The sequence below is a fragment of the Streptomyces sp. NPDC038213 genome, assembly GCF_055600495.1.
On record NZ_JBVJYM010000009.1, the window covers coordinates 166,668 to 224,338 of the forward strand.

Annotated in this window: 38 protein-coding genes (2 of these 38 cut by a window edge); 15 read left to right on the forward strand and 23 right to left on the reverse strand. The window is 74.4% G+C overall.

Annotation, left to right across the window (positions count from 1 at the left end; genetic code table 11):
• The 3 genes in view from ACZ7JZ_RS16440 to ACZ7JZ_RS16450 are tightly spaced (at most 33 nt apart) and all read left to right on the forward strand, a layout consistent with a single transcriptional unit that may run on beyond the window.
• Positions 1-53: the 3' portion of an XRE family transcriptional regulator gene (locus tag ACZ7JZ_RS16440; RefSeq protein ID WP_470939054.1), read on the forward strand. 1,030 nt of this gene lie to the left of the window's left edge; the window shows 53 of its 1,083 coding nt (coding positions 1,031-1,083); its start codon lies beyond the left edge, outside the window; it ends in the stop codon at positions 51-53.
• Between the two features lie 33 nt (positions 54-86).
• A complete protein-coding gene (locus ACZ7JZ_RS16445) occupies positions 87-989 on the forward strand; it encodes a phosphotransferase family protein (RefSeq protein WP_470939057.1) in 903 nt (300 codons plus the stop codon).
• Entirely contained in the window at positions 974-1,129 is a 156-nt protein-coding gene (locus tag ACZ7JZ_RS16450) for a hypothetical protein (protein ID WP_470939060.1), read from the forward strand. Before ACZ7JZ_RS16445 ends, ACZ7JZ_RS16450 begins: the two co-directional genes overlap by 16 nt.
• A 136-nt stretch (positions 1,130-1,265) precedes the next feature.
• Here ACZ7JZ_RS16450 and ACZ7JZ_RS16455 read toward each other — a convergent pair whose 3' ends face one another.
• The gene (locus tag ACZ7JZ_RS16455; RefSeq protein WP_470939063.1) at positions 1,266-4,991 is read right to left on the reverse strand and encodes a hypothetical protein; all 3,726 of its coding nucleotides are present in this window, start codon (positions 4,989-4,991) and stop codon (positions 1,266-1,268) included.
• A gap of 1,013 nt (positions 4,992-6,004) precedes the next feature.
• On the opposite strand from ACZ7JZ_RS16455, the gene ACZ7JZ_RS16460 reads away from it, so the two are divergent.
• The gene (locus ACZ7JZ_RS16460; RefSeq protein ID WP_121827701.1) at positions 6,005-6,214 is read left to right on the forward strand and encodes a helix-turn-helix domain-containing protein; all 210 of its coding nucleotides are present in this window, start codon (positions 6,005-6,007) and stop codon (positions 6,212-6,214) included.
• Positions 6,215-6,598: 384 nt separating this feature from the next.
• A complete protein-coding gene (locus ACZ7JZ_RS16465; RefSeq protein ID WP_470939066.1) occupies positions 6,599-7,378 on the forward strand; it encodes a tyrosine-type recombinase/integrase in 780 nt (259 codons plus the stop codon).
• Between the two features lie 440 nt (positions 7,379-7,818).
• Here ACZ7JZ_RS16465 and ACZ7JZ_RS16470 read toward each other — a convergent pair whose 3' ends face one another.
• From ACZ7JZ_RS16470 to ACZ7JZ_RS16485, 4 genes are all read right to left on the reverse strand, one after another.
• Positions 7,819-9,708 carry a DNA/RNA helicase domain-containing protein gene (locus ACZ7JZ_RS16470; protein ID WP_470939069.1) on the reverse strand — a complete coding sequence of 630 codons (1,890 nt, stop codon included), beginning with the start codon at positions 9,706-9,708 and terminating at the stop codon, positions 7,819-7,821.
• A gap of 161 nt (positions 9,709-9,869) precedes the next feature.
• A complete protein-coding gene (locus ACZ7JZ_RS16475) occupies positions 9,870-10,715 on the reverse strand; it encodes an alpha/beta fold hydrolase (protein ID WP_470939072.1) in 846 nt (281 codons plus the stop codon).
• A 130-nt stretch (positions 10,716-10,845) separates the two neighbouring features.
• Positions 10,846-11,097 (reverse strand): hypothetical protein, encoded by a 252-nt coding sequence (locus ACZ7JZ_RS16480; protein ID WP_470939075.1) that lies wholly within the window; start codon positions 11,095-11,097, stop codon positions 10,846-10,848.
• 78 nt (positions 11,098-11,175) lie between these two features.
• Complete coding sequence (locus tag ACZ7JZ_RS16485; protein ID WP_470939078.1) at positions 11,176-11,979, reverse strand: hypothetical protein; 804 nt, start codon at positions 11,977-11,979, stop codon at positions 11,176-11,178.
• Between the two features lie 256 nt (positions 11,980-12,235).
• Between ACZ7JZ_RS16485 and ACZ7JZ_RS16490 the strand changes: the two genes are divergently transcribed.
• On the forward strand, positions 12,236-13,078 hold the full coding sequence (locus tag ACZ7JZ_RS16490) for an alpha/beta fold hydrolase (protein ID WP_470939081.1): 843 nt from the start codon (positions 12,236-12,238) through the stop codon (positions 13,076-13,078).
• Between the two features lie 61 nt (positions 13,079-13,139).
• On the opposite strand, the gene ACZ7JZ_RS16495 is transcribed toward ACZ7JZ_RS16490, so the two are convergent.
• Both ACZ7JZ_RS16495 and ACZ7JZ_RS16500 read right to left on the reverse strand, forming a co-directional pair.
• Positions 13,140-13,649: a MarR family winged helix-turn-helix transcriptional regulator gene (locus ACZ7JZ_RS16495; protein WP_470939084.1), complete on the reverse strand. Its 510-nt coding sequence runs from the start codon at positions 13,647-13,649 to the stop codon at positions 13,140-13,142.
• Between the two features lie 79 nt (positions 13,650-13,728).
• The gene (locus ACZ7JZ_RS16500; RefSeq protein ID WP_470939087.1) at positions 13,729-14,676 is read right to left on the reverse strand and encodes a methionyl-tRNA formyltransferase; all 948 of its coding nucleotides are present in this window, start codon (positions 14,674-14,676) and stop codon (positions 13,729-13,731) included.
• Between the two features lie 303 nt (positions 14,677-14,979).
• Between ACZ7JZ_RS16500 and ACZ7JZ_RS16505 the strand changes: the two genes are divergently transcribed.
• The 4 genes from ACZ7JZ_RS16505 (at position 14,980) to ACZ7JZ_RS16520 (ending at position 32,738) form a co-directional block, all read left to right on the forward strand.
• Entirely contained in the window at positions 14,980-16,395 is a 1,416-nt protein-coding gene (locus ACZ7JZ_RS16505; RefSeq protein WP_470939090.1) for a lysine N(6)-hydroxylase/L-ornithine N(5)-oxygenase family protein, read from the forward strand.
• Between the two features lie 187 nt (positions 16,396-16,582).
• Positions 16,583-17,635: an iron-siderophore ABC transporter substrate-binding protein gene (locus ACZ7JZ_RS16510; protein WP_470939093.1), complete on the forward strand. Its 1,053-nt coding sequence runs from the start codon at positions 16,583-16,585 to the stop codon at positions 17,633-17,635.
• 185 nt (positions 17,636-17,820) lie between these two features.
• Positions 17,821-32,430, forward strand: coding sequence for an amino acid adenylation domain-containing protein (locus tag ACZ7JZ_RS16515; protein WP_470939096.1), 14,610 nt, complete (start codon positions 17,821-17,823; stop codon positions 32,428-32,430).
• 98 nt (positions 32,431-32,528) lie between these two features.
• Positions 32,529-32,738, forward strand: coding sequence for an MbtH family protein (locus tag ACZ7JZ_RS16520; protein ID WP_470939099.1), 210 nt, complete (start codon positions 32,529-32,531; stop codon positions 32,736-32,738).
• Positions 32,739-32,918: 180 nt separating this feature from the next.
• Here ACZ7JZ_RS16520 and ACZ7JZ_RS16525 read toward each other — a convergent pair whose 3' ends face one another.
• Entirely contained in the window at positions 32,919-34,919 is a 2,001-nt protein-coding gene (locus ACZ7JZ_RS16525; RefSeq protein ID WP_470939185.1) for an ABC transporter ATP-binding protein, read from the reverse strand.
• A 56-nt stretch (positions 34,920-34,975) separates the two neighbouring features.
• The gene (locus tag ACZ7JZ_RS16530) at positions 34,976-36,748 is read right to left on the reverse strand and encodes an ABC transporter transmembrane domain-containing protein (RefSeq protein ID WP_470939102.1); all 1,773 of its coding nucleotides are present in this window, start codon (positions 36,746-36,748) and stop codon (positions 34,976-34,978) included.
• A 230-nt stretch (positions 36,749-36,978) separates the two neighbouring features.
• On the opposite strand from ACZ7JZ_RS16530, the gene ACZ7JZ_RS16535 reads away from it, so the two are divergent.
• The 5 genes from ACZ7JZ_RS16535 to ACZ7JZ_RS16555 all read left to right on the forward strand — a co-directional run bounded on the left by ACZ7JZ_RS16535 (position 36,979) and on the right by ACZ7JZ_RS16555 (position 42,494).
• A complete protein-coding gene (locus ACZ7JZ_RS16535; RefSeq protein ID WP_470939105.1) occupies positions 36,979-38,070 on the forward strand; it encodes a FecCD family ABC transporter permease in 1,092 nt (363 codons plus the stop codon).
• Positions 38,067-39,164 carry a FecCD family ABC transporter permease gene (locus tag ACZ7JZ_RS16540; RefSeq protein WP_470939108.1) on the forward strand — a complete coding sequence of 366 codons (1,098 nt, stop codon included), beginning with the start codon at positions 38,067-38,069 and terminating at the stop codon, positions 39,162-39,164. The genes ACZ7JZ_RS16535 and ACZ7JZ_RS16540 overlap by 4 nt, the downstream gene beginning before the upstream one ends.
• Positions 39,161-40,102 (forward strand): ABC transporter ATP-binding protein, encoded by a 942-nt coding sequence (locus ACZ7JZ_RS16545; RefSeq protein WP_470939111.1) that lies wholly within the window; start codon positions 39,161-39,163, stop codon positions 40,100-40,102. The genes ACZ7JZ_RS16540 and ACZ7JZ_RS16545 overlap by 4 nt, the downstream gene beginning before the upstream one ends.
• The gene (locus tag ACZ7JZ_RS16550) at positions 40,102-41,682 is read left to right on the forward strand and encodes an amidohydrolase (protein WP_470939114.1); all 1,581 of its coding nucleotides are present in this window, start codon (positions 40,102-40,104) and stop codon (positions 41,680-41,682) included. The genes ACZ7JZ_RS16545 and ACZ7JZ_RS16550 overlap by 1 nt, the downstream gene beginning before the upstream one ends.
• A 410-nt stretch (positions 41,683-42,092) precedes the next feature.
• A complete protein-coding gene (locus ACZ7JZ_RS16555; protein ID WP_470939188.1) occupies positions 42,093-42,494 on the forward strand; it encodes a GNAT family N-acetyltransferase in 402 nt (133 codons plus the stop codon).
• Positions 42,495-42,728: 234 nt separating this feature from the next.
• Here ACZ7JZ_RS16555 and ACZ7JZ_RS16560 read toward each other — a convergent pair whose 3' ends face one another.
• The 14 genes from ACZ7JZ_RS16560 to ACZ7JZ_RS16625 all read right to left on the reverse strand — a co-directional run.
• The gene (locus tag ACZ7JZ_RS16560) at positions 42,729-43,925 is read right to left on the reverse strand and encodes an acetylornithine transaminase (RefSeq protein ID WP_470939117.1); all 1,197 of its coding nucleotides are present in this window, start codon (positions 43,923-43,925) and stop codon (positions 42,729-42,731) included.
• Positions 43,922-44,767 (reverse strand): acetylglutamate kinase, encoded by an 846-nt coding sequence (gene argB / locus ACZ7JZ_RS16565; RefSeq protein ID WP_470939191.1) that lies wholly within the window; start codon positions 44,765-44,767, stop codon positions 43,922-43,924. The genes ACZ7JZ_RS16560 and argB overlap by 4 nt, the downstream gene beginning before the upstream one ends.
• A gap of 134 nt (positions 44,768-44,901) precedes the next feature.
• Positions 44,902-46,053 (reverse strand): bifunctional glutamate N-acetyltransferase/amino-acid acetyltransferase ArgJ, encoded by a 1,152-nt coding sequence (argJ, locus tag ACZ7JZ_RS16570; RefSeq protein WP_470939120.1) that lies wholly within the window; start codon positions 46,051-46,053, stop codon positions 44,902-44,904.
• Positions 46,050-47,099 carry an N-acetyl-gamma-glutamyl-phosphate reductase gene (gene argC, locus ACZ7JZ_RS16575; RefSeq protein WP_470939194.1) on the reverse strand — a complete coding sequence of 350 codons (1,050 nt, stop codon included), beginning with the start codon at positions 47,097-47,099 and terminating at the stop codon, positions 46,050-46,052. The genes argJ and argC overlap by 4 nt, the downstream gene beginning before the upstream one ends.
• Positions 47,100-47,300: 201 nt before the next feature.
• Positions 47,301-48,014, reverse strand: a complete 714-nt coding sequence (locus ACZ7JZ_RS16580; RefSeq protein WP_470939123.1) for a DUF2470 domain-containing protein — start codon at positions 48,012-48,014, stop codon at positions 47,301-47,303.
• Positions 48,015-48,242: 228 nt separating this feature from the next.
• Positions 48,243-48,503 carry a hypothetical protein gene (locus ACZ7JZ_RS16585; RefSeq protein ID WP_470939126.1) on the reverse strand — a complete coding sequence of 87 codons (261 nt, stop codon included), beginning with the start codon at positions 48,501-48,503 and terminating at the stop codon, positions 48,243-48,245.
• Between the two features lie 831 nt (positions 48,504-49,334).
• A complete protein-coding gene (locus ACZ7JZ_RS16590; RefSeq protein WP_470939129.1) occupies positions 49,335-49,790 on the reverse strand; it encodes a GNAT family N-acetyltransferase in 456 nt (151 codons plus the stop codon).
• Between the two features lie 472 nt (positions 49,791-50,262).
• Positions 50,263-51,135, reverse strand: a complete 873-nt coding sequence (locus tag ACZ7JZ_RS16595; RefSeq protein WP_470939132.1) for a 4'-phosphopantetheinyl transferase family protein — start codon at positions 51,133-51,135, stop codon at positions 50,263-50,265.
• A 7-nt stretch (positions 51,136-51,142) separates the two neighbouring features.
• On the reverse strand, positions 51,143-52,774 hold the full coding sequence (locus ACZ7JZ_RS16600; RefSeq protein ID WP_470939135.1) for an MFS transporter: 1,632 nt from the start codon (positions 52,772-52,774) through the stop codon (positions 51,143-51,145).
• Between the two features lie 91 nt (positions 52,775-52,865).
• Entirely contained in the window at positions 52,866-53,147 is a 282-nt protein-coding gene (locus ACZ7JZ_RS16605; RefSeq protein ID WP_470939138.1) for a hypothetical protein, read from the reverse strand.
• A gap of 209 nt (positions 53,148-53,356) precedes the next feature.
• Positions 53,357-54,811 (reverse strand): glutamate synthase-related protein, encoded by a 1,455-nt coding sequence (locus tag ACZ7JZ_RS16610; protein WP_470939141.1) that lies wholly within the window; start codon positions 54,809-54,811, stop codon positions 53,357-53,359.
• Positions 54,808-55,803, reverse strand: a complete 996-nt coding sequence (locus ACZ7JZ_RS16615) for an asparagine synthetase A (RefSeq protein WP_470939144.1) — start codon at positions 55,801-55,803, stop codon at positions 54,808-54,810. Before ACZ7JZ_RS16615 ends, ACZ7JZ_RS16610 begins: the two co-directional genes overlap by 4 nt.
• An 87-nt stretch (positions 55,804-55,890) precedes the next feature.
• Complete coding sequence (locus ACZ7JZ_RS16620) at positions 55,891-57,252, reverse strand: methylaspartate mutase (protein ID WP_470939147.1); 1,362 nt, start codon at positions 57,250-57,252, stop codon at positions 55,891-55,893.
• Positions 57,249-57,671, reverse strand: partial view of a cobalamin B12-binding domain-containing protein gene (locus tag ACZ7JZ_RS16625; protein ID WP_470939150.1) — the 3' portion only. The gene runs 3 nt beyond the window's last position; 423 of the gene's 426 nt are visible here — the last part of the coding sequence; the start codon falls outside the window, past its right edge — the gene reads right to left on this strand; its stop codon occupies positions 57,249-57,251. Before ACZ7JZ_RS16625 ends, ACZ7JZ_RS16620 begins: the two co-directional genes overlap by 4 nt.

Below are 57,671 nucleotides of genomic sequence, written 5' to 3' on the forward strand. Positions count from 1 at the left end.
GGGCGGCACGCGAGCTTCTTGAGATCATCGAGCTTCCGCCCGGCCAGATGTGACAGGACGGGCCTTCGTCGGTCAGCCTGTGTGGCATGACAATCACGCCGGCCCCCGGTGGGTTCGACGATTTCGAGATGCACCAGGTGTTGGAGCGGGCCTGCGAGAAGGCCGGCCTCGACAGCAGAGACGCGCGTCTCCTCCGCGGCCACACCAATGCGGTCCTCCTTCTGGAGAAGGAGCAGGTGGTAGCCAAGATTGCGCGGAAGGGGACGGACGTCGACAGCGTCAAGCGCACGGTTTCCTTCGTACGCTGGCTCATCGAAGCAGACTTCCCCACAGTCCCTCTTCACCCTTGCGATCAGCCGCTGATCATTGACGGACACGCTGTCACCTTCTGGACCTACCTGCCGCAGCCGGAGAGCCCGGTGCCGGCATGGCAACTGGCAGGGCCCCTGAAGGCGCTCCACACCCTGCCTCGACCCCCGATCGCCCTTGCCGAGCACAACAACATCCGCGCGATCCGCCGCTCGCTGAGCGCGATCACCTGCCTCCCTGTCGCTCGAGTCCGCTATCTGGAACATGAGGCGGACCGGCTCGAAGAGGCGCTGGAGGGAGTCCCATTTGCCCTGGATCCAGGACTAATTCAGGGTGACCCGCAACACCGAAACGCGCTGCACACTGCCGATGGAACTGCGGTGCTGTGCGACTGGGACACGATCGCCCAAGGCCAGCCGGAATGGGACCTCGTAACCGTCGAAGTCCACTGCCGGCGGTTCGGGTACGGCGAAGCGCACTACCAAGCGTTCGTGGATGCCTACGGGTTGGACATCAGGGAAAGCGCTGGCTACTCGGTTCTACGCGACATCCGTGAACTGCGCATGGTTACGACGAATGCCCGGAAGGTTCGGCATGCCCCGGAATCTCTAAGTGAGATCCAGCGCCGGGTTGACGGGCTGAGGAGGCGTGACGAGCAACTTCGATGGAGCATCCTCTAGCTGCCGGGTTCCTCGCCGAGGCCAACCTCACCACCGGCGCGCACCAGTTCGACAGCCCCATCCTGAGAAGCCCCCGCGTCACCGTGCTGGCCGAGGACTGCGACTGCGCCCGCCATCACCATGTTGCTGAGGCTCACTGAGGTGTACGGGGGTGTTTCATGCCGCCAGGCGGGACGGGCGAGCGGACCCAGGTGCGGCATCGCCCCCAGCGTATGGCTGCGATGCCTGGTGCCCTGCGGCGGGCTGCTGGTCGCTGCCCGCCGCAGGTGGTGGTCGCTACCAGGCCGTGGCACGTTCCACGTCGTTGGCGTAACGGCCAAGGGCCTGTCCGAGGTCGGCCCGGCCCTCGGTCCCGGGTTCGGAGGTGTCGACGGCGTCCTGCGCGGCTCGGATCACGGCGTGGGCCCGGTAGTCGATCTGGCCTTGGCTCCCGCCGGTGCCGGCCACCAACGTGGTCAGGATCCGTAGGGCATCCGGGTTCTGGGCGCTGCGGGCGGCTCGCTGCGCGACCCGGTCGGGGTACTTGATGTCTGGGGTGGCGGCGACGGTGCGCAGGGTCCGGGGCAGCCACTGGTGCTGGTCGGTTCCTTCGGCGAAGGCGAAGTGGCCGATACCTACGAGGGCAGGTGCGAGGGCGGGGTCTTCGTCGACGAGGTCCAGGGCCTGGTCCCAGAGCTGCAAGGCGCGCTGGTGCAGAGGGTGGGGACCGGCGACATCTTCGATGGGTAGTACCCGGGCGATGTCGCCGAGGAGCGTCGAGACGGCCGCCGGGCCGCCGTCACCGCTGATCAACGTGGCGAGGAAGTCGGAGTCGAAGGTGCCGGGGGAGTGGAGCAGGGTGGCGGCGAACCGGTCGAACACCTCCTCGGGTGCACCGGCGCGCAGGTAGTCCATGACCTTGCCGGGGTCGAGGTCGCCGAGCACCGCGAACTCGTCGGCGCCGAGGCGGCGCAGCGAGCGCAGCCAGGTGTGAATCGGGGCGGACGGTGCGGCGAGGTCGAGCAGGGGGGCCTCGTGGGCGGTGTACCAGGGCAGGGCGTAGCGGCGCAGCGGGGTGAGGGCCGCGCCGATGACGGCCAGGGCGGGGTCGTCGCGGCCGTCGGTGACGAGCTGGGTCAGTTGGGTGGCGGCTTCGGCGGGTAGCTCGCCTTGGTCGGCTGCGCGGCGGACAGACCACTGGAGGAAGGCGACCAGGGCGAGGCCGCCGGAGGTTGCGCTCGCGGTGACGTAGGGGTTGTCCGGGACCGAGGCGGGCGCGGTCCAGGCGCGGACAGCGGCCATCAGCCAGGTGACGGCCGCGGCCTCGTCCACGCCGGGGCCGACTCCGAGTGCCCAGGCATGGCGCAGCAGCTGGGCCACGAGGTAGCGGGCGCGTTCGTCGATGTCCGGGTCGGCGCTGCCTTCACCTGCTTCGAGCTGGTTCTTCAGGTCCCAGGCGGCGGTGCATGCGTTGGTAAGCAGTCGTCCGCCGTCGTCGGTGAGGCCGGCCTGCTGCTGGTCGGTGTGCAGGGTCTGCAGGTAGACCGTGCGGAGGTCGAACGAGCTGAGGGTGGCTGCGACGGCCGAGATGTCGGCCGCCCAGGCGGCAGGGTCCGCGTGGATGGCGGCTTCCAGCATCCGCAGGTCCGTGCGCCTGTAGTAGTCCCCCTGCGAGGGAGTGCGTGCCGAGAGCTCGGAGGCGCCCTCAAGGACACCGTGCTCCTTACAGCGGGTGACGAAGTCCGCCACCGTGCTTTCGCCGTGGTCGGGGTACGGCCCGATTTTGATCAACGGTTCGGTGAGGGCCGGGGGCGGTCCGGTGAACTCGGCCAGGAGGTCCAGCGTCGGGCCCCAAGGTGCGAGCACCGACGCGGGCGCCACCTCAGAGAGGCAGTAGACGGTCCGCCAGACGGGCTGGAGAGCGGACTCCCACTCCTGGTCCGGCATGTCGGTCGCATCCTCGCCGAGGAGCTCGGCCAGCGCTTCCGTGCCGCCGAGCACGGAGACGAGCGTGCGGGCGAGACGGGCGCCGTCGTCGGCAAGCTCGGCGCGGGCGGCCCGCAGTGCGTCCGGGCCGGGCACCGGACCGAAACCCTCGGTCAGGGCCGCCTCGAGGTCGACCTGGTCCGCCGGTTCGCAGGTGCCGATGGCCACCTGGACGAACCGGCCGACGTCCGGGGTGAGGTAGGACATGGCGCCCAGGCGGGCGAGCACCGCAAAGGCAGCCTTCCACCACGAGACGTCCGTCGGCGCGATCTCGGCGGCGTCCACCAGGTGGACTGCGATCAGCCGCTCCCGCTCCCAGCCGCCCAAGGTCTTGGCCGTCCAGGCACCGGTCCGTGCGGCCAGGCTGGTGCCGGCCTCGCTTAGCTCGACGCGAGCGAACTCGATGCAAGCCGCCGCCGCGAGCCGGGCACCTGTCAGCGCCCGCCCCCCGGCCATGCTCGGCGCACGCAGGTCGTCGCTAATCTGCAGCTGGTCCCGGACGCCTTCGACCGCGAGGTGGGAGGCAAGTACGGCCGCGAGTCCGGTGCGGACCCGCTGTGCCAGTTGCGGGCCACCCGTTCGGCCTGTCTCCAGCAACTGGGCCAGCACGGTACGGATGTTCCAGGAGTCGGCCGCGGAGCCGTCCGACCCGACGGACAGTGCCTTGACCGCCGCCTCCACCCACGCGGCGTCCCGGTGTGCCGGCAAGGTCTCCTGCGCCCAGTAGACCGCCATGGTCCGTACGCCGTCGACGGAGTGCTGCTTCAGCGCACGGGTGACCAGGGCCGCGCCGTGGCTGCCGAGATGCCGGCACAGCACGACGAGCTCGGCGGTGGCTCCGGGGCCGGAGCGCCAGATCGTCTCCAGGGGCTTGTCCTTGGTCAGCCACTCCACCAGACGCGCGGGATTCTCGGCAGCGAGACGCTCGAAGTAGGGCCTGGCCGGCCACCGGCCCTCCTCCGGTAGAAGCCGGACAGAGTCCAGATTCTCCAGCCACTCCCAGCCGGTGAACCGCGTGAACAGGTAGGGGGCGGCAACGGGGTTGTGCAGCTTGTTGACCTTCTGGACCTGCTCCGGAGTCGGGGAAGTGACCGCGCTGAGAGCTACCCACTCGGGGGCCTGGTCGACGACCGTGGCGACGAGCTCCTGGATCAGGGCCAGGCAGTCGTGCAACATCGCGACCGCCGTCACCGCACTCGCCTCGCCACCAGGGTGTACGGCCCCGGACCCGATGCTGTACTGCTCCGTCCAGAGCTTGAATGCCGCCATCTCTGCCTTGCCCGGCCGCTGGCCGGTCGCGTCGTGGACCACGGTGGTCAGCTGCATGATCCGGTACGAGCCCTGCTGCTCCTCCATCTCGCGCAGCCGCGCGTAGGCAGCACCGACCGCTTCGAGGCGCCGGTCGAGCACCGCCCGACGGTGGAACTCCTCGTCCGACCGTATCTTGTGGAGTTTGCGCAACGCGACTGTCAGAGGGTGTCCGACGGTCAGGGTCTGGGGCACCGTGGTCCCGAGCCCGTCGAGGGCGTCCAGCACCTCCTGGGTCGCGCCGAGCGCCGAAATCAGGGGGTGCCCGGCTTCCGTAGCCGCGGTCCGGGAGCGGAGCAGCTTGACGATGGCCTTCCCGAGAGCACTGCCCGCGTCCACCCTTTGGGGGAACGCCGGCAGGGAGTCCAGGGCCTCGATCAGGCCGTCCACCGGAGTCGCGGCCTTGCGCGAGCCGTCCGTGTTGAAGACAGTACCGAGGGACTTGGAGACCTCAGCCTGGGCCGCCTTCAGCCCCTTGTAGCTGTTCCCGCCGATCTCCATCAGGCGCTCGATCGCCACCCGGCACATCGCCTGCGCGGTGACGTACGGCTCTTCGCGGCCGTCCGGCTCGCACAGCATGGCGCAGATGTCGCGCAGCAGGCCCAACGCGACCGCGCCCTCCTGCTTGGGCCCGAAATCCTGCAGCCGCAGGGCGAACGGGGAAGCGTCCGCAAGCAGTGCTATGTCGTCCGCCGATGGCCTGATCCGGTCAGCCTCGAAGATGGTCACGGCGGCACGGTACCGGCGCGTCGGCCGGCGCTGCGATCGGTTTCGGGGGATGTAGCCCCCGCAGGCCGTCGAGGCCGTTTGGCCAAGCCGCCTCTTCGGCCGCTCCGGACTCCTGGTGGGCCTGCTGCACGCGGCGCAGGGTCTCGACGACTGCCCGCTGATTATCCCCACGTGCGTGATCACCGTCTTAGCGGCCCGTGCAGGTTAAGAAGCGTGCAACTTCGCGGTCGTCGTTTTGAACGCCGGATTCCTTCGACTGGGTGCTCGGTATTGCCGGTGAAGCGAGGGTCGCACTTTGGTATCGCTCACGGCAGACGAGACTTCCCATTTTGGAGTGGAAGCCAGCGTGGAAGCATGTCAATCTACACCTCCGTACCACTGGAACGGCGCAGTGGTGGATCTTTGGGAGGGCTTCTGCTGAAGGTTTCGTTGTCTGTCCGAGTTTCATCACCCTTGCTAATCGCCCTCGGCGCGTCGCAGGCTGCGTTGTCTCAGGAGCGCGGTGATTTCGGCGGAGTATCGACTGGGTTGTGTCTGTGCGTGTGTGCTGCTGGGCTGTTTGGAGAGGATCTCCTGCAACGTGACTACCGTCGAGACCGACTGGTCCTTGCCTACGTGGCCAGGTACCCCGGAGTCGAGGCTCGACAGGTTGCTCGTGCCATCGAGGGTCCCGAGCGTGGTGCTTCGCTAAGCCTCACTCGACTCACGGAGGACGGCCTCCTCGCTTGTGTTGTGGACCACCAAACGCCAGGCAGAAGGGCATACCGACTTGCACGCTGAAGAGGCTCGGCCGCGTCGCGGAGTCATCGGCGGCCCGAAGCGGAGCGCAACATAGCCCATGAACGCCGGTTAGCCTAACCGGCGATTCTGGAGACCATGGATATCGGTCGCGCCGACTACTTGGCGGTGGGTGGTGCTGGCCTTCCTGTCCATTCCTGTGAGCCGCTCTGCTTCGGCAGTCAAATTCCGATCGCGCTCATGGGGCTTGCTGTGTGAGGCGAAAGGTCCCAACTGTGTGCGATTCCCTGCTCTCGGTTCCGCGAGTCGCAGCGATGCTCGACATTAGTCGCAGGTCTGTATATCGCTACATCGAGCTGGGAGAACTGTCGGTCGTCGACCTCCGTACCGGAAATGGACGCTCGCGGGTTCGCATACCCAGCCGCGATGTGCGTGAGTTCGTGGGGCGACGTACATCAACAACTTCGTGCAGGCGTCCATCCTAGCTGCGCTCCCTATTCTCGATCGCGCAGATCACATCGCAGAGAGAGTGAATGGCCTACCTTCGTAAACTCCCGTCCGGAAAGTGGCAGGTAACTGTCAGAAGCCGGGCCGGTGATCGGTATAGCGAAACGTTTCCCCTGAGGTCCCAGGCTCACGCATGGGGCCGGGACGAAGAGGCGAAGCTCAGTAGGTCCGCCTACCGCGATCCTCTTGCCGGAAAGATCAAGTTTGGCGCCTGGCACGATCGATGGTGGGAGGCGCGTGTCGTTGAACCACACACCCGCCGTGGTGACGAATCGTCCATCCGCAACCACGTGACTCCCCACTGGGTCGACTGGGAGCTACGTGACATCGCGCGACTCGACGTACAATCTTGGGTCCGCAAGATGACGGTGGCAGGTACCGGTGCCTCGGCGATCCGCAGGGCCTACAACCTGACATCGTCCATCATGAAGGCAGCGGTCGAGGAAGACCTTATATCGGTCACGCCCTGCCGCGGCATCGATCTTCCTAAGGAAGCGGTCAAGCCACCTCAGTGGTTCACGGTGGCGCAGGCGCAGGCGATCATCGCGAAGCTGGACCAGCCCTGGCAAACCATGGCCTTGCTGGCCTTCTACACCGGACTGCGGTGGGGCGAACTCGCGGGGCTGCATGGTCATCGCATCGACTGGCGCCGTGGTCGCCTGTTCGTGGTGGAGGTCAACACCAAGTCCGGGATCAAGGAGTACCCGAAGAGCTCCAGGAGCCGCCGGGAGGTTCCCATCCCTGATCACGTTCTCGACGCGCTTGCGCGCCACATGCACGGGCGCGAGAAGGACGGTGTCGTCTTCACGACCGTTACGAAGGGGAGGGCAGGTCGGCTGCTCGACGACGGCAACTGGAGGACGTACGTCTGGTGGCCGGCGGTGAAGGAATCGACGTTCCTCGATTTCGCCGGGGACCTGCGCCCGGTGCCGCACTACCCCCCGCACTCCATGCGCCACACGTGCGCCTCGTGGCTGGTACAAAACGGAGTGTCGCTGTACGAGGTGCAGCATCTGCTCGGCCATGAGAGCTACCAGACGACGCAGCGATATGCCCACCTTGCCCCGGACGCCCATCAGGCAGTGCTGGGTGGCTGGACGCGTCTGGAGTCCCAGCTGATCATCCCCGCGGCGGCGGCTTGATCACCTCAGATAGTAACCGAATGTAGTCGTGGTCGAGGCGAGTGGATCTTGTACGCCATGCCTTCACAGCGTCGGAGGACGCACCCGTTGTGGGTGCGTCCTCCGACGCTGCTGCGTTTCCGGTACGGTCAGCAGTACCGGTTCGATCGGTGATCGGCTTGAGAGCGGGCAGCGAGCCTCTGACGCACACGTTTGGGCGTGACGCACGTTTGACGCATGGCGCTCCGTGCGTCACGAAGATTCGCCTCTGACCTGCACGTTCTCCCATGGTGAGCTGTCTCTACGCGTTCCCGATGACGCACCACGTGGAGTGCGTGGCGATCCTTGAGCCGGTGCGGGACGAGGGCTGACGGGGGCAGGTTCCCAGGGCGGCGCCCGCGAGGTGGTGCGCCGCCCTCAAGGACCGGCCGGGCGGCCGGTGTGTGAGCCGGTTGCCGCGTTCACTCCGAGGTCTGCGCCGCCGGTGTGCCGGAGACCAGCGAGCGCAGCTTCTCGCGGGTCTCCCGGTCGGTCGAGTAGACGACCGTTCCGATCATGCCGCGGGTCAGCAGCACCTTGTAGGTGTTGCGGATCAGGCGGTCGACATCCTCGTCGGGGGTGGCCCTGGTGAAGGAGGGGTCCTTCGACGCCGTGCGGTCCACCACCCAGCGGTCGGTCCGCCAGACGAGGTCGGGGCCCATGATCACGCCGGACCAGTCGTACTCGAAGCCCTGCGCGGTGTAGACGCAGCCGACCTGTCCGAAGCCCGCCGGGTCGGTGGCCCACAGCGGCGCCGGGGGAGCGCCGAGCAGGGAGCGGTCCCCGTACAGGTTCCAGGGCTTCGACCAGTCGCCGATGGCGACGTCGGCGGGGAGCGAGCCCATGGCCGGGGTGATCTTCGTCGTCCACTTCCAGCAGTAGCCGGCCGACATGCGGGCTCCGTAGCCCCGGGCCCGCTGGCCCGACAGGAAGTCCTCCAGCTCCTGCGGGCTGTCGGCCGTCAGGATGCGCACCTTGCCGTCCGGTTCCCACGGGGAGGGGGACCGCCCCTCGAGCCCCAGCAGGTCGACCACCCACCGGAGGTAGGCGTCGCTGCCGCCGCACCGGAACTGGCTGTCCAGCTCGACCACAGTGCACTCCAGGCCCTGCTCCGCGGCCGCCTCCCGGATCTCCTCCACCGTCCCCATCTCGCCCGGCCGCACCACCTGGTGCTGGTCCAGGAGGAACACGGGAACCCGCGCGGCGTCGATCAGCTCTGCGACCTGCGGGCGGCCCGTGCGCAGGGCGGCCTTGGTGTAGCGGTTGGCGGAGGTCTTGCGGAGCCGATGAGCCTCGTCGCAGACGAGCACGTCCAGGTCGTTGGGCTCGGCCTCCATGAAGCTGTTGAAGTAACGGAAGAGCTTCTGCACTTCGGGCTTGCGGGCTCCCGCCACCCTGCGCATCGTCTTGGTGAACGACTGCGAGCCCGTGGCATGCAGGGTCGGCACCCCGCGCCGGTACAGGTCGCCCAGCAGGGACAGGGCGATCACGCTCTTCCCGGAGCCCGGACCGCCGGCCACCACGACCACGTGCTTGTGGTGGGACCGCCGGGCCTGCCGGACCGCGGACATCACCGTCTCGTAGGCGAGCCGCTGCTCACCGAGCAGCACGAACTGCTCGCGGTTGCGCACCTCTTCGGCGGCGACCGCCATCAGCTGCCGGGACGGCCTCACCTTGCCCTGGAGCAGGGTGTCGGCTGCTTCAGCGCCGGGCTTGGGCGCCAGCAGCGAGCGCAGATAGTCGAGGAAAGCGCCGCGCTGCTCACCCGTGAACATCCGGCCCCGCCGGTCCTCTGCGACACCGCGCAGACCGGAAACCCCGAACTCGGTCGCGTTGTGCAGGTACGCCACTCCCGCGATCGACTCCGGCGACTGCTCCAGCGCCCCGTTGAACGACACCAGGTAGTCGCAGTAGCCCCGCACCTGCTCGATCGGGTTGAGGACCGCGTCGGGGTACGCGTCGATCCGGCACCGCAGCGGGTCGCCGTCCTCCGGGTGGGCGCTGCTCCACTGCTTGAGCTCGACCACGACGTACGACGGTCCGCCGGTGACCGGATGAACGCCTGCCAGTATGACGTCCGCGCGCTTGCTGGTGAGGGGCAGGGCGTACTCCAGCAGCATCTCCACCTCGCCGAGGCCGGCTTCGACCAGCAGGTTGGTGAGCGCGGGGATGCTGCGCTCCCAGGAGCGGACCTCTGACGGGTGGGGCCTGTGGCGGTGCTTGTGGAGGAAGTTCTCGCTCAGGAGCTCTGCCAGGCGTCCTTCGAGGCGGGTGCGGGTGGCCAACGACGCCGCGGACTCACGGAACAGCAAGGGAATGCCCCCAGGCAGCACGAAGTAGCTCGTGCGGGTGGGGGCATGTCCTTCGGTTCCACGGAAGTGGAGCGGAAGCCCGGCGGGCCGCTGAGATGGTCGTCGCAATCCTAGAACAGGGCGGGCGGAGGCGGCTGGTCAGCGGTGGCGGGTGAGGGTGTCTACCTCGCGGACCAGAGGAAGGTTTCTCGGCACAGTTCGAAGTGGTCGACGCGGCGGAGGTCGAAGACGCGGCGGACGCCGCGTTGGCGGGCCAGGCCGACGACCTCGTTGAAGTGGCGTTCGAAGTGGGTGGAGAAGAAGATCTTCACGACGCCTGACACGGCCTGGAGCTGGTCGAAGCGGTGGAAGAACAGGTCGTAGCGGCCCTCCGGCTCCCAGTCGGCCCAGAGTTCGGACGCGTAGCGCTGGACCTGGTGCAGGTCCTTCTCCGTGATCTTGTGGAGGTATTCGCAGACGTTCTGGAACTCCACCGGCGAGCGGGGGGTGTTGGCGATGCGCTTGAGCTCCGCCAGCGGGTCGTCGGGGTTCATCTGCGCCGCGCTGCCGGTGATGATCATCGTGGAGTGGTTGATGTTGGGGTCGAGGAGCAGGGCCGCGGCCACCTTCGGCTTGCGGTCCGGGTGCGCGGTCCACAGGGCGGCGAGCCGGAACATCATGTCGGCGCCGACCGAGAAGCCCACCAGCGTCAGCTTCTTCTGGGGGTACTGGCGGCAGAGGTTGTTGACGGCGCCGCTGATCAGGTCCGTCTGGGTGGCCAGGCCGATGGGGTCGTACCGCTGGTCGCGGGCCTCCGCGACGTTGTGGCCGAAGGCGGTGATGGCGACGGTGTGCTGGCGGGCCCGGTTCATGTACGGGCGGAAGTCCTCGGCGTCCAGGCCGAGTCCGTGCAGCAGGACCACCAGGTGCGAGGAGGACGTGCGCCGTTCGAGGTAGTGCAGTTCGCGGCCGATGACGGCCTGGTCGGACGGCAGGTGCCGCCGGCCGCCACCCGGTTCCAGGTCCACGCGAGCACGGCGCGGGCCTCGTTGCCGTAGATGCCGGCGAAGAGGCCGATCGCGCCGCCGGCCAGGGCGAGGGGAGCCCGGTAGCGGGTGGCCAGGGCGGTCAGGCGCGCCGGCCATGCGTCGTGCGGGGTCACAGGGACGGCCCGCGGGGGCCGGCCGGGGCGCCCGGTCCGGTGGGGCGGCCCGCTCCGGCCGGGTTGCGGGCGGCCGCGGCGGGCGGGGTCCAGGCGAGGCCGGTGAGTTCGGTGAACCCCGGCCCGGCCGTGGCCCGCCCGACGGCGTGGGCGTCGGAGAGGTCGGCGACGTGCAGCGGGCCGCTTCCGCCGGTCAGGTGCGCCTCCACGCGGGCGCCCATCCGGCGCAGCCCGTCGCGCGGTTCCATGCCGAGCAGCAGTCCGGGCCTGGCGAGGGCCTGCGTGATGGTCGCGACGACCTCGGCGCGGGTGGGCTCGTCGTACTGCTAGAGGACGAAGTTGCAGGTGACCGCATTGATGCGGTGGCGGCGGAGGTGGTCCGCCAGGGCGGGCAGGTCGAGGAGGTCGAGGGCGCGGACCGTGGGGGCGGCGCCGCCGGGGGCCTGCTGCTCCAGCGACCAGAGCACCTCGGCGAAGCGCTCGTCGTAGTAGGCCGAGGGGCCGTGGCAGGCGCGCACCCAGTCCAGGGTGGGCAGGGGGGAGGCGTCGATCCCGTGGAGCGCGGTGAGCGGGACGGGGCGGTACGGCGGAGGGGCCGGGCTCCATGTCAGGCCGGGGGCGAAGCGGTCGAAGACCGCCCGGTTGTTCAGCTGGTGCAGGAGCAGTCCGATGCCGGTGCCCACGTCGAGCAGGCGGACGGCGGGGACGCGGTGGTGGGCGGCGTACGCGCCGAGGAGCAGCTGCGGTACGAGGAAGCGGCGGGCCCCGGTGAAGGAGTTGGAGCGGCCGGTGAGCACGGACGTGATGCGCGCGCCGTGCTCGTCCAGGGTCTCGGCGAGCAGCGCGGCCCGGTCGGCGGCCGCCAGGCCGGAGGAGAAGAGCGCCCCGGCGCGCGGGTCGCCCGCCGCGACGGTGCGCAGGGCGATCCCGATGAGCGTGACGAGGTGGGAGGTGCTCATCCGCGGCCGGTCCCGGGACACGGCCTCCAGCAGCCGGTCGATGGCCGGGGCGGAGCCGGAGCCGGCCAGCAGGGCCATGGACTCGTGGACCACGGACCAGCCGTGGTTGCCCTGTTCGTGCCGCTGCATATCGGTCAGCGTGCGCAGCAGAAGGTCCTTTCCGTTCGACATGCCGGAGCGCCCCCTCTTGTTCGGCTGACTGGACCAGGTGCCGGAATCCGCGGTTCGCGTTTCGCCGGTTCGGTAGCCGTGCAAGTGCCACACAATTGAGCTGGAATGCCGGGGACGGTGTCCAGAATCCCGACGGGTCTCCTTCAGGAAGTCCGGTTGCAGCGGTGGTCCGGTCCACGATCCGGCACATGCCCGCACGCCGTTGGTCTAGAGTCGCTCACGCACGTGCCGCATAAAGCTGCCAGAGGTGGTCCTTATGGCCAACACGTTGGCTTTCGGTCAGGTGACCGAAGGGCGAACGCCGACCGGATTGAAGTACCTGGAGAGAAAGTCGGACTCGGATACGCTGACCTTCTTCTTCCATGGTCTGGGCCTCGATGCGACGGACTACCTCGACTACCTCCGCCACACGGACACCCACGGCATCGCCCTCAACCTCCGCGGCTACGAGCCCGGTGGGGCGGCAGGCCTCCCGCCCGTACCGCTGGCCTCGCACATCCGGATGACGGCCGCCTTCGTCGAGCAGGCCATCCGGGAGAACTCCGGAAAGAAGATCGTCCTCCTGGGATTCTCACTCGGGGCCGATCTCATCCTGCAACTCGCGGAGCACTGGCAGGGCGGCGGCCCGGTCCCGGAGATCCACGCGGCCGTACTCCTCGACCCCAATGTCAACCAGTCGACCATGACCATTTCCCGCCTCTTTGCGGAGGCCGATCCTGCAGATCCCGTTCCGGCTTTCAAAAGACTGGTCAATCTCGCTCCGGACAAGGACGGATTCCGGTCGCTCTGCCACTACCTGGCAAAGGTGGCACCGAAGGATTTCGGGCAGGTGGCCCAGCTGTCCCGGGACATGATCATGTATTGGCGCCCCGACGGATACGATCAATTCGGTGCCCGGCTGCACAATGTGACCCGTGTGGCGGACCACGTCAGGCTGGTCCTCTCCGCCTCGTACGGAGAACACCTGTCCGCCATGCGGACGGCGATGGCGCGGCACGGGGACGGTGACGAGGTCGTGGTGGAGCTCACCGGTGCCGACCACTTCGACCTGATCGACGAGGACCGGCTCGCCTCGGTGCTGGTGCCGTTCACCGGCTGATCCGGAGTGTGCGCGGGCGGGTGGCCGGGCGGCTGCCCGCCCGTCGGTGTGTCCGGGGGCGTCACACCGGCCGCCGGCTCCCCGGGACCGGGGTCACGTGGAGGTGGATGCGGTGGAGGAGGGAGGTGAGTTCTGCGCGTTCCCGGGGGGAGAGGGGGGAGAGGAGTTCGGCGTCTGCGGCGCCGATTTCGCGGGTCAGGCGCTGGAGTAAGGAGGCGCCCAGGGGGGTGAGGGCCACCACCACGCGGCGGCGGTCGACGCGGTCGCGCTCGCAGGTGACGTGGCCGGAGTTCTCCAGGTCGCGGACGGTTTTGACCAGGTCGCTGGCGTTCATGTCGAGGCGGGCGGCCAGGACGGTCTTCATCTGGGGGCCCAGGTCGTCGATCATCGCCAGTACGGTCAGGTGCCACAGGCGCAGGCCGTGGGCCGCGAGGCGGTCCGTGAGGCGGCGGCGGGCGGCCTTGCCGACCACGTACATGAGGTAGGCGTCGAGTCCGAGCACGCTGGGCCCGGCCGCGCCGGATGCGCCGGCCGGCTCGGGGGCGGAGCCGGTGGCGGCCGGGTGTTCCATGGCGTGCTTCCCCTCGGTCGAGGCGGGGGCGGTGGTCGGCCGCCCACCCGCCGTACGCGTGCGCGGTGGTGACGTGGCGTCAGGGGCGGCTGGTGAGGTAGCCGCCCATGGAGGTGAAGTACTCGGCGGCCGGCAGTTCGCGGCCGTCCTCGGTGCGGACCCGGGTGAGTGCGAGTCCGTGGTTGCGGCCGGTGCGGGCGTCGGCGCCGGCGACGATGACGACCCCGTCGCCCTCGCGGTAGAAGACGCGGCCGGGCGTACCGCCGTAGCGGCCCTCGGAGACCACGGCGGAGAGGATCTCCAGGCGCTTGCCGCGGTGGAAGGTGAAGGCGCTCGGGTAGGGGTGGGACTGGGCGCGCACGAGGCGTTCGAGGACCTCGGCGGGCCAGCTCCAGTCGATGCGCACGTCCTCTTCGGACCGCTTGTGGAAGAAGGTGGCCTGCGAGCGGTCCTGCGGGGTGAACGCGGTCTCGCCGGCGGCGATCCGGGCGAGGGCGCCGATGGTGACGGGGGCGATCAGGTCGACCGTCTTGTGGAAGAGGTCGGTGGCCGTGTCGGCGGGGCCGACCGGTACGGCGCGCTGGTCGACGATATCGCCGGCGTCGAGCACCTCGTCCATCATGTGGGCGGTCACGCCGACTTCGGTCTCGCCGTTGATGAGGGCCCAGATGAGCGGGGAGAAGCCCGCGTACTTCGGCAGCAGCGAGTCGTGGACGTTGAGCGTGCCGTGCCGGGGCAGGTTGTAGATGCGCGGCGGGATCCACGTGCGCCAGTTGTTGGCGACGATGACGTCCGGGTCGGCGGACTTGAGGAGGTGGAAGAGCTCGTCGTCGTCGGGCCGGTTGCGGATGATCACGCGGACCCCGTGCGCCTCGGCGAGGTCGGCGACCGAGTCGCTCCAGATCTTCTCGTACGCGTGCTCGCTCTTCGGGTGCGTCACCACCGCCACCACGTCGTGCTCGGAGTCCAGGAGCGCCTGGAGAGTGCGGTGGCCCCAGGTCTGGTAACCGAACATGACGACCCGCATGGGGTTCCTCCTTGAGAAGTGCCGCCGAACGTGAGGGCGCAGGGGCGTCGAACGCAGAGCGCGAAACCCCGGGCCCGGCCAAGTAAAGCAAGGCTTACCTAACATTGCAACGCGGCCCATTCGTAAGGCAGTTCAGGGTGCTGTTCAGGCGGTGGTCCGTTTTGTCCTGTCGACACCTCGCCCTAGGTCAGGTTAGCTTTACCTAAGTTCTGCTGGTTGGCGTCAACACGGCGCGCTCGGCTTCCAGTTCCATTCAGCCGCGCCCCCGGGGGGCCGACGGCTGTCCCGCACGATGGGAGTGACATGTCTCAGGTTCTTCCTGGCGACGCACCTTTGGTCCACGACCTCATAGGGATCGGCTTCGGCCCGTCCAATGTGGCGATGGCGATCGCGCTCAGCGAGCACAACGCGGGTGTGGGCAGGCAGGAGACGGTCACGGCGCACTTCTTCGAGCGGCAGCCCCGGTTCGGCTGGCACCGCGGGATGCTGATCGACGACGCGACGATGCAGGTGTCCTTCCTCAAGGACCTTGTCTCGCTGCGCAATCCGGCCAGTGAGTACAGCTTCCTCTGCTACCTGCAGAGCAAGGGCCGGCTCATCGACTTCGTGAACCACAAGAACCTCTTCCCGCTGCGGGTCGAGTTCCACGACTACTTCGAGTGGGCCGCCGCCAAGGTCGACGACATGGTGTCCTACGGGCACGAGGTCGTCGCCGTCGAGCCGGTGCTGCGCGACGGGGTCGTCGAGTACCTCGACGTCACCTCCCGCTCCGGCGCCGAGACCGTCGTCCACCGGGCCCGCAACGTGGTCGTCGGCACCGGCCTGCGCCCCGCCATGCCCGAGGGCGTCGAGCGCGGCGACCGCGTCTGGCACACCTCCGACCTGCTGATGAAGGTCGACTCCCTCGAAACCGAGCCGCAGCGGGTGGTCGTGGTCGGCGCCGGCCAGAGCGCCGCCGAGAACGTCTCCTACCTGCACCGGCGCTTCCCGCACGCCGAGGTCTGCGCGGTCTTCTCCCGCTACGGCTACAGCCCCGCCGACGACAGCGCCTTCGCGAACCGCATCTTCGACCCCGCGGCCGTCGACGAGTACTACGCCGCCCCCGACGACACCAAGCGCAAGCTCATGGACTACCACGGCAACACCAACTACGCCGTCGTGGACATCGAGCTGATCGACGAGCTGTACCGGCAGGCCTACAAGGAGAAGGTGCTCGGCCACGAGCGGCTGCGCTTCCTCAACGTCTCCCGCGTCACCGGCGTGGAGGAGACCGCGGACGGGGTGCGGGCCGCCGTGCGCTCCCTCGTCACCGGCGAGGAGAGCCGCCTCGACGCCGACATCGTGGTCTTCGCCACCGGCTACGACGAGGCCGACGCCCTCGGACTGCTCGGCGCGGTCGCCGGCAGCTGCCACCGCGACGAGCACGGCCGGGTCCGGGTCGAGCGCGACTACCGGGTGGCCACCGACCCCATGGTGCGCTGCGGCATCTACCTCCAGGGCGGCACCGAGCACACCCACGGCATCACCTCCTCGCTGCTGTCCAACACCTCCATCCGGGTGGGCGAGATCCTGGACTCGGTCGTGGCCCGCAAGCAGCAGCGGACCGGGGCGCAGGCCGTGCACCAGGCCCGGGCCGCCGGCGGCGCCGGTGCGGCCCCCGGGCCCGCGCAGGGGCGCGGCGGCCGGCAGGTGGCCGACGGCATCGGATCCGTCCGCTAGGCCGCCCCCGCCGGATCCCGGCCGCTACTCCGGGGCTCCGAGCCCCCGGAGGGCCCCCGGCCCCTGCGGCCCCCGACCCCCGGGCCCCGGTCCCGGAGCAGCACCCCCCACATGCACGCCCGGCCGGACGCACCGCCCTGCGCGGGGCGTCCGGCACGCACTGTGAGATCCCCCGAAAGGAACATCTGTGTCCACTGGAACAGGCCCCGCGCCACGCCGGTTCGCCCGGCACTCCTCCCGCATCGCCCTCGCGGCCGTCGCCGCCCTGGTGCTCTCCGCCTGTGGGGGCGGAACGGAGAAGTCCGAGGCGAAGCCCTCCGCGACCCCGGCGAAGGGCAGCGCCTCCGCCGGCGCCTTCCCCGTGACCGTCGAGCACAAGTACGGCAGCACGACCATCGACGCGGAGCCGAAGCGGGTCGTCACCCTGGGGCTGTCGGACCAGGACGCCGTGCTCGCGCTGGGCGTCAAGCCGGTCGGCGCGGTCGACTGGTTCAAGGAGAGCCCGTACGGCAAGTGGCCCTGGACCAAGGACAAGTGGGGTGCGGACAAGCCCGAGATCGTCGGTGAGCGCGACGAGTACAACATCGAGAAGATCGTGGCGCTCAAGCCGGACCTGGTCGTCGCCCAGTACTCCGGCATGAAGAAGGAGCAGTACGACACCCTCTCCAAGTTCACCAAGGTCGTGGCCCAGCCCAAGGACCTGCCCGACTACGGGGCCTCCTGGCAGGTGATGACCCGCCAGATCGGCAAGTCCCTCGGCAAGTCGGAGGAGACCGAGAAGCTGATCTCCGGCATCGACGCCCGCTTCAAGGCCGTACGCGACAAGAACCCGGCCTTCGGGCAGAAGACCCTCGCGGTCGCCGACAGCTTCGAGGCGGGCAAGTACTCGGCCTTCACCAGGACCGACCCCAAGTCGATCTTCTTCCAGGAGCTCGGCTTCACGCTCGAGCCCGAGATCGACACCCTCGCCAAGCCCGGCTGGAACGTCGCCGAGCTGAGCGCCGAGAAGCTCAACGTCCTCGACGTGGACCGGCTGGTGTGGGTGACCTCCAGCACCGACGCCAACACCCGCATCAAGGCCGAGCCGCTCTACAAGAAGCTCAAGGTCCACCAGGAGAAGCGCGACCTCTTCGTGCCGTACCAGGACCCGGACATCGGCGCCGCGTTCTCCTTCAACACGGTCCTGTCGATCCCGTACGCGATCGACCAGATCGAGCCGCTCCTCGCCGCCGTGAAGTAGCAGCACCCCGCGCTCGCCACCGCGACCGCCGCAGTACGACCGCAGCACCCGGCCGGGGCCGGGGAGGACCACTGCCCGCCGGGGCGCCGCAGGGCGCCGGCGGGGGGCCGTCCGCCCCGGCCCCGCCCCGTGGCGCCCCGGCGCCGCACCCCACCGCGTACCACCAGGGAAAGGCCATTCGTACGATGTCTGACGTCGAGCAGGACCGGAAGCCCACCACCGGGATGCCCCTGACCGGCGGGCAAACCGGAGTCTGGCGGGCCCAGCAGATCGAGCCCGACAGCTCCGCCTACCACATCGTCTTCACCCTGGACCTGCGCGGCGCCGTCGACCTGGACCTGCTGGGCGCCGCCGTGCGCCGGGCGGTGGGGGAGACCGAGTGCCTGCACGTGGACCTCGACCCCGACCCCGGTCCGCATCCGGCAGCGGGGGCGGAGCCGGAGCCGGCAGGGGGCCCGCGCCAGCGGCTGCGCCCCGTCCCCGGCGGCGGCCCCCGCCCGGTGGACCTGCCCGTCCTCGACCTGCGGGCGGAACCCGACCCCGCGGCCGCCGCCGCGGCCTGGACCGCCGCGGACCGGGAGGGGCGCACCGGGACCGGCCCCGGACCGCTCTTCGCCCAGGCGCTGCTGCGGCTCTCCGACGACCGCGTCTGGTGGTACCAGCGCTACCACCACCTCCTCGTGGACGGGGCCGGGGTCGCCCTGGTCACCCGCCGCGCGGGCGAGCTGTACACCGCCGCCGCGGAGGGCCGCGAACCGGCCGCCGCGGTACCCGCCGGAGGCCTCGCGCGCCTGGTCGCGGAGGACCGCGCCTACGGGGAGTCGGCCGACCGCGCCGCGGACCGCGCGTGGTGGCTGGAGCGGATGACCGGCCGGCCCGAGCCCGTCCGCCTCCTCGACCGCTCGCCCGCGCTCACCGTGCGGCGCCTGCGCCGCTCCACCGAGATCAGCGGCCCGCAGTTCGAGCGCATCGAGGCCGCCGCCGCGGCCGCGGGCGTGCGTACCTCCCGGCTCCTGCTCGCCGCGGCCGCCGCCTACGTGCACCGCACCAGCGGGGCGCAGGACCTGGTCCTCGGACTGCCCGTCGGCGCCCGGCTGGGCCCCGAGGCCGCCGAGGTACCGGGCATGGTCTCCAACATCGTTCCGCTGCGGGTGGCCGTACACCCCGCCGACACCGGAGCCGAACTGCTCGCCGAGGTGCAGCGCGCGGTCGCCGGCGCGGTCGACCACAGCCGCTACCGGGCCGAGGACCTGGCCCGCGACCTCTGCCTCACCGACGGCATCGCCGAACTCGTCGGCCCCACCGTCAACATCCTGCCCCGCCCCGGCGGGGCCCGCTTCGCCGGGCACCGCGCCGACCTCAGCCCCGACTGGCTCGGCCCGGTCTCCGACCTCGCCCTCAGCTTCTCCGAGTCCCTCGGCGGCGCCGGCCTGACCGTGCACCTCGACGCCGACGCCGAGGTCTGCGACGAGGAGCGGCTGCGCGGCCACGAGCAGCGCTTCCTCGCCGTCCTGCACGCCCTCGCCGAGCACCCCGACCGCCCCGTCGGGCGTACCGACCTCACCACCGAGGACGAAAGGGCTCTCCTGCTCGGCGAGTTCGGCACCGCTCCCCGCGAGGTCCCCGAACTGACCTGGCCCGGCGCCTTCGAGGAGCAGGTCCGCCGCAACCCCGGCGCCACCGCCCTCGTCTGCGAGGACCAGGAGCTGACGTACGCCGGACTGAACTCCGCGGCCAACCGCCTCGCCCGCCACCTGGGCGAGAGGGGGATCGGCGCCGAGGACGTGGTCGCCGTAGCCCTGCCGCGCTCCCCGCAGCTCGTGGTCGCCCTCCTCGCCGTGATGAAGGCCGGAGCGGCCTACCTGCCGCTGGACGCCGACCACCCGCGCGAGCGCATCGCCTACATGCTGGCCGACGCGGGCGCGCGGACCGTGCTGACCGTCAGCGGACTCGCCGACGGGCTGCCCGCGGCCGCGGACCCGGCAGCCGACCCGACGGCCGACCCGGCAGCGGCCCCGACCGCGGGGGACGGGTCCGGCGCCGTCGCGGCCGTGCACCTCCTGCTCGACGACCCGGCCACCGCGGCCGCCCTCGCCGCGGCGCAGGACACCGACCCCCGGATCCCCGTCGCCCTCGACCAGGCCGCGTACGTCATCTACACCTCCGGATCCACCGGCCGCCCCAAGGGCGTGGTCGTCCCCCACGACGGGATCGCCAGCCTCATCGCCACCGCCACCGACCGGATCGGGATCACCGCCGGGAGCCGCGTGGTGCAGTTCGCCTCCGTCGGCTTCGACGTCACCGTCTGGGACCTGGTCATGTCCCTGTGCGCGGGCGGCACCGCCATCGTGGTCCCCGCCGAGCGCCGGGTCGCCGGACCCCCCCTCACCGACTACATCGCCCGCCACCGCGCCACCCACATGATCCTGCCGCCCTCCCTGGTCTCCGCCCTGCCGCCCGAGTGCGAACTGCCCGACGGCAGCGTGCTCGTGGTCGGCACCGAGGCCGTGCCCGGCGAGCTCATCGCCCGCTGGGCGGGCCGCGTCCGGGTGGTCGTCGCGTACGGGCTCACCGAGGCCAGCGTCAACTCCACGCTGTGGACCGCCGAACCCGGCCGCCCCGGGCCCGCCCCCATCGGCCGCCCCGACCCCAACACCTGTTGCTACGTGCTCGATTCGGGACTGCGCCCGGTGCCCGTCGGCGCCGAAGGCGAGCTCTACGTCGGCGGGCGCGGCCTCGCGCGCGGCTACCTCGGCCGGGCCGCCCTGTCCGCCGAGCGGTTCGTCGCCGACCCGTACGGCGCGCCCGGCACCCGCATGTACCGCACCGGGGACCGGGTGCGCTGGGGGGCCGACGGGAACCTGGAGTTCCTGGGCCGCGCCGACGGACAGGTCAAGATCCGCGGCCACCGCATCGAACCGGGCGAGATCGAGAGCGCGTTCATGGCCCGGCCGGGCATCGCCCAGGCCGCCGTCCTGGTCCGCGAGGACCACCGCGGCGCCAAGCGGCTCGTCGCCTACCTCGTGCCCGCGCCCGGGGCCGGGCGGACCGAGGCGGACGCCGCCCGCGCCGCCCTGGCCGGGGAACTGCCCGACCACATGGTGCCCACCGCGGCCGTCCTCCTCGACGGGCCGCTGCCGCTGACGCCGAACGGCAAGCTCGACCGGCGGGCCCTGCCCGAGCCGGACTGGACCGCGCAGTCCGGCGGGGACGCCCCCGCCAGCCCCGCCGAGACCGTCCTCGCCGCCCTGTTCGCCGAGGTGCTCGGACTGCCCTCGGCCGGGGTCCACGACAGCTTCTTCGCCCTCGGCGGCGACAGCATCGTCGCGATCCAGCTCGTCAACCGGGCCCGCGCGGCCGGACTGGCCCTCACCCCGCGGGACGTGTTCCGGCTGCGCACCGTCGCCGCCCTCGCCCGCCGGGCCGGGGAGCAGGCCGCCGCCGCGGCGCCCGCGGCGGCCCCCGCCGCCCTGGACGGGGACGCGCTGCCCGTCTCCCCGCTCCAGGAGGGCTTCTTCTTCCACGCCGAGTACGACGGGCGCGCCGGCGACACCTACCTGGTGCAGGAACTCCTCGACCTCGACGGCCCGGTGGACCCGGCGCGCCTGCGCGCGGGCCTCCAACTCCTCCTGGACCGGCACCCGCTGCTGCGGGCCTCCTTCCGGCAGCTGCCCGGCGGACAGGTGGTCCAGCGGATCGCCGACCGCGCCGAACTGCCCTGGCAGGAGGCGGACACCGCCGCGACCCCGCTGCCCGCGCTGCTGGCCGCCGACCGCGCCGGGGGCTTCGACCTGGCCCGGCCCCCACTGCTGCGCGCCACCCTGGTCCGGGACGGCGGCCGGTACCGGCTGCTGCTCACCCTGCACCACATCCTCGCCGACGGCTGGTCGGTCTCCGTCCTGCTGCGCGAGCTCGCCGCCGCCTGCGGCGGTGCCGGTGCGGGCCTCCCGGCGCCCGCGGACCCCCGCCCCTGGCTGGCCTGGCTGGCCTCCCGGGACCGCGACGGCGCCCGCGAGGCCTGGCGCCTGGCCCTCGCCGGAGCCGAACCGACCCGGCTCCCGGCCCTCGACGCCCTGGCCGGCGCCCTCGCCGGGGAGGCTCCCGCCGCCGCGGATGCCGCAGCCGCCCCCGCCCCCGACGGGCAGTACGAACTCGCGCTGACCGCCGGGGAGACCGCCGCCCTCACCGCCTTCGCCCGCGCGGAGGGACTGACCCTCAGCACCGTCGTCCACGGCACCTGGGGCCTGCTGCTCGGCGCCCTCACCGGCAGCGCGGACGTGCTCTTCGGCACCACCGTCTCCGGCCGGACCACCGAGGTCGGCGGGCTGGAGGAGGCCGTGGGCCTGTTCATCAACACCCTGCCCGCCCGGGTGGTCCTGCGCCCGGACGAGACGGTGGCCGCACTGCTGCACCGGGTCCAGGAGGAGCAGTCCGCCCTCCTCGACCACCAGCACCTCGGCCTCGCCGAGATCCAGCGCACCGCGGGCCGGGGCGAACTCTTCGACACCCTGGTCGTCTTCGAGAACTTCCCCGCGGGCGACCTGTCCGCCGCCGGTCGGGAGGCGCCCGGCGCCCTGCGCATCACCGCCGCCGAGGTGCACGACTCGGTGCACTACCCCCTCGCGCTCGTGGTCGAGCCCGGCGCGCGGCTGCTGCTGCGCTTCAAGCACGACCCCGCCCGGCTCGGCGGGGCAGCGGTGTCCGCGCTCGCCGGGCGGTACGCGCAGCTGCTGCGCGCCCTGCCCGCCGCATCCGGGCGCACGGTGGCCCGTACGGGGCTGCTGTCCGCGGCCGAGGAGGCGCGGACCGGCGGGCACAACGCCACCGCGCACCCGGTGGCCCCGGCCACGCTGGCCTCGCTGATCGCCGGGCAGGCCGCCCGTACCCCCGGCGCCCCCGCCGTGGTCTTCGAGGGCGAGACCCTCGGCTACGCGGAGCTGGACCGGCGGGCCGAGGCCCTGGCCCGGCGGCTGCGGGCCGCGGGCGCGGGCCCGGAGCGGTACGTGGCGGTGGCCGTGCCCCGCTCGGCCGAGCTGATGGTGGCCCTGCTCGCGGTCCTGAAGGCGGGCGCCGCCTACCTGCCGCTCGACCTGGACTACCCCGCGGACCGGGTGGCGTTCATGCTCGCCGACTCGGGCGCGCGGACCGTCGTCACCACGGCGGAGGCGGCCGGGAGGCTGCCCTCGGTGCCGGGGCTGGTGCACGTGCACGTAGAGGCAACAGACGCAGCAGACGCAGACGCAGCGGTGGAGGCCGCGGCCGGGCCGGATGCGCAGGCCGGTCCCGACCACCCCGCCTACCTGATCTACACCTCCGGCTCCACGGGCCGCCCCAAGGGCGTGGCCGTCACCCACCGGGCCATCGTGAACCGGCTCGCGTGGATGCAGGCCGAGTACGGGCTGGAGCCGGGCGACCGGGTGCTGCAGAAGACCCCGTCGAGCTTCGACGTGTCCGTGTGGGAGTTCTTCTGGGCTCTGGCCGAGGGCGCGACCGTGGTCCTGGCCCGTCCGGACGGCCACCGCGACCCGCTGTACCTGGCCGCGCTGATCCGCGCCGAGGCGGTCACCACCCTGCACTTCGTGCCCTCGATGCTCGCCGCGTTCACCGGGGCCGTGGCGGACTCCGCGCAGGTCCCGGCGGACTGGGCCGCGAGCCTGCGCCGGGTGTTCTGCAGCGGCGAGGCCCTGACCGGGCCGGACGCCGCCCGGTGGACGCGGCTGACGGACCGGCCCGGCGCCGGACCGGTGCCGCTGCACAACCTGTACGGGCCCACCGAGGCCGCCGTGGACGTCACCTACCACCCGTACGGGGCCGGCGCCGGGGAGCCCGCCGTACCCATCGGGCGGCCCGTCTGGAACACCCGCCTGCACGTCCTCGACCCCTTCCTGAGGCCGGTCCCCGACGGGGTCCCCGGGGAGCTGTACCTCGCCGGGGTGCAGCTCGCCCGCGGCTACCACGGCCGGAGCGCCCTGACCGCCGAGCGCTTCACCGCCGACCCCTTCGGGGGGCCGGGGGAGCGGATGTACCGCACGGGCGACCTGGTCCGGCGCCGCGCCGACGGGACCGTCGAGTACCTCGGGCGCACCGACCGCCAGGTCAAGATCCGCGGCAACCGCATCGAACTGGGCGAGATCGAGGCCGCACTGGCGGCCCTGCCCGGGGTGGGCCGGGCGGCCGTGGTCGTCCGCGCGGGCGCGCTGGTCGGGTACGCCGTACCCGCCGGCCCCACCGGTGCGGGGGCCGCCCCCGACGCGGAGGAGCTGCGGGAGGCCCTGGCCCGGGAACTGCCCGCGGCCCTGGTGCCGGCCGCGGTGGTCGTCCTGCCCGCCCTGCCGCTGACGCCGAGCGGCAAGCTCGACCAGAACGCCCTGCCCGCGCCGGAGACCGGCCCGCGGGCCGGCGGCCGGGCCCCGCGCACGGAGGCCGAGAGCGCCTTCTGCCGGATCTTCGCCGACGTGCTCGCCACCGCGGGCATCGGCGCCGAGGACGACTTCTTCGTGCTCGGCGGCGACAGCCTCAGCTCCATCTCCGTCACGACCCGCGCCCGGGAGGCCGGTCTGAACGTCACCCCGCGCGAGGTGTTCGAACTCCGCACGCCCGCCGCCCTCGCCGCCGCTGCCGAGACGGCTGCCGCCGAAGCCGCGGAAGCCGCCGAAGCCGCAGCGGAGGCCGAGGCGGCCGCTGCGGAGCCCGCCCCCGTGACCGTGCCGGCCGACGCCGCCGGACCGGCCGCGGCCGCCCTCCAGGCCGTGCTGGCCCAGCAGGCACTGGCCGGGGCCGCCGTCGACCCGGCCCTCCGGGCCCTCCTCGACCAGCTCACCGCGGCCGCGGCCGCGGCGCCCGTCCCGGCGGACCCCGCCGGGACCGGTCGGACAGGGCAGCCGGGGCAGTCGGGCGGGCCCGCCCCGCTGGGCGGGCTGATGCTCACCGCCGGGGAGCGGGCGCACGTCGAGGCCGTCGCCGGGGGGCCCGTCTCCGACGTCTGGCCGCTCTCCCCGCTCCAGGAGGGCATGTACTTCCACGCCACCTACGACACCGGCGACGCCCTCGACGTCTACCTCTCGCAGGAGACCCTCGACTTCGACCGCCGCGTCGACGCGGACCGGCTGCGCGCCGCCTGCCGCTCCCTGCTGGAGCGCAACACGGGCCTGCGCGCCGGGTTCACGAGCGACGGCGTGCCCCGCCCCGTCCAGTTCATCGCGGACGGGGCCGTGATCCCGCTCACCGAGGCGGACCTGTCCGGCCTCACCCCGGCCGAGCAGCACGCCCGTACCGAGGAGCTGCTCGCCGCCGACCGGCGCACCCGCTTCGACCTGTCCGCGGCCCCGCTCTGCCAGCTGCTGCTGATCCGGCTCGGTGACGGCCGCGACCGGCTCGTCGTCACCCACCACCTGATCCTGTGGGACGGCTGGTCCGCCTGGCTGTTCCTGGAGGAGCTCTTCACCCTCTACGAGCGCTCCGGCGACCCCACCGGGCTGCCCGCCCCCGGCTCCTACCGCGACTACCTGGCCTGGCTGGACCGCCAGGACACCGAGGCCGCCCTCGACGCCTGGCGCGGCGCCCTGTCCGGCTTCGAGGAGCCGACCCTCGTCGCCCCCGCCGGGCGCGACGCCGGCCCGGTCATCCCGCAGGACCACGACGCCCTGCTCACGGCCGGGGCCAGCGACCGGCTGCGGACCCTGGCCCGCGGGCACGGCCTCACCCTGAACACGGTCCTCAACGCGGCCTGGGGGCTGGTCCTCTCGGCCCTCACCGGCCGCTCCGACGTGGCCTTCGGCACCGCCGTCGCGGGTCGCCCCACCGACCTGCCGGACGCCGCGGGCATCATCGGCATGTTCCTCAACACCGTCCCCGCGCGCGTCGACTTCGCCCCGCAGGAGCCCGTCGCGGCCCTGCTGCGGCGGATGCAGGCCGCCCGCGCGGGCACCATGCCGTACGAGTACGTCGGCCTGGGCACCCTCCAGCAGGAGACCGGCCACCGCCGGCTCTTCGACACGCTGTTCGTGCTGCGCTCCGCCGACGGCGAGGACCGGGCCGCGGAACTGCGCCGCCGCCACGGCATCACCGGGGTCTCCAACGTCGACGGCACCCACTTCCCGCTGACCCTCATCGTCACCCCCGGCGCCCGGCTGCGGATCACCCTCGCCGCCCGGCCCGACCTCTTCGACGCGCAGGCGGCGCAGACCGTCCTCGCCCGCTTCACCACCGTCGTGGAGCGGCTCGCCGAGGCCCTCGCCGCCGCCCCGGACGCCCCCGCGGCCCGGACCGCCGCCGTCGACCTGCTCCTGCCCGACGAGCGGACCGAGCTCGCGGCCGGCTGGAGCAGCGGCCGCGAGCCCGTACCGGACGAGACCGTCGCGGACATGCTGGCCGCCCAGGTGGCCCGTACGCCCGACGCCGTGGCCCTGGTCTCCGGCGGGCAGGCCCTCACCTACGCCGCACTCGACGCCCGCATCAACCGCCTGGCCCGGCTGCTGCTGGCCCGCGGCGCCGGACCGGAGAAGGTCGTCGCCCTGGCCCTGCCGCGCTCCCTCGACATGGTGGCCGCGCTGTTCGCCGTCCTGCGCACCGGCGCCGCCTACCTGCCGCTGGACCTCGACCACCCCGCCGACCGGCTGCGCCTGATGGCCGCCGACACCGGCCCGCTGTGCCTGGTCACCACCACCGCCGTGGCCCCCGGCCTGCGCGGGGACGGGGGGCCCGCCGCCCCCGAACTCGCCCTCGACGCACCGGAGACGGTCGCCGAGCTGGCCGCGCTGTCCGGAGCCGGGATCACCGACGACGAACGCCCCGCCTTCGCACACGGCGTGCCCGGCCGCCTGGAGCACCCGGCGTACGTGATCTACACCTCCGGCTCCACCGGCCGCCCCAAGGGCGTGGTCACCCCCTACCGGGGCCTGACGAACATGCAGCTCAACCACCAGAAGGAGGTCTTCGACCCGGCCATCGACTCGGCCGGCGGGCGCCGGCTGCGCATCGCGCACACCGTGTCCTTCGCCTTCGACATGTCCTGGGAGGAGCTGCTCTGGCTCGTCGAGGGCCACGAGGTGCACGTCTGCGACGAGGACCTGCGCCGCGACGCCGAGGCCCTGGTCGCCTACTGCGACCGGCACCGCGTGGACGTGGTCAACGTGACCCCCACCTACGCCCAGCTCCTCATCGAGGAGGGCCTGCTGGAGCAGCAGGAGGCCGGCGCGGACACCACCGGCCGGCACCGGCCCGCCCTGGTCCTGCTCGGCGGCGAGGCCGTGCCCGACACCGTGTGGACCCGGCTGCGCCGCACCGAGGGCACGTACGGCTACAACCTGTACGGACCCACCGAGTACACGATCAACACCCTCGGCGGATCCACCGACGACAGCGCCACCTCCACCGTCGGCGTACCGATCCGCAACACCCGCGCCTACCTGCTCGACGGGATGCTGCGGCCCGTACCGCCGGGCTGCCCCGGCGAGCTGTACATCGCCGGCACCGGGCTGGCCCGCGGCTACCACGACCGGCCCGCGCTGACCGCCGAGCGGTTCGTCGCGGACCCGTTCGGACTGCCCGGCGAGCGCATGTACCGCACCGGCGACCTGGTGCGCCGGCGCCCCGACGGGCTGCTCGACTTCCTCGGGCGCACCGACGACCAGGTCAAGATCCGCGGCTACCGCATCGAGCTGGGCGAGATCGCCACCGCCCTGTCCGCGCACCCGGAGGTCGCGCACTCCGCCGTGGTCGTCCACGAGTCCGCGGGCACCAAGCGGCTGGTCGGGTACGTCGTACCCGAGGCGGAGGCCGGGGACGGCGGCGGGGAAGGGGCCGGGGAGCTGGCGGCCCGCCTGCGCGAGCACCTGAAGGCCGGGCTCCCGGACTACATGGTCCCCGCCGCGCTCGTCCCCGTGGCCACCCTGCCGCTGACCGTCAACGGCAAGCTGGACGTACGGGCCCTGCCCGCACCGGAGTTCGCCGCGGCCGGCGCCCGCCGGGCCCCCGCCACCCCGGTGGAGGAGACCCTGTGCGCCCTCTTCGCCGAGGTGCTCGCACTGCCCGCGGACAGCGTCGGCACCGACAGCGACTTCTTCGACCTGGGCGGCCACTCGCTGCTCGCCACCCGGCTCGTCAGCCGGGCCCGCACCGCCCTCGGTGCGGAACTGGCCATCCGCGACCTGTTCGAGGCGCCCACCGTCGCCGAACTCGTCGCCCGGGCCGGCCGCGGCGGCGCGGCCGGGGCCCCGCGGCCCGCCCTCACCGCCGGGGAGCGGCCCGACGAGCTGCCCCTGTCCCACGCCCAGCAGCGGCTGTGGGTCATCCAGCAGATCGAGTGCACCTCCGCCGCGTACAACTTCCCGCTCGTGCTGCGGCTGCGCGGCACCTTCGACGCCCGGGCCTGGACTGCGGCACTGGGCGATGTGACAGCCCGTCACGAGGCCCTGCGCACCGTCTTCGTGACCGACGGGGAGGGCGGCACGCGCCAGCGGGTCCTGCCCGCCGGCCAGGCCCGGCCCCCCGTCGAGCACCTGCGCGCCACCGAGGCGGAGCTGCCCGCGCTCGTCGACGCGGCCGTCGCCCGGCCCTTCGACCTGGCCGCCGAACTCCCCCTGCGCGCCACGGTCGTGGAACTCGCCCCCGGGGACCACGCCGTGATCCTCCTGCTGCACCACATCACCACCGACGAGTGGTCCGACCGGCCCTTCCTGCGCGACCTGGCCACCGCCTACACGGCCCGCCTCGGCGGCGCGGCCCCCGACTGGCAGCCGCTGCCCGTCCAGTACGCCGACTACGCCCTGTGGCAGCGGCGCCTGCTCGGCGACCCCGCCGACCCGGACAGCCTGGCCGCCCGCCAGCTCGACCACTGGGCCGCGGCCCTCGCCGGGGCCCCCGAGGAGCTTGAGCTGCCCGCGGACCGCCCCCGGCCCGCCCGCCCCTCCTTCGCCGGGGCCTCCCTCGACCTGGTCTTCGAGCCCGCGGTCCACGAGGGGCTGCGCGCCCTCGCCCGGGAGACCGGGGCCAGCATGTTCATGGTGGTGCACGCCGCCGTCGCCGCCCTGCTGCACCGGCTGGGCGCCGGTACGGACATCCCGCTCGGCGCACCCATCGCCGGGCGCGGCGAGGAGGCCCTCGACGAGCTCGTCGGCTTCTTCGTCAACACCCTGGTGCTCCGCACCGACCTGGGCGGGGACCCGAGCTTCACCGAACTGCTCGGCCGGGTCCGGGAGACCGACCTCGCCGCCTTCTCCCACGCCGACGTGCCCTTCGAGTCCGTCGTGGAGCGGCTCAACCCCACCCGCTCGCTGTCGCGCAACCCGCTCTTCCAGGTGATGGTCGGCTACCACGCCCGTACCGGAACTGCACTGGAACTGCCCGGTCTGGAAGCCGAGTTCCTGCCGCACGGCACCGCCTCGGCCAAGTTCGACCTGGTGTTCAGCTTCTCCGAGCAGCTCCCGGAGGACTCCTCGGCAGACGGGGGCGGGACCCCCGGCGCGCTGGGCTGCCGCCTGGAGTACGCCACCGAGCTGTACGACGCCGACACGGCCGAACGGATCGGGAAGCGGCTGCAGATGCTGCTCACCGCGCTGGCAGCCCATCCCGAACTCCCGCTCTCCCGGGCCGAGATCCTCACCCCCGAGGAGCGCAGCCTCGTGCTGGAGGGCTTCAACGGCGGCCCGCGCGCGGTGGCCGAGGAGACCTTCCCGGCCCTGTTCGCCCGCCGGCTCGCCGAACGCCCCGACGCCGTCGCCGTCGTGGACCGGGCCCGCTCGGTCACGTACGCACAGCTCGACGCGCGCGCCAACCGGATCGCCCGGCTGCTCGCCGGGCACGGCGCCGGTCCCGAGAGCGTGGTCGGCGTGGCCGTGCCCCGCTCGGCGGACGTGGTGGCCACCGTCCTCGCCGTGATGAAGCTCGGCGCGGCCTTCCTGCCGCTGGACCTCGTCCACCCCGGGGACCGCCTCGGCTACATGATCGAGGACTCGCGGGCCGCCCTGGTCGTCGGCACCGAGCCGGTCGCCGGGAAGATCCCCGCCGTCGCGGGGGTGCCCGTGGTCCTGCTCGACGCGCCCGAATCGGCCGCCGCACTGGACGGGCTCCCCGGGGACCCGCTGCCCGGCGGCCCCGCGGGCCTCGACGCGCCCGCGTACGTGATCTACACCTCCGGCTCCACCGGCCGCCCCAAGGGGGTGGTCGTGCCCCACGAGGGCATCTCCAGCCTGGTTGCCACCGCCGTGGACCGGATGGGCCTCGAACCCGACAGCAGGGTCCTGCAGTTCGCGTCCATCGGCTTCGACGTGTTCGCCTTCGAACTGGCCATGGCCCTGTGCCACGGCGGCCGGCTCGTCCTGATCACCGACGAGGCGCGGGTCGCCGGGGCGGCCCTGACCGACTTCCTCACCGACCAGCGGATCAGCCACATGATCCTGCCGCCGTCCCTGGTGTCGGCGCTGCCGCCCGGCTGCACCCTCCCCGAGGGCTCGACCGTCCTGGTCGGCACCGAGACCGTACCGCCGGACCTCTTCGAGCGGTTCGGCGCCACGGCCCACCTGATCTGCGCGTACGGGCTCACCGAGGCGACGGTCAACTCCACGCTGTGGCCCGCCCGCGAGTACGGCGGCACCCCCGCCGGCCGGGTCCCCATCGGCCGGCCCGACCCCAACACCCGCTGCTACGTGCTCGACGAGCACCTGCGGCCCGTACCGCCCGGGGTGGCGGGCGAGCTGTACGTCGCCGGGCGCGGCCTGGCCCGCGGCTACCTCGGCAAGCCGGGGCTCACCGCACAGCGGTTCACCGCCGACCCGTACGGCCGTCCCGGCAGCCGGATGTACCGCACGGGCGACCGGGCCCGCTGGCGCGCCGACGGGAACCTCGACTTCCTCGGACGCCTCGACACCCAGGTCAAGGTGCGCGGGTTCCGCATCGAGCTCGGCGAGATCGAAGCGGCCCTCGCCGGCCACCCGGCGGTCGCCCAGGCGGCCGTGGTGCCGGACCGCGACGGCGACATCGTGCGCCTGATCGGCTACGCCGTACCGGAGCCCGGCGCACCCGCCGGCGCCGGGGGGCTGGACCCCCAGGAGCTGCGCGCCCACATGGCCGCCCTGCTCCCCGAGTACATGGTCCCCGCGCTGATCGTCCCGCTGGAGGGCGCCCTGCCGCTGACCCCCAACGGCAAGCTGGACCGGCGGGCCCTGCCCGCCCCGGACTGGTCCGCCATGACCGGCGACGCCCGCCCCGCCACCGCGGTGCAGACCCGGCTCGCCGCCCTCTTCTGCGAGATCCTCAAGCTGGACAGCGTCGGCGTGCACGACAGCTTCTTCGCCCTCGGCGGCCACTCCATGGCCTCCATGCGCCTCCTCGGCCGGATCCGCTCCGAGTTCGGCGCGGAGCTGAGCATCCGCGACGTCTTCGACGCCCTCACCGTCGCCGGACTCGCCGGGAAGCTGGAGGGGGCCGCGGCCGCCCGGCCCGCCCTGCGGCCCGCCCCGCCGACCGCCGGACCGCTGCCGGCCGCACCCGGACAGCGCTGGCAGTGGCGTGCCTACCGGCAGCACCGGGCCTTCGACCACGCCCTCGTGCTGCGCACCCCCGGCGGGATCGACGCGGCCACCGCCGCGGCGGCCCTCCGGGACCTGACGGAGCGCCACGAACCGCTGCGCACCGCCTTCACCGAGCAGTCCGGCGCGCTCCTCCAGCGGCCCGTACCCGCACCGGAGCTCGCTGTCGAGCACTGCCCCGCGGGCACCGCCCTCGACGCCCGCATCGCCGAACTGGCCGCGGGCAGCCCCGACCCCGGGCAGGAGGCCCCCCTGCGGGCCCGGCTGCTCACCGCCGCCGACGGCAGCCAGGCGCTGCTGCTGACCCTGCACTACCTCGCCGTCGACGAGTGGTCGGTCGTCCCCCTCTTCCGCGACCTGACCACCGCCTACGCCGCCCGGGCCGCGGGCCGCGCCCCCGACTGGGCCCCGCTGCCCGTCTCGTACGCCGACTACACCCGCTGGGCGCACGAGGTGCTCGGCGACCCCGCCGACCCCGACAGCACCGGCGGACGGCAGCTCGCGTACTGGCGCAGGACCCTCGCCGGGCTGCCCGCGCGGCTCGAACTCCCCGGCGACCGGCCGCGGTCCGGGGCCCCGGAGCCGGGCCCGCGGCCCGCGGGCCACGTCGGATTCGTCCTGGACGAGGGGCTGCACGCGGCCGTGGACGGGCTCGCCCGCGCCACCGGCACGAGCATGTTCATGGTGCTGCACGCGGCCCTGGCCGCCCTGCTCACCGCCCACGGAGCCGGCACGGACCTGCCCGTCGGCACCATGGTCGCGGGCCGCGGCGACGAGCAGCTCGCCGACCTCGTCGGCTGCTTCCTGAACACCGTGGTCCTGCGCACCGACACGGCGGGCGACCCCGCCTTCACGGAACTGCTCGCCCGGGTCCGCGAGACCACCCTGAGCGCCCTGGACCACCAGGACGTCCCCTTCGACGAGGTCGTCCGCACCACCGGACTGCCCGCGGAGGGACCGCAGGTGATGGTCGTCCACCACGAACAGGCCGATCTGGACCAGCTGGAGGGCGGACTCGGCTCGCTGCTGGCCGTACCCACCGGATCGGCGCGGGCCGAACTCACCCTCGGCTTCCACGAACCGCGCGGCGCGGGCCCCGTGCACTGCGCGCTGATCCACGCCACCGGGGTGCTCGGCACCGCCGAGGCGCAGCAGCTGGCCGGTGAACTCCAGGAGCTGCTGCGGGCCGTGGCGGCCCGGCCGGAGCTGCCGCTGTCGGCGCTGTCGGCGCTGTCGGCCGTACCGTCCGAACCTGACCGACTGACCTGACCGACTGACCTGACCGACCGACTGAACCGACCCGAAGTGACTGACGTACCCGTCCGGCCCGGCCGCGCCGGCCGACCTGCTTCAGAGGAGCGAACCGTATGAGCACGAACCCGTTCGAGGACCCGCAGGGCACCTTCCTGGTCCTCGTGAACGAAGAGAACCAGCACTCGCTGTGGCCCGCCTTCGCGGAGGTCCCGGACGGCTGGCGGACCGCCTTCGGCCCGGACGGGCGGGAGGCCTGCCTGACCCACGTGGAGACGCACTGGACGGACCTCCGCCCGGCGAGCCTGGCCGCCCGGCAGGGCTGATCCGCTCCGCACCGCCCGGACGGCCGGGGGCCGGCACCCCGAAGGGGGCGCCGCCCCCCGGCCGTTCCCGCTGCCCGTCCGGATCCGCCGGCCGGGCGGGCGGGTCCGGGGGAAGCGGAAGCGGCTCCCGCCACCGGGGAGGTGACGGGAGCCGCGGGGGGTCCGGGGCCGGTGCGGCCGTCAGGACACGGGGGCCGCCGGGAGGTCCGCGGGCGGCAGGCCGGGGCCCGCGGGCCCGTCGGCCGCTGCGGACTGGGCGGGTACCGGGACGGCTGCCGGTGCGGGGGCCGGGGCGGTGCCGGGGGCGGGCTCGTGGCGGCTGGCGGACCAGGCGGCCCACAGCTCCGCGTAGCGGCCGCCCGCGGCGACGAGCTCCTCGTGCGGGCCCGTCTCCACGATGCGGCCCTGGTCGAGGACGACCACCCGGTCGGCGGCCGCGGCCTGGGGCAGGCGGTGCGCGACCAGCAGGCCGGTGCGCCCCTCCAGGGCCCGCAGCGCCGCGGCCTCCAGGACCCGCGCGCCCGCGCTGCCCGCGTCGGCGGTGGCCTCGTCGAGGATCGCGATCGGGGAGTCCGCCAGCACCAGCCGGGCCAGGGCCAGGTGCTGGGCCTGGGTGACCGTCAGCCGGTGCCCGCCCTCGCCGACGACCGTCTCCAGCCCCTCGGGCAGGGCCTCGGCCCACTCCAGCGCCCCGACCCGGTCGAGCGCGGCGCGCAGGTCGGCGTCCGTGGCCCCGGGGCGGGCCAGCCGCAGGTCCTCGGCCAGCGGGCCCGCGAACACGTGGACCTCCTGGCTGATCAGGGTCACGGCCCGCCGCACCCCGGCCGGCCCCAGGTCCCGTACGTCGGCCCCGCCGAGGGAGATGGCGCCCTCGACGGGCTCCTGCACCCCGGCGATGACCTTGGCCAGGGTGGTCTTGCCGGCGCCGCTCGCGCCGACCAGCGCGACCCGCTCCCCGGCCCGCACGTCGAGCTCGATGCCGCTGAGCACGGGCCGCCCGGCGTCGTACGCGTGGCCCAGCCCGGTGACCCGTACCGAGCCGTCGGCGGGGGCGGTGTGCTCCTGCGGGGCGGGTTCGGCGGGCAGCCGGGTCACCCCGACCAGGCGGGCGAAGCTCGCGCCCGCGGACTGGGCGTCGTCGATGAGGAACAGGGTGGCGTTGACCGGGTTGAAGAGGCTGTGAAAGTACAGGGCGGCCGCGGTGGCCGTACCGATGCTGACCTCCCCGTCCCCGACCAGCACGAAGCCGGTGGCGAGCATCGCGGCCAGTCCGATGAACTCGGCCAGGTTCAGACGGGAGAAGAACCCGGTGACGATGTGCAGCCCGCGCAGGGCCACGTCGCGGGCGGCCCCGGACCGGGCGTCGAGCTGCCCGGCGTGGGCGGCGCCGAGCCGGAAGGCCCGTACGGTCCGCACCCCGCCGATGCTGTCGAGCAGCTGGTGCTGGAGGGCGCCGGTGGCCACGCGGTGCTCGGCGTACACGGGCGCGGCCCGGCGCAGGTACCAGCGCACGGACAGGACCTGCACGGGCACGGCGAGCAGTGCGGCCAGCAGGAACCGCCAGTCGAGCAGGCAGAGCCCGACCAGCGTCAGCACGATCGTCAGCGCGGAGCGGGTGAACTCGGGCAGGGCCTGGCGCACCGAGCGGGCGATCATCGAGACGTCGCTGGTGACCCGGGAGACCAGGTCGCCGGAGCCGGCGGCCTCGACGCGGGCCAGCGGCAGCCGCAGGGCCCGCTCCACGAACTGCTCGCGCACGGAGGCCAGTACGGTCTCGCCGAGCCGGGCGACCAGGGCCCCGCCGGCCGCGGCGGCGGCCCCGCGGGCCAGGGCCACCACGATCAGCAGGACCAGGGGGACGGTGAGCGCGTCCGTGCCGCGGCGCTCGGCCACCAGGTCCACGATGTGGCCGAGCAGGGGGGCCGTGAGCAGGCCGATGGCGGTGCCGACGACCAGGACGGTGAACGCGGCGGCGGTCAGCAGCCGGTGGCCGTGCAGCATGGTGCGCAGGGCGGCGAGGCTCTCCGCCCCGGTGGCGGTGGGCAGCAGCGGCCGCCCGGCGCCGGCCCCCCCGGCGGTCGCCGCGTCCGGAGCGTCCGCGGTGCCCGGAGCGTCCGCGCTGTCCGTGCCGGCCCCGCTGTCCCTGCTGGCCGTGCTGCTCTTGGGGGTCTGGGCTGCCATCGCCTCTTCCGTTTCCGTCGTCTCGTGGACGTGCGGGGTCTGCTGCTCCGGCGCGCTCACGCGAGCACCGCCGTGCGGTACGCCTCGTCCGCGGCCAGCAGGCGCGCGTGGTCCCCGTCGGCCGATACGGCCCCCCCGTCGAGGACGACGACCCGGTCGGTGACCGCGAGCAGGGCGGGGCTGGTCGTGACCAGGACGGTGGTGCGGCCCTGCCGGGCGGCGCGCAGCCGGGCGGCGATCCGGGACTCGGTGACCGTGTCCACGGCGGTGGTCGGGTCGTGCAGGACGAGCACCGGCCGGTCCGCGGCGAGGGCGCGGGCGAGGGCCACGCGCTGGCGCTGGCCGCCGGACAGGGACCGGCCGCGCTCGGCGAGCACGGTGTCGGCCCCGTCGGGGAGCAGGCGGGCGACCTCGTCGGCCGCGGAGACCGCGAGGGCCTCGTCCACCGCGGCCGGACCGTCCGCGCCGGCGCGTACGTTGTCCAGCAGGCTGGCCTCGAAGAGGTCGGCGTCGTGCGGGGCGACCAGCACGGCCTGCCGCAGCCCGTCGGGGTCGAGCGCGGTCAGCGGTACGCCGTCCAGGCAGACCACCCCGTCCGCGGGGTCGGTCTCGCGGGCCAGGCAGCGCAGCAGGTCCTCGGCGGCGGCCGGGTCCCGGGTGACGATCCCGGTCAGGCTGCCGGGCCGGATGTCGAGGTCGAGGGCGCGCAGGGCACCCGAGGAGACCCCGCGCAGGCTGAGGGCGCCGGCGGACCCGGCCGCGGCCTCCACCGCAGCGCCCGTCTCCGCAGCACTGCCCGCGTCCCCCGCAGCGCCCTTGTCCGCCGCGCCGCCCGCGCCCGGCGCGGCGGTCCCGCCGGCCACCGCCTCCGGAGAGGCCAGCACCTCGGCGATCCGGCGGGCGGAGGCCCGCCCCTGCGCGAACTCGGCGTTGGAGTAGGCCAGCAGCTGGAAGGGGCCGAGGAGGAACTGCGCGAGGCCGACGGCCGCGACGAGTTCGCCGACGCTGATGCGGCCGTCCATCGCCAGGTACGCCCCGACGATGCCGATGACGGCGATGAACACCCCGGTCAGGGCGAGGACGGCGCCCTCGTGCCCGGCCCGGCTGCGGGCCGCGCGCAGGGCCGCGGTCAGGGAGTCCTGGCTCGTGGTGCGGTAGCGGGCGACGGCCGCGCCCTCGGCGCCCATGCCCTTGAGGACGCGCAGGCCGGTGACGAGGTCGGCGGCGACCCCCGAGGCGTGCGCGGCGCGCTCCTGCTCGGTCTCGCTGCGCCGCTCCAGCGGGCGGCTGATGCGGTGTCCGAGCCACAGCAGCGGCGGGATGCCGAGCAGGACCAGCAGTCCGAGGGGCACGGAGATCCGCAGCAGGGCCACGGCGCTGACGGCCAGGGCGGCGACCGCCGCGGCCCCGTAGGCCAGCACGGTGGCCACCGAGCCGACGCGGCGGGCGTCGTTGGTGGCGGTGCTGGTCAGGGCGCCGGGCAGGCGGCCCGCGTCGGCTCCGCCGCGCGGGTCGAGCACCTTGGCGGCCAGCTCCATGCGCAGGGCGTGGGCGGCGTGTTCGCCGGTGCCCTCCGCGATGCGGGCGCTGGTGCGGTAGCAGGTGGACAGGACGAGGAACAGGCCCGCGAGCACCAGCAGCCACCTGAGCAGGTGGCCGGAGGAGCCGGTGGCCACCGCCGTGTCGATCGCGGCGCCGATGACCACGGGGACGAGGGCCTCGCAGCCCTGGTGGGTCATGGCCAGGAGCGAGGCGCTGACGACGCGCCGGCGCTGCCCCCTGATCGCTTTGCGGAGGACGTGCCTCCCGGTCGGTCCGTCCACTGGCATGGGGCCCTCCGCCCGACAGTCATTAGGTTAGGTAAGGCTACTCTAAGAAGGATGATGGCTCCCATCCCCGCGCGGTTGTCGATCCGGCCACCGGAAAGGCGCCATCTTCCCATCCGTGCGCGCGCGTTGACCGGGTCCCGAGCATTCGGTTAGGCTCACCTAAGTTGCGGTCCGTGTCCATGCGGTCACCAGCGCACGGTACGTCTGAAAGACCGTCAGGGGGAGTTCCATTGCCGGCCGAAGCCCAGGCGGTTCCCGAGCGCGGGGCCGCCCCGCCCGACCGCCCCGCACCCGCGGGCGCCCGGCCCGGCGGCGGACGGCGGACCGCGACGGCCCTGCGGGGCGCCGGCCTGCTCCTGACCCTCGGCGCCCTCGTACTCGTCGCCCTGCTCAGCGTCTGGACGGGCACCCGCGGCATCCCGTTCACCGCCACGTGGGACGCCCTGTGGAACCCGGACGGGTCCGAGACCTCCGTCATCGTCCACGACTACCGCATCCCGCGGACCCTCCTCGGGATCCTCGTCGGCGCGGCGCTCGGCCTCTCCGGCGCACTGATGCAGGCCCTGACGCGCAACCCGCTCGCCGACCCCGGACTCCTCGGCATCAGCCTGGGGTCCTCCGCCGGAGTCGTCCTCGCCATCGCCTTCCTCGGCGTCGGATCCCTCCTCGGCTACGTGTGGTTCGCCTTCCTCGGCGCCGCCCTCGCCTCCGTCGTCGTCTACCTGCTCGGCTCCTCGGGCCGCAGACTCGCCACCCCCGAGCGGCTGGTGGTCGCCGGAGCCGCCGTGACCGCCGTGCTCTACGCCTTCAACTCGGCCGTCCTGCTGCTCAACCCGCGCGCCTTCGACCAGTTCCGCTTCTGGACCGTCGGCTCCCTCTCCGGCCGCTACTACGAGGTCGTGTACGTGGTCCTGCCCTTCATCGGCACCGGCCTGCTGCTCGCCCTCGCCCTGGCCCCCTCCCTCAACGCCCTCGCCCTCGGCGACCAGATGGGCCGCGCCCTCGGCGTCGACGTGGGCCGCGTACGGGTCCTGGGCGCCGTGGCCGTCGTGCTGCTCTGCGGGGCCGCCACCGCCGCCGCCGGCCCCATCGGCTTCGTCGGTCTCGCCGTACCGCACGTGGCCCGCTTCACCGTCGGCCCCGACCAGCGCTGGGTGATGGCGTACTCCGCCCTCCTCGCCCCCGTCCTGCTCGTCGGCGCCGACGTGCTCGGCCGCGTCCTGGGCGCCCCCGGCGAGCTCCAGGTCGGCATCGTCACCGCCTTCCTCGGCGCCCCCCTGTTCCTCGCCCTGTGCCGCCGACGGAAGCTGGCCATGCTGTGACCGCCGTTCGGGACCCCCGGCCCGCCCCCGCCCCCGCCCCCGCGGCGCCGCGCGTCGTCACCGGGGCCGTGCTGCGCAGCCGGCGCGGGCGGATCGCGCTGCGCGTGCACACCCGCACGCTCGGCGTCAGCGCCGCCGCCGCGGCCGTCCTCGCCGCCGTCGTGCTCGCCACCCTCATGACCGGGGACTACCCGCTCTCCGCCGGCGAGGTGCTGGGGGCCCTCACCGGCAGCGGGGACCCCGCCGCCGAGTTCGTCGTCAACACCCTGCGCATGCCACGGCTGCTGACCGCCCTCGGCGTGGGCGCCGCCCTCGCCGTCAGCGGGGCGATCCTCACCAGCCTGACCGCCAACCCCCTCGGCAGCCCCGACGTCATCGGCTTCACCAACGGCTCCGCCGTCGGCGCGCTCGTCGTCATCATCGTCCTGCACGGCAGCATGACCCAGATCGCCGCCGGAGCCCTCGCCGGCGGGCTCGCCACCGCCGCCGCCGTCTGGCTCCTCATGATCGGCCGCGGGCTCCAGGGCTTCCGGCTCATCGTCATCGGCATCGGCGTCAGCTCGCTGCTCCTCGCCGTCAACTCGTACCTGATCACCCGCGCCACCTTCCAGGAGGCCCTGGAGGCGCAGGCCTGGCTCATCGGCAGCCTCGGCAACCGCGGCTGGACCCACGCCCAGGCGATCCTCCTCGCCCTCGCGCTCCTCCTCCCGCCCGCCCTCCTGCTGTCCCGCCGCCTGGCCATGGCCGAGATGGGGGAGGCCACCGCCACCGCCCTGGGCGTGGACGTGGCCCGCACCCGGACCGTCCTGCTGCTGGTCAGCGTCGCCCTCGCCGCCTTCGCCACCGCCGTCACCGGACCCATCTGGTTCATCGCCCTCGCCGCCCCCCAGCTGGCCCGCCGCCTGACCCGCTCCCCGGGCCCCGCCCTCGCCCCCGCCGCGCTCTTCGGGGCGCTGCTGCTCGCGGCGAGCGACCTGCTCGCGCAGCGCCTCTTCGCCCCCGCCCTGCTGCCCGTGGGCACCGTCACCGGCACCGTCGGCGGGCTCTACCTCATCTGGCTGTTGATCTCCGAGTCGCGAAAGAGCCGCGCATGACCACCACACCGAGCCAGCCGCCCGCGAAGGGCGCCCCCGGCGCCGCCGCGGGCCCCCGGCTGCGCGCCGAGGACCTGACCCTCTCCTACGACCAGCGGACCGTGGCCACCCACCTCGGCGTGGAGATCCCCGACGGCTCCTTCACGGTGATCATCGGCCCCAACGCCTGCGGCAAGTCCACCCTCCTCAAGGCCCTCGCCCGGATGCTCAAACCGAAGGCCGGGCAGGTCTACCTCGACGGGCAGGCCATCTCCTCGTACCGCACCCGCGCCGTCGCCCGCCGGCTCGGACTGCTCCCGCAGACCTCCACCGCCCCCGGCGGGATCACCGTCGGCGACCTCGTCGCCCGCGGCCGCTACCCCCACCAGGGGATGCTGCGCCAGTGGTCCGCCGAGGACGAGGCGGCCGTGGTCGAGGCCATGCACCAGACCGGCGTGCTCGAACTCGCCGGCCGGCCCGTCGACGACCTCTCCGGCGGCCAGCGCCAGCGCGTCTGGCTCTCCATGGTCCTCGCCCAGCAGACGCCCATCCTGCTCCTGGACGAGCCCACCACCTTCCTCGACATCGCCCACCAGGTCGAGGTCCTCGACCTGTGCGCCGAACTCCACGCCCGCCGCGGGCACACCGTCGTCGCCGTGCTCCACGACCTCAACCAGGCCTGCCGGTACGCCGACCACCTCATCGTGCTGCGCCCCGGCGGCAAGGTCGCCGCCGAGGGGCCGCCCGCGCGGGTCATGACCGCGGAGCTGGTCGAGGACGTCTTCGGGCTGCCCTGCCGGATCATCGAGGACCCCGAGACCGGCACCCCGCTGATGATCCCCGCGGCCCCCCGCCACCGGTCCGCCGGGGGCGCCTCCCCGGAGGCCGCCGGGGCCGGGCCCCGCAGCACCCCCGCCGACGCACTGATGGCCGAGACAGGCTGGAACGGAACCCGCTGATGCTCTGCACGAGGCTCACCAACGCCACCTTCCTCACCATGGACCCCGACCGCCCCACCGCCCGGGACCTGGGCATCTGGCGGGGCCGGATCGTGGGCCTCGACGAGGCCGTCACCGGCCTGCCCGCCCGCGAGGTGGTCGACCTCCAGGGCGCCACCGTGCTCCCCGGGTTCATCGACAGCCACGTCCACCTCTCCTGGGCCGGGCTCAAGGCCAACTCGCCCGGCCTCGCCGGGATCACCACCGTCGAGGGCGTCCTCGACGTCGTCGCCGCAGCCACCGCCGCCAAGGCCGACCCGGCGGGCTGGGTGCACGTGGGCGGCTACGACCAGCGGGCCCTCGGACGCCACCTGACCGCCGCCGACCTCGACACCGTCAGCCGCGGCCGCAAGGTCTTCCTCATGCACACCTCCGGCCACGCCTGCGTGGTCAACACCGCCGTCCTCGACCTGCTCCCCGACGGGGTCCCGCACGAGGACGGCCTGCTCGTCGAGGCCGCCATGGGCGCCGTACGGCGGCTGCGGCTGCCCTACGCGCAGGAGGAGCTCGCCGACGCCATCGAGCACGCGGGCCGGGTCTGCCTCTCCGAGGGGGTCACCGCCGCCGCCGAGGCCGGCATCGGCGGCGGACTCCTCGGCCACAGCCCCGCCGAACTGGGCGCGTACCAGCTCCTGCGCGACCAGGGGCGGCTGCCGCTGCGGGTCCAGTTGATGCCCGGCGGCGACACCCTGCGCCCGATCGGCGCCCACGCGCGCGACGGCATCCCGCGCGGGCTCGACCTGGGCCTGCGCACCGGCTTCGGGGACGACTGGCTGTCCGTCGGCGCCCTGAAGATCTACACCGACGGCGGGATGATGGCCCGTACGGCCGCCCTCACCGAGCCGTACGAGGGCACCGACGGCACCGGACAGCTCCAGGACGACCCGCAGGCCCTCGCCGAACTCATCGTGGACGGGCACCTCGCCGGCTGGCAGCTCGCCGTCCACGCCATCGGGGACCGCGCCGTCGACCTCGCGCTCGACGCCCTGGAGGAGGCCCAGCGGCAGCGGCCCCGCCCCGACGCCCGGCACCGGATCGAGCACGCCGGGCTCGTCCGCCCCGACCAGCTGCCGCGGTTCGCCCGGCTCGGCGTCAGCGCGGTGGTCCAGCCCAGCTTCCTGCGGTACTTCGGCGACGACTACGCCACCGTCATGGGGGAGCGGCGGGCCCCGTGGATGTACCGCGGGCGCGGCTTCCTCGACCACGGGGTCACCCTGGTCGGCAGCTCCGACCGCCCGGTGACCGAGGGCGCCCCGCTGCGGGCGATCCAGTTCATGGTGGAGCGGGCCTCCGAGTCCGGCCGCCTGATCGGCCCCGGCGAGGCCGTCGGGATCGACGAGGCGCTGCGGGCCTACACCGTTGCGGGCGCGTACGCCTGCCGCTGGGAGGACCGGGCCGGCAGCCTGAGTCCGGGCAAGCGGGCCGACCTGGTGGTGCTGGGCGACGATCCGCGGAGCGTGGAGACCTCCCGGATCGGGGACATCGAGGTCGTGACGACGTACGTGGACGGGGTCGACTCGCGGGAGCGGCTGAAGGGGTAGGGGGCGGTATCGGGCCGGTCGGGTCCGGCCCGGCGGGAGCTGGCGGGGTCGGCGGGGTCGGGTCTGCGGGGTCTGCGGGTCCCAAGTCCGGCTACCGGTGCGTAAGTTGGAGTTCTGGTTAGGTGAGGCTAGCCTTAGTTTCCGAGCGTTCCGCCGGGACGTGCGGCGGTCCGGCCACCCGGGCCGCCCGCGGCGGAACCGAGGAAGGAACCCCTTGACCACGGCTCCACCGCGGCCGGCCGGGGCCCCGCCCGCCGCGCCCTCCCCGTTCTCCGCCGACACCCCCGCCTCCCCGGAGCCCCCCCGGGAGACCGGATGCGCTGCTTCCGGCCCGCCTGCCCCGGCCGGCCGTACCGGCGGACGCCGAGGCCCTCGCCGCCCTCTCCGCCCCCTTCGTACGGTCGGGGGCGCTGCGCGGGCGCGCCCCGTCCGTCTTCGCGGCGCACGCGGGGGAGTTCCTCGTCGTGGAGGCCGCCGACGGAACCCTCGAGGGCTGTCTGGCCCTCGGTGCGTACCCGGCGCAGAGCCCGGGAGGCCCCGCAGGGGCTGCCGTCCGCGCGGCCGGGGTGGTCTACAACGTCTGCGTCGCCCGCCACCGGCAGGGCGGGGGACTGGGCGCGGGGCTGCTGGAGGCCGCGCTCGCGCGGGCCGCGGAGCGCTCGCTGACCGCCCTGTTCACGGCCACCACCGGCAGCGGCCGGCTGTTCCTGCGGTACGGGTTCGCACCCGTCGGCGCGGAGCGCGCGCCTGCGGCCTGGGCCCGCACCCTGGACCCGGGCCGCGGCGCCCGGGTCCTCGCCCGCACCCTCTGACCGTGGATCTGCCGGGCCCGTCGGTGTCCGGACCCGCCTGGCCTGCCGGACCCGCCGCCCCGACACCGACGGGTCCGGTTCCGGGCCCCGCCCCCGCCGGTGCGGAGGCCGGCGGTACGGCCCCCTGGAGGCAGGGGAGTTCAGCGGTACGCGGTCCCGCGGGTACGCGGAAGGGGGGCCGGGTCCCCTTGCGGGGATCCGGCCCCCCTTGTCCGGGTGGGCGGGCGGAGCCGGTCAGGTGCCGAGGATCTCCGGGAGGGCGGCCACCAGCGCGGCCGCCTCGCGTTCGGAGACCGTCAGCGCCGGGGCCAGCCGTACGGTCGAGGGGCCGGCCGCGTTCACGAGGAACCCGGCGTCCTGCGCGGCCCGCTGCACGCGGGCGGCGACCGGTTCGGTGAGGACGACGCCCAGCAGCAGCCCCGCCCCGCGCACCTCGCGGACCAGGGGGTGCCCCAGCTCCTCGATGCCGTGCCGGAGCAGCTTGCCCGTGCGTACGGTGTGCCCGAGCAGGTCCTCGGCCTCGACGGCGTCGAGGACGGCCAGCCCGGCAGCGCAGGCCACCGGGTTCCCGCCGAAGGTGGAGCCGTGCTGGCCGGGCCCGAGCAGTGCGGCCGCCGGGCCGAAGGCCACGGCGGCCCCGATCGGCAGCCCGCCGCCCAGGCCCTTGGCCAGGGTCACCACGTCGGGGTCCACCCCTTCCTCCGCCTGGTGGGCGAACCAGTGCCCGGTGCGCCCGATGCCGGTCTGCACCTCGTCGAGGACCAGCAGGGAGCCGGTCTCGCGGGTGATCCCGCGGGCAGCCCGCAGGTAGCCGGGCGGGGCGGGCAGCACCCCCGCCTCGCCCTGCACCGGCTCCAGGAACACGGCGGCCGTGTCCTCGGTGACCGCGGCCCGCAGGGCCTCCACGTCACCGAAGGGCACGTGCGCCACCCCGCCGGGCAGCGGGAGGAACGGCTCGCGCTTGGCGGGCTGCCCGGTCAGGGCGAGGGCGCCCATCGTGCGCCCGTGGAACCCGTCCGCCGCCGCCACGACCCCCGGCCGCCCGGTCCGCCGGGCGATCTTGAAGGCCGCTTCCACGGCCTCCGCACCGGAGTTGGCGAAGAACACCCGGCCCGGCCGCCCCAGCAGGCCGAGCAGCCGCTCGGCCAGGGCCACGGGCGGCTCCGACACGAACAGGTTCGACACGTGCCCGAGCCGGGAGATCTGCGCGGTCACCGCGGACACCACCGCCGGATGGCCGTGCCCGAGGGTGTTGACCGCGATCCCGCCGGTGAAGTCCGTGTACGCGCGCCCGTGTTCGTCCCACACGCGGCAGCCCTCGCCGCGCACCAGGGCCAGCGGGGGAGTGCCGTAGGTGTCCATCACGGCCGCGCGCCAGCGCTCGGCGAGGGGCCCGGTGCCGTAGGCCGCGGCGCTGTCTTCGGCGGTCATGCGGGGCCCTCCTCGGTACGGGGGGCGGGTACGGCGCGGCCCGGCGCACCCGCGTGCGGGGCGGGGGCGGGTGCGGCGGGGTCCGGGTGGACCGTGGTGCCGGGGGCGGCCGGCTGGAGCCCGTACAGGACCGCGTGCGGTACCCGGCCGTCGAGGACCTGGGCCCGGCCCACCCCGGAGCGCACCGCCCGCAGGCAGCCCTCCATCTTGGGCAGCATCCCGCTCGACAGGCCCGGGAGCAGCGCCTCCAGGTCGCCTGCGGTGAGCCGTCCGACGACCTCGGTGCTGTGCGGCCAGTCCGCGTACAGCCCCTCCACGTCGGTCAGGACGAGCAGCCGCTCGGCGCCGAGCGCGGCGGCGAGCGCGGCCGCGGCGAGGTCGGCGTTGACGTTGTACACCTGGCCGTCCGCGCCGCGGGCGACGGGCGAGACCACCGGGATCCGGCCCTGGCCCTGGAGGGCGCGCACCGTCCCGGGGTCCACGGCCGTGATCTCCCCGACCAGCCCGAGGTCCACCGGCCGGCCCTGCGCGTAGCCGACCCGGCGGACCGCGGTCAGGGTGTGCGCGTCCTCGCCGGACAGGCCCACGGCGAGCGGTCCGTGGGTGTTGATCGCGCCGACCAGCTCCCGCTGGATCCGGCCGGTCAGCACCATCCGGACCACGTCCATGGTCTCGGGGGTGGTGACCCGCTGCCCGGCCTCGAACCGCGACTCCAGCCCGAGCCGCCCCAGCATGGCGCTGATCTGCGGGCCGCCGCCGTGCACCACCACGGGCAGGGCGCCGGCGCGGTGCAGGGCCACGACGTCCTGCGCGAAGCTGCGCTGGAGGGAGTCGTCCACCATGGCGTTGCCGCCGAACTTGACCACGACGGTGCGGCCGCGCAGCCCGGCCGGCGGGGCGGGGTGCGGGCCGGGCTCCGCGGCCGGCTGCGGGGGCAGCGGCGCGAGGACGGCGCCGCGGGGCGCTCCGGGGCCGCTCATGAGCTGTACGCGCTGTTCTCGTGGACGTACGCGGCCGTGAGGTCGTTCGTCCACACGGCGGCGGACGCCTCCCCGGCGTGCAGGTCGATCCGCAGCAGGACCCGGCGGCCCGACAGGTCCACCTTCTCCCGGGGCTCCCCGGCGGCGCCGCCGCGGCAGACCCAGACCCCGTTGACGGCCACGTCGATCCGGTCGGGGTCGAAGACCGCGCCGGTGGTGCCGATGGCGGCCAGTGCGCGGCCCCAGTTGGGGTCCTCGCCGTGGAGGGCGCACTTGAGGAGGTTGTTGCGGGCCACCGTACGGGCCACCTCCACGGCGTCCTCCTCGGAGGCCGCCCCGGCCACCGCCACCTCGATCTCCTTCGAGGCGCCCTCGGCGTCCCCGGTCAGCTGCCGTGCCAGGTCGAGGCAGACGGCGTGCACGGCCGCGGCGAACTCCCCCTCGTCCGGGACCCGTCCGGAGGAGCCCGAGGCGAGCAGCAGCACGGTGTCGTTGGTGGACATGCAGCCGTCCGAGTCCACCCGGTCGAAGGTGGTCCGCACGGCCGCGCGCAGGGCCGAGTCGAGCAGCCCGGCGCCGGCCTCGGCGTCGGTGGTGAGGACGACGAGCATGGTGGCGAGGCCGGGGGCGAGCATCCCCGCCCCCTTCGCCATCCCGCCGACCGTCCAGCCGCCCCGGGTGACGGCGGCCGTCTTGTGCACGGAGTCCGTGGTCTTGATGGCGACCGCGGCGGCCTCGCCGCCCCCGGCGGACAGCGCGGCGGCCGCGGCCTCGATCCCGGCGGTGACCCGGCCGAGCGGCAGCAGGACGCCGATCAGCCCGGTGGAGCAGACGGCGACCTCCTCGGGCGGAACCCCGAGGGCGCCCGCGGTGCGCTCGGCCATGACGCGGGCGTCACCCTCCCCGGTGGGGCCCGTACAGGCGTTGGCGCCACCGGAGTTGAGCACGACGGCGGACAGCCGCCCGTCCGCGAGGACCCGGCGGGACCAGCGGACGGGGGCGGCCTGGACGCGGTTGGAGGTGAAGACCCCGGCGGCGGCGCGGGCGGGCCCGCGGTTCACCACCAGGGCCAGGTCGGGATCGCCGGACTCCTTGATGCCGGCGGCCACACCGGCGGCGAGGAATCCCTGGGCGGCGGTCACGGTCACGGTGCCACTCCATTCGTGGGCAGGCCCAGCCGTTCCGGCAGGCCGAGGGCGACGTTCATGCTCTGCACCGCTCCGCCGGCGGTGCCCTTGGTGAGGTTGTCGATCGCGCTCACGCAGACCAGCCGGCGGGCGTGCGGGTCCACGGCCAGCTGCACCTGTACGGAGTTCGAGCCCAGGACCGCCGCCGTGGCGGGCCACTGCCCGGGCGGCAGCAGCCGTACGAACGGCTCGTCCGCGTACGCCCTCTCGTACACGGCCCGCACCTCGGCCTCCGTCCGCGCCGGGTCCCCGGCCGGCAGCCCGGCGCGCAGCCGGGCCGAACAGGTCGCGAGGATGCCCCGGGACATGGGAGCGAGCGTCGGCGTGAAGGAGACGGTGACGTGCCCGCCCGCCGCCTCCGACAGGTTCTGCGTGAGCTCGGGTGTGTGGCGGTGGCCGCCGCCCACCCCGTACGGGCTCATCGAGCCCGTCGTCTCCGCACCCAGCAGGTGCGGTTTGAGGGCCCGGCCGGCCCCCGAGGTGCCGCTCGCCGCGACCACCACCGCCTCCGGCTCCACCAGCCGCGCCGCGAAGGCGGGATGGAGGGCCAGGGTGACGGCGGTCGGGTAGCAGCCCGGTACGGCGATCCGCCGCGCACCCTTCAACGCGTCGCGGGCGCCCGGAAGTTCGGGCATCCCGTACGGCCAGGTGCCCGCGTGCGGGGTGCCGTAGAACCGCTCCCAGTCGGCGGGCTCGCGCAGCCGGAAGTCGGCCCCGCAGTCCAGGACGAGGGTGGCCGGGTCCAACTCGGCCGCCAGCGCGGCCGACTGGCCGTGCGGCAGGGCGAGGAACAGCACGTCGTGGCCGTTCAGGACGGCCGCCGTCGTCTCCTGGAGCACGAGGTCCGCCAGGCCGGGGAGGTGGGGCTGCACCGCGCCGAGGGTCTGCCCGGCGGTGCTGTGCGCGGTCACCGTGGTGACCTGCGCCTCGGGGTGGGAGGCGAGCAGGCGGAGGATCTCCCCGCCCGCGTAGCCGCTGGCGCCGGCCACCGCGACCCTTAAGGTCATCATCTTCCGTTTCTTCGGGGTGCTTCGGTCGTCTGGGAGGGCGCGCGGGGTGGGTGGGGTGCCGGGTGTGCGGGGGCGCGCCGCTCTGCCGGTGGGCCGGGGCGGGCCCGCCGGTCTCTCGGTCCGTCCGTTCCTCGGTCGGCTGTGTCTGTCTCTGTCTGTCGGCTGTCTGCCGGTCGGGCTCGGGTCGGGGCCGCCCGGTCAGTGGTGGGTGTGGTGCCGGTGGGTGCAGGGGCGCGGCGCGGTGAGGATCTGGCGGATCCGCTCGCCCGCCTCGGTGGCGTCCCGGGCGGGCTCCGGGTAGACCAGCCGCAGATCGCAGTGGCCCGCGGCGTACTCGCAGCGCAGGGTCAGCGCCCGGGCGTCCATCGCGTACGGCACGGCCCGGAGCATGCCCTCGGGCAGCCGGGCGCCGGCCAGGGCGAGCAGATCGTCCATCAGGTCCGCGTGGGCGTCCGAGAGGTGGGTGAGCAGGGAGGCCTCCTCGACGGCGAGGGCGTCGGGGGCGGCGAGCCCGAAGGCGTCCAGCGCCACGTCCTCGGTGCCCGCCGGGTCCTGGAGGGTCACCCGCGCGAGGTCCAGCCGCAGCAGGCCGCCGTCCGCCTCGGGGGCCAGCCAGCCGGAGAGCGTGACCCTGGCCCGGACCCGGTCGCGGACCGCGGTGGGCGCGATGTCGGTGAACTCCAGGAGGGCGGCCAGGCTGCCGCGGGGGGCCGCGGCCGCCTCCCGGGCCAGCGGGCTGCCGGCCTCCGGGTGGAGGCGGATCCGGCCGCGCGGGCTGACGGAGTGCAGACCGATCAGGTCGTACTGCTGCTCGCTGGTGGTGAGGGAGAGGGAGGTGGCGCGGGCCAGGATCGTGCGCACCCGGTCGGCGGCGGTGGGCTCGTGCGGTGCGGCGGCGCGGTGCGGGCTCAACGGGACTCCAGGCGGTGCGGTCGGGCGGGTGCGGGCAGGGCGGCCCCCATCCCGATTAAGGTAAGGCTTACCTTACTTGGTTTTTCCGGGTGCCTGAAGGGGGGCGGCCCGTGTGAGCCGCGTCACGCCCCGGCGGCTGCGTCCCCGCGCGCCGGAGGACGCCCCGGAGCGCCGGGGGGGTGCGAACTCCCGCGCAGGCGCGGGACCTTCGGGCGGGAAGCAGCTCCATCAGGGGGTGCGCGGGTGCTGCGGGCACTCCGCCGTGCGCGGCCGGGGGAAGGCGGGGTGCACCCCGTACACCGGGTCCGCCGCGGGCGCCGGAGGTGCGGCGGGCAGGCCCCAGGCCACCCGGACCGCCTCGATCAGGGGCCGGGCGCTGTACGGGGAGACCTCCAGCTCCTGGCGGGCCTGGGCGAGGAGCTCCGGGTCCCCGTCCCCGTGCCGCCGGGCCGCTTCGAGGCGGCGGCCGAAGCCCTCGGCGCCGAACACCTCCAGCAGCGTCAGCGGGCAGCCGGGCCACGCACACGGCGAGGGTCCGCGGACCGCTGCCGCCGTAGCCCCACGGGAGGCCGGGCGCGTCGAGCGCCGGTATCGGGTACAGGTGCCCGTCCCGGGTCCGCACCCGGATCGGGTCGTCGAGGACGAGCTCCTTGAGGACCGAGCCCTGCGGCAACCGCCTCGGGGCGTGGCCGTGGTACGTGACCTCGGTGTTGCCGAACTCCGGGGCGACGGGCCGGGTGGCGACCACCGGGCTGCCCGTCAGCGGTTCCGTGAACGTCCCCACGGCCTCCTGGGAGGGCGTCTCCCGCAGCCGGTGCACGACGGTCGGCTCCACCCGGCGGAGCCGGTTGATCCACTCCGCGCCCCGGGACGTGGCCCGCTGCCGCACGATCGCGAACGGGCCGCCGTACGGCAGGTCGCTGCTGCCGCTCCACAGGCGGATCTGCTCCAGGCAGCGCAGGGCCACCCCGTCGGTGCGCGTGAACAGTTCGGTGAGGCCGAGGGTGACCACGTCGTCCGGGGCGGTCTCGGCCGCTCCCCGGTCCGTCGTGTCGGGGGCGGCGGGGAGCACCATGGCCGGCGGCCCGCCGGTCCGCTCGCGCCCCGGACGGCGCTCCGGGGTCCTCCGGGACGGGTCGGGAGCGGCCTTCGCCGCCGATCGGCTCGTGCACCGCCGTACCCCCGCCCCGGGCGCGGCGGCCGGTGCTCCCCTGCACCGGTGCGCTGCCCGGACCCATCATGGCGGACGGCACCGACAGCCCGCTCCGTAACCGCTGCGGCGGTCCGCACCGCCCGCCCGTCCCCCTTCCGGCGGCCCGCTCAGAGCTGCCGCTTGAACCCCACGTGGGAGGCCTCGAAGCCGAGGCGCTCGTAGAAGCGGTGGGCGTCGGTGCGGGTGGCGTCCGAGGTGAGCTGGACCAGGGCGCAGCCCTGCGCGCGGGACTCGGCCACGGCCCATTCGATCAGCTGGGCGCCGAGTCCCGCGCCGCGCTCCGAGCGGTGGATGCGGACGCCTTCGATGACCGAGCGGGTCGCTCCCTTGCGGGAGAGCCCCGGGATGACCGTGAGCTGGAGGGTGCCGACCACCTCGCCCTCCCGTTCCGCCACCACGAGCAGCTGGTGGGGGTCCCCGGCCAGGCGGTCGAAGGCCGCGCGGTAGGGGGTCAGGTCCTCGGGGGACTCGCGGGTGGCGCCGAGCGGGTCGTCGGCGAGCATCGCCACGATCGCCGGGAGGTCCGCCGCGGTCGCCGGCCGGATGTCGATCTTCGTCGTCATGCGGCGCATGGTAGCCGCGCCGGGCGGCCCGGCGGCCCGGAGGTCCCGCTCGCGGCCGCCCGGCGGGGGCGGGGGCCGGAGCCGGGCCGGGTGCCGGAGCCGGGTCGGGGAGCCGGGTGGCTGCCCGGGGCCCTCAACCCGGCCCTTCCCAGCCCGGGTTGGGGATCGCCCCGGCCCGTCCCGGCTCAGGCGGAGGGTCGCCCCGGCCGTGTGCGGGGGCGGAGCCCGGGGCAGGTCCGCCCCCGTTATGCATGTGGTGGTCCTGCAAGGGGCCGCCGGCCTCCGGGCCCGGTACGGCTGTGTCCCCTCTGTCGATTGGATGGCCTGGGGGGTGGTGTCGCCGGGTCCGTGGGGTGCCGTCGGAGACGCTGATGAGAGACCCGGCCACCGACCGGTCCGGCGCAATGCTGGGCAGTTCGCGGGCAGTTCGCGGGCGGTCCCGGGATCCGGGACCGGCCCGCGGCCCGCGGGCTCAGCCGAGGAGCGGCGGGTCCGGGGCCGGGTCCGGGGCCGGGCCCGGGGCCTGACCCGGGTCGGGGGCGGGCGTCGGGCTGCGGAGGGCCACCGCCGCCCAGTGGCCCTCCGGGACCACCACGTCCGTCACGGACCAGCCCCGGGGGGCGGTCGGCAGCGGCCCCGAGCCGAGGTAGTCGGCGGCCGGGTCCTCGGAGAGGCCGACCCCCAGCCCCTTCAGGTAGGCCTCCTTGCGGGTCCACACCCGGGTGAAGGCCAGGGCCCGTTCGTGCGGCGGCAGCGACTCCAGCTCCGCGGCCTCGCGCGGGTGCAGCACGTCCGCGGTCTCCGCGAGGGTGTGCAGCTCCGGCACCGCCTCCACGTCCACGCCGACCGGGGTGGACGCGAAGGCCAGCAGGCTCATGCCCTCGCAGTGCGACAGCGAGAAGTGCAGGGCGTCGCCGGGCAGGACCGGGCGGCCGTGCGGCTCCCCGCAGCCGGGGCAGGGGGCCCGCGAGACGGTCACCCCGCGCGGCGGTAGTCCCAGGTACCCGCCCAGCAGCCGGCGCAGGCCCACGTGCGCGCACAGGTACGCGTCCCGGTCGGCGGAGTGCAGGAACTCCGCCGCGCGGGCCAGCTCCTGGGGGTCCAGCACCGTCGGCGCCTGCCGGGCGGCGGTCACCCGATGGGCGGCGGTGTCCACGATCCACACCTGCGGCGCCCCGGGCCGCAGCGGCCCGTCCGGGGAGGGTGCGACGTAGACGGCGGCGAGCGGCTTCGGCAGCAGGAGACCGGAGGCGGCGGCCCCGGAGGCGGCTGGGCCGGGAGCCGGGCCGGGCGGGGCGGCGGGCGGCAGGCCGGTGACGGCCGGGGAGTTCACGTACGACGACATGGCGACCTCACACCGTGGCGGGGGAGTTGTCGGAGGACGGGACGGGGACCCGCACCGCGACCGGATCCGGCACGTGTGCCGGTGCGGGGGCGGGCGGGACGGCAGGGGTGCCGGTGCCGGTGCCGGTGCCGGTGCTGGAGCCGGAGCGGGAGCGGGAGGTGCTGATGCGGGCGGGCTTCGCCGCGGCCCCGTCCGGGGTGGGGCCCGCGGCCGGCCGGAGCCCTGCGCCCGTACCGGACCCGGTGGGCGGTGCGGGGGCGGCTCCGGCCGGGGCCGGGGTACCGTCCGGCGCCCCGGCGGTTCCGGTCGCCGCGGTCGTAGCCTTGGCGTCCGCCGCTCCCGTGGCTTCCGCCACTGCCGTCGCCCCGGCGTCTGCACGGTCTGCCTGCTCTGCCTGCCCCGCCTGCTCCGGGCGGGCCGGGCTGCGCAGGGCCAGCAGGGCCGCTACCGGCGACAGGCAGGCGAGGGCTCCGCAGACCAGCCAGGTGTTCTGTACGCCCAGCCCCAGCGAGATGCTGCTGAACACCGCGATCGAGACCGGCGCCGTACCGATGCCCGCCAGCGCGAGCGTGGACATGGCCGCGCCCATCCGGTCCTCCGGGGCCGCCTGCTGGTACAGGGTGACGATCGCGGGCCCGTTCAGCCCGGCCAGCAGGCCCACCGCGACCGCGACGGCCGCCAGGGCGGGCGCGGTCGGCATCAGGGCCATGACGACGATCCCCGCCGCCATCCCCACGCCGGTCACCACGAGCCGTACGAACTGCGGGATCCGGTGCGCGAGTACGGCGCCCAGCAGGCTGGACCCGAGCGCCCCCACGCTGAAGCAGGCCAGGACCGCGGCGACCGCGCCGACCCCCCAGCCGCGCTCGGAGACCAGCAGCGGGAGCGCCACCTCGGCGGGCCAGCTGAAGGCCATGTCCATGCAGAAGGAGGCCACGAACAGCCAGCGCAGCCGCGGGTGCGCGGCCAGCAGCCGGAAGCCGTCCCCGGACCGCTTCAGCAGCGAGGCCCCGGGCTTGCGGTCGGGGCGGGCCATCCCGCGCGTGACGTAGTACGCGCACCCCAGCCAGAGCGCGCAGGTCACGGCCCCCACCGCCATCGCCTGCCACAGCTCGCCCACGGCGATCAGCCAGGCCCCGGCGGGGGCGCCCACGACGGGCGCGAGCCGCAGCACCATCCCGTACAGGGAGTTGGCGCGGGCCAGGTGCTCGCGGGCCGCGAACTGCGGCATCAGCACCCCGGACGCCGGCCCGGCGAGCCCGAGCAGGGAGCCCTCCACCAGCGCCACGACCGCCAGGGGCCACAGCCGGTCCGTGCCCGCCACGACCAGTGCGCCCGCGGCCAGGACGGCCACCCGGGCCGAGGTGGCGCGCAGCAGCACGATCCGCGGCCCGAGCAGGTCGGCCACCGCACCGCCGAAGACCAGCATGAGGGCCCGCGGCACGGTGGCCGCGAGCATCAGCAGGGTGACCGCGGTGGTGCCGCCGATCTGCACGGCGGTCCAGTTCATGGCGATCAGGAGGGCGAAACTGCCGCCCTGGACGGCGGCCTGACCGCCCACCAGGGCGCCCACCTTGCCCCAGTGGACGGTGGCCGGGCGGTCGGTGCCGGGCGGGCCCGCCTGGGTTGTCGTAGCCATGGAGGACTCTTTCTCTGAGGAGTGCGGGGAGGAGGGGAGCAGCGGTCAGGAGACAGGGGCAGGGGCGAGGGTCGGGAGCAGGGGTCAGGGGTCAGGGGTGGCGGCGGATGCGCAGGCGGGCCGTGCCCGGGCCGCCGTGCAGCGCCGATTCGACGGCCAGGGCGGCGGCCCGCCGCTGGGCCTCGGCGAGGGCGCCGGCCTGGCGGGGGGTGCGCGGAGGCGGGCCGTCCGTACGGAGTTCCAGCCGGCCGCCGAGGTAGCCGCGGCCGGCAGCTGCCAGGGTGCGTACGGCGGCGGCCGCGGCGGCCGGCGTCGTCCGCGCGGGATCGGAGGTGACCCCGGGCAGCTCGGACAGCGAGAACCGGGCGTACACGAACCGGCCCGCGGCGCGGGCCGCAGCCGTCCCCGGAGGGCCTGCGGGACCCACAGGCCCCGCGGGCCCCGCAGGGCCGGGGGCTCCGGCGGAGCGGCACGGGCCGCCGCGGCCACCGGTCCGGGTGCCGCCCCGGGTGCCGGACCGGGCCGCGGACCGGTCCGGGTGCCGGTCCGCGGTCAGCCGCGTCCGCCCCCGGCGGGTGCCGGTCACCGGGAGGCCCCGGTGAGGGGAGCGCCGGTACCCGGTGCCGGTGCGGCCGCTGCCGCGGGCGGCCCCGCGGGGGCGGCGCCCCGGTGCTCCGGCCACCACAGGTCCTCCGGGCCCAGCAGGCCGCTGTGGTACTTGCCGAGTGCGCTGGTCAGGAGGCGGACCTCCAGGGCCAGGGCTCCGGCCAGCCGGACCAGGCCCTCCTGCGGGTCCTCGTCGACCGCGACCAGCGCGGCCCGGCCCAGCCCCACGGCCCGCGCGCCGAGCGCCAGGGCGCGGACGGCCCGGCCGCCCTCCCACATCCGGCCGGTGGCCAGCAGGCAGCCCGCGGCGGCGGGGCCGTCGGGCCGCCCGCCCGCCGCGACCAGCCGCAGGCAGTCGGCCAGGCCCAGCCCGACCTGGTCCAGGAAGACCCGCGGGGCCCAGCCCGTGCCGCCCTCCGCCCCGTCGACGGTCACGGCGTCCGCACCGGCGCGCCAGGCCGTGGCGGCGGCGAGGGCCACATCGCGGCCCGGGTGGAACTTCACCCAGGTGCGGGCCTTCGGGAAGTTGTTCCGCATGAAGCGCAGCTGCTGGCGCAGGATCTCCTCGGTGAAGGTCCCCGGGGTGGCGCAGCGCAGCAGGTGCTCCGCACCGGGTCCGGCGGCGGTGTCCGCCGCGCCGGCTCCTTCGGCCGCAGACCCGTCCGCCCCGCCCCCGGCCGCCCGGCCGCCGCGGCCCAGCACGTCGCGTACGGTGAACCGGCCGGCCAGCCGCTCGCCCTCGGCCCGGTCCACGACCGTCATCCCGCCGAGGCCCGGCTTCGCGCCCTGGCCCGTCTTCAGCTCGAAGGCCAGCCGCCCCGACTCCAGCAGCGGGCGGGTGCCCGGGTCGCTGTAGACCAGGTTCCACACCTCGGAGTCGGCGTCCTCGGTGGACTGCTGCACCACCACCCCGCCGACCCCGTCCGCCACGCACTCCGTGTACGCCGCGATCCGGGCCAGCAGCGCGGACCGGGCCCCGTCCGCGGCCCCGGCGCGCCGGTAGCCGTGCACGGGGACCATGTTCTCGCCGATCACCATCGGGACGCCCAGCCGCGCCGCCTGCCGGCTCGCCGCCACGCCCAGGTCCCCGCTGCCGGCCCGGGTGGAGCCGAACGCCGAGAGGAACAGCGGCAGTTCACTGCGGAACCCGCCCACGTCCGTACGCAGGTCCACGTCGTCGTGGCCCGGTTCGCGGCCCAGGTCGATCAGCTTCTCCAGGCGGGCCGGCATGAACACCGGCGGGGCGATCCGCGCCCGGTCCAGCGCGTCCGGCGCGGCGTCCTGCGCCCCGTCGCCGTCGCCGCCGCCGCCGCCCTGCCCGTACAGCTCCGCGCCGTACCCGTCCGCCGGCGGGAACACCTCCGCCGTGCCGCTGCGGGCCCGTGCGCGCACCGCGCGCTCCGGGAACCCCGCCGCCCGCAGCCCGGTCACGGGGCCACCACCCCGGGGAGCTTCGGGTAGGCGCTGACCTGCCACAGGGAGTCGAGACCGGTCAGGAAGCGGACCAGCCGCTGCAGGCCCATGCCGAAGCCGGCGCTGGACGGGATGCCCTCGCGGGCCAGGTCCAGGTACCAGGCGTACTTGGCCGGGTTCTCGCCGCTCTCACGCATCCGGGTGACGATCGTGGCGTAGTCCGCCTCGCGCTCGCTGCCGCTGACCAGCTCCCCGTACCCGCCGTGCGCCAGCAGGTCGAAGTTCCGCAGCACGCCGGGGTTTTCGGGGTCCTCGCGGTCGTAGAACCCGCGCGAGCCCTTCGGGTAGTCGTTCACGAAGAACGGCCGGTCGGCCTCCAGGGAGAGGATCCGCTCCCCGGCCCAGTCGATCTCGGCGTCGGGGCTCTGCGGGTGGCCCTGCCCGATCAGGCGGGCCACCGCCTCCCCGTGGCTGCACGCGTCGAACTTGCCCGAGCGCAGCTCGGCGAAGTCCAGCTCGTCGCGGCCCAGTTCGCGCAGCACGTCCGGTACGGCCGTCCACACGTGCTCGACGATGTGCGTCAGCATCCCCGCGGCCACGTCCTGGGCGCCGCGCCGGTCCGCCCCGGCGATCTCCACGTCGATCTGGTGGAACTCGACCAGGTGGCGCCCGGTGCCGGCGGTCTCCTCCGGCTCCACCCGCACGTTCGGGGCGATGTAGAAGAGCTTCGGGAAGCCCTGGAGCGAGGCCTGCTTGTAGAGGATCGCGCTCGTCATCAGCTTGTACGGGTGCCCGTAGTAGTCCACGTCCAGGGCCTTGGCCCCGCGTCCGCCGGGGTCGGTCACCGGGCCGACCAGCGGGGGCAGCAGCTCGGTGAACCCCTCGCCGCGCAGGAACTCCCGTGCGGCGTAAAGGGCTTCCTGCTGGACGAGCATCGCCGAGCGCAGCTGCGGGGAGCGCAGGTGCTCGCCGAGCGGGGGCGGCAGCTGGGGGCCTGAGGTGTGTTCCATGGCGTCACTCGCTTTCAGAGCAGTGGTACGGGAAGGGGATCGGACGGGACCGGCACGTCAGGGGTGCGGGCGGGTGGTGCCCGCGGGTCAGGCGGGGGCGGTGAGCTCCGCGGGGAGGGCGTCGTACCGGGCGGCCAGGCCGTGGACGGCGGCCAGCAGGCCGTCCGAGGTCAGGGCGGAGCGGCCGCCCGCCACCAGGGACGGGGCCACCGGCATCGCCCCCGCGTCGGACCAGCGCAGCCGGCCGCCCGGGTCGACGAAGCTGCGGGACCGGCCCGCGTTGTCGGGGTGCAGGCAGAACGGGACGTCGAGGTAGCCGCGGGCGAAGGCGGTCCGCAGGGCCCGGCCGGTGTCCGGGCCGAGTTCGAGCACCGCCTCCACGAAGGCGCGCGCCTCCGCGTAGACCTCGCTGTCCCCGTCGGCGCCGTCCCCGCGGTACGCGCCCCCGCTGCCGTTCGCGCCGGGGGCGTCCGTCAGCACGGCCGTCGACGCGGCGGTCTCCAGCGCCTCGACGTTCTCCCCGACCGTCGGGATGCGGTGGGCCTCCGCCGCGGTCTTGACGATCAGCCGGTGCGCGCCCGCGCGGACCGCGAGCCGGGCCGAGGCCTCCAGCAGCCGCACGGCACCGTGCCGGGTGCGCGGGTAGACGCCCATGTACGTGTAGAGGACCACGTGCCGGTCCACCTCCGGCGGCAGGAACTCCGCCGCCAGCCGCCGCAGCGCCCGTACCGCCTCCTCGTCCTGGGCGGGGTCCGTCTGCTGCGCGTAGCTCAGCGACACGCTGCGGATGCCGTGCTGCACGAAGAACAGCCCCTCCAGGAGGCTGAGCGCCACCAGCAGGCCCGGCGGGCACAGCTGGCCGAGCATGCAGCCGCCGAAGCTCTCCAGGTGCGCCACCCGGGGGGCGGGCACCAGGGACGCGAGGAGTTCGCAGCCCCGCGCCCAGTTCTCCACCGAGTCGGCCAGCGGGGTGCGCCCGTACGGCAGGCAGTACGAGACCGGGCCGCCCTCGGTGGCGTCGAGCCCGGCCGCGGCCAGGGACCGGATGATCGCCTCCGGGTGCGAGGAGCCGTGCCGGACCTGGACCGGGAACGTCTCGTCGAGCACCCCGGCCAGCAGCCGGCGGGTCCGGGCCGCGGGGTGGGTGGCGATCGGGTAGCCGTTGAGCGGTACGCCCTCGGCGAGGGAGGCGCGGGCCGCCTCCTGGTCGCCCACGCGCGTGTAGCTGTCGATGGTGAGGGTGCCGACCGTGGTGGCGGCCGCGGCCTTCGTGGCCTCCAGCCCGCTGCGCATCCGGCGCGGGTCGCAGAAGCCCATCCGCGGCTGGACCACCAGCCGGCCGGCCGCCGCGGCCTCCGCCACGAAGGCGCCGAAGGAGGGGGCCGGGCCGGAGCCCCGGCCGCCCGCGGCGGCCGGCCGGGCGGGGGCGGTGAGGGTCGCGGAGCTCATGCCGTGGCCCGCACGGGCGGGAACTGCGCCGACAGGTCCGCCACGAAGGTGCGCAGGGCGTCGGTGTTCCCGTCGTCGAAGACCGCGTCGCAGCCGGCCTCCGTGAGCCGGGCGGCGCGCTCGGGGTCCCGGGTGCCGGCCACCCCGAGCTTGCCGCCGATGACCACCGGGAGCCCGGCGAACGCCCGCTCGGAGCGCAGCCGCCGGACGGCCGAGAGGCCGTCGCGGTAGCCGTGCCCGTTGACGCTGCTGATGACCACCAGGCCGGGGGCGTGCTCGTGGCAGCCGGCGGCGAGGAGGTCGTCCGTCACACACGGGCCGAGGTTGACGACCCGGTGCCCCAGCTCTTCGAGAAGGAGCTGCAGATAAACCAGATTCCAGGTGTGGGAATCCGACGCGGTGCCGGTCAGCAGAATCTT

What these genes read in the sequence shown, in the direction of transcription:
- ACZ7JZ_RS16500 (WP_470939087.1), bottom strand. Translation starts at nt 14,676, where the DNA reads ATGCGGGTCGTCATGTTCGGTTACCAGACCTGGGGCCACCGCACTCTC.
- ACZ7JZ_RS16445 (WP_470939057.1), top strand. Translation starts at nt 87, where the DNA reads ATGACAATCACGCCGGCCCCCGGTGGGTTCGACGATTTCGAGATGCAC.
- ACZ7JZ_RS16465 (WP_470939066.1), top strand. Translation starts at nt 6,599, where the DNA reads ATGACGGTGGCAGGTACCGGTGCCTCGGCGATCCGCAGGGCCTACAAC.
- ACZ7JZ_RS16560 (WP_470939117.1), bottom strand. Translation starts at nt 43,925, where the DNA reads ATGACCGCCGAAGACAGCGCCGCGGCCTACGGCACCGGGCCCCTCGCC.
- ACZ7JZ_RS16550 (WP_470939114.1), top strand. Translation starts at nt 40,102, where the DNA reads ATGCTCTGCACGAGGCTCACCAACGCCACCTTCCTCACCATGGACCCC.
- ACZ7JZ_RS16600 (WP_470939135.1), bottom strand. Translation starts at nt 52,774, where the DNA reads ATGGCTACGACAACCCAGGCGGGCCCGCCCGGCACCGACCGCCCGGCC.
- ACZ7JZ_RS16530 (WP_470939102.1), bottom strand. Translation starts at nt 36,748, where the DNA reads ATGCCAGTGGACGGACCGACCGGGAGGCACGTCCTCCGCAAAGCGATC.
- ACZ7JZ_RS16485 (WP_470939078.1), bottom strand. Translation starts at nt 11,979, where the DNA reads ATGTCGAACGGAAAGGACCTTCTGCTGCGCACGCTGACCGATATGCAG.
- ACZ7JZ_RS16515 (WP_470939096.1), top strand. Translation starts at nt 17,821, where the DNA reads ATGTCTGACGTCGAGCAGGACCGGAAGCCCACCACCGGGATGCCCCTG.
- ACZ7JZ_RS16620 (WP_470939147.1), bottom strand. Translation starts at nt 57,252, where the DNA reads ATGAGCTCCGCGACCCTCACCGCCCCCGCCCGGCCGGCCGCCGCGGGC.
- ACZ7JZ_RS16505 (WP_470939090.1), top strand. Translation starts at nt 14,980, where the DNA reads ATGTCTCAGGTTCTTCCTGGCGACGCACCTTTGGTCCACGACCTCATA.
- ACZ7JZ_RS16480 (WP_470939075.1), bottom strand. Translation starts at nt 11,097, where the DNA reads ATGGAACCGCGCGACGGGCTGCGCCGGATGGGCGCCCGCGTGGAGGCG.
- ACZ7JZ_RS16590 (WP_470939129.1), bottom strand. Translation starts at nt 49,790, where the DNA reads ATGACGACGAAGATCGACATCCGGCCGGCGACCGCGGCGGACCTCCCG.
- ACZ7JZ_RS16545 (WP_470939111.1), top strand. Translation starts at nt 39,161, where the DNA reads ATGACCACCACACCGAGCCAGCCGCCCGCGAAGGGCGCCCCCGGCGCC.
- ACZ7JZ_RS16490 (WP_470939081.1), top strand. Translation starts at nt 12,236, where the DNA reads ATGGCCAACACGTTGGCTTTCGGTCAGGTGACCGAAGGGCGAACGCCG.
- argC (WP_470939194.1), bottom strand. Translation starts at nt 47,099, where the DNA reads ATGACCTTAAGGGTCGCGGTGGCCGGCGCCAGCGGCTACGCGGGCGGG.
- ACZ7JZ_RS16595 (WP_470939132.1), bottom strand. Translation starts at nt 51,135, where the DNA reads ATGTCGTCGTACGTGAACTCCCCGGCCGTCACCGGCCTGCCGCCCGCC.
- ACZ7JZ_RS16525 (WP_470939185.1), bottom strand. Translation starts at nt 34,919, where the DNA reads ATGGCAGCCCAGACCCCCAAGAGCAGCACGGCCAGCAGGGACAGCGGG.
- ACZ7JZ_RS16450 (WP_470939060.1), top strand. Translation starts at nt 974, where the DNA reads ATGGAGCATCCTCTAGCTGCCGGGTTCCTCGCCGAGGCCAACCTCACC.
- ACZ7JZ_RS16495 (WP_470939084.1), bottom strand. Translation starts at nt 13,649, where the DNA reads ATGGAACACCCGGCCGCCACCGGCTCCGCCCCCGAGCCGGCCGGCGCA.
- ACZ7JZ_RS16615 (WP_470939144.1), bottom strand. Translation starts at nt 55,803, where the DNA reads ATGGAACACACCTCAGGCCCCCAGCTGCCGCCCCCGCTCGGCGAGCAC.
- ACZ7JZ_RS16520 (WP_470939099.1), top strand. Translation starts at nt 32,529, where the DNA reads ATGAGCACGAACCCGTTCGAGGACCCGCAGGGCACCTTCCTGGTCCTC.
- argB (WP_470939191.1), bottom strand. Translation starts at nt 44,767, where the DNA reads ATGGTGGACGACTCCCTCCAGCGCAGCTTCGCGCAGGACGTCGTGGCC.